This window comes from Pseudomonas sp. DTU_2021_1001937_2_SI_NGA_ILE_001, assembly GCF_032463525.1.
Lineage (GTDB): Bacteria > Pseudomonadota > Gammaproteobacteria > Pseudomonadales > Pseudomonadaceae > Aquipseudomonas.
Map to the genome: position 1 here is coordinate 2,802,013 of NZ_CP135971.1, position 57,671 is coordinate 2,859,683.

The window sequence follows — 57,671 nt, forward strand, 5'->3', positions numbered from 1 at the left end:
GACCTTTCATGTCGTTCTGGACCCTCGTCGTTACCCTGCTGGCTGTCGGGCTGGTGATCCACTACCTGCGCACGGCGGCGCGCAAGCCACAGCTGGTCTATCAGTCCAACCCGGAAAACCAGCAGCTGCTCGCCCAGTTGCCGCGCCTGCGCCAGCGCTTCTGGGTCACGCCCTGGCTGTTCAACGGCCACTTGCAACTGCTCGGCCTTGGGCTAAAAAAAGCTTTCGCGCCGCGCCTGCAATACGACCGCACCGACACCCTGCGCATGACCGATGGCGGCACCACGGCGCTGCACTGGCTGGGTGCCGATTTGCCGCCGCAGGTGCCAACCCTGGTGGTGCTGCACACCATCACCGGCTCGCCGCACAGCATGCGCGGCTTCGTCGGCGACCTGCAGCGGCTGACCGGCTGGCGCGTGGTGTTCTGTGAGCGGCGCGGCCATGGCACCCTGCCGCTGACCAGCGCCAGGTTCAACACTATGGGCGACACCGACGACCTGCGCGAGCAATTGCGCGTGGTCAGCGAGCGCTACCCGCACTCCACGCTCTACGCTGCCGGTATCTCGGCCGGCACCGGCCTGCTGATCCGCTACCTCGGCGAACAGGGCGCCGACACCCCGCTGCGTGGCGCCTTCGCCTATTGCCCGGGCTATGACATCAGCGTTGCCTTCGCCCGCTCGCGGGCGCCCTTCACCCGGCTGATGGCGCGAAAGCTGGTGCGCCAGTTCGTCACCCCAAACCGCGAGACCCTGGCGCACCTGTCGAGCTTTGCCGCCCTGGAGAATGCGCAGAGCCTGGAGGAATTTCACCAGCACCTGTACGAATGCGCCGGTTACCCCAGCCACCAGGCCTTTCTCGAGCACTGCAACCCGATATCGGTGATGACCCACGTCAGCATCCCGCTGCTGGTGCTCAATGCCGAAGACGACCCGGTCTGCGTGCTGGACAACGTGCAGGATCACCAAGAGGCCATGGCCAACATGCCGCGCACCCTGCTGGCAGTCACTTCACGCGGCAGCCATTGCGCCTACCTGGCCGGCTTCAGCGCCTATCCTTGGGCGCATCACCTGGCAGCGGAATTCCTTCAGGCCTTGCAGGCGCGGGCTGAGCAGCCAGCGCCCACTCGGCCAGCCTAGCCCGCTGCCGCCACTGCTCGCGCCCCTGAGGCCTTGCACTGGCCTCAGGAACGCATCATGTCCGCCGCCTGCTGCGTAGCTTCGGTGGTGCGGGTCGCCAGCTTGCGCACTTCGTCGGCCACTACCGCGAAGCCCCGCCCGGCCGCGCCAGCGCGGGCGGCTTCGATGGCCGCGTTGAGGGCCAGCAGGTTGGTCTGGCTGGCGATGCTCTGGATGGTAGTGACGATCTGCGTCAGTTGCGCGATGTTGGCTTCCAGGCTGCGCTGGTGCTGCGACTCGGCTTCGCGCATGGCCTGTTGCTGGTGCTGCAGCTCAACGTCCACCAGCGCCCCCACCACACGCAGCGGCGCGCCCTGGGCATCGCGCCTGGTCTGGCCGCGGGCGCGGAACCAGCGATATTCGCCACTCTTCATCTTCAGGCGGTATTCGATATCGAACGGGGTCTTGCCGCTGCGGTCGGTGAGGTGGGCCTGGAAGGCGGCGATGCTGCGCTCCTTGTCTTCCGGGTGCAGGCGCGACGCCCAACTGTCCAGCACGTCGGGGAATTCTTCGACGGTCTCGAAGCCCAGCAGACGGCGGAACTGTGGCGACCACCAGAAGGGGTTCCTCGGGTTGACCGGGTCTCCGGCGATGACCGCCATGTCCCACAGGCCGTCGGAGAGCATCTCACGGGCCAGTTCGAAGCGGGTGATGATCACGTCGTGCTCTTCGGCGCGCTGCAGTTCGTCATGGATGTCACGCAGCGAACCGGCCACCCGCAGCGGCATGCCACGGCTGTCGCGCAGGGTTTCACCTTGGGCGTAGAACCAGCGGTAGGTGCCGTTTTTCAGCGCCAGGCGGTTCTTGACCTTATAGGGGGTGTTGCCGGTCTTGTCATTGAGGTGACGGGCGAAGGCGTCGAGGGTGGCCTGCTTGTCGTCCGGGTGCAGACGGTCAGCCCAACTGGCCAGGACGTTGGGGAAATCCTGCTCGTCGCGAAAACCCAGCATCGCGCGCATCTGCGGCGACCACCAGAAGCGGTTGCGCGGGTTCACCGGGTCGCCAGCCACCACTTCCATGTCCCACAGCCCTTCGCTGGAGGCGCGATTGACCAGGTCGAAGCGCGTAGCAGCGGCGCTGGCCGACGCATCGGCCTCGGCCAGCAGATTGCGAGCGGTTTCCAACTCGCGCTCCAGCTCCAGAATGCGCGCTTTGTCCAGCGCGGCTTGCTGTGCCTGGCCGGTCCAGGCCTCGCGGACCAGCGCCCAGCCGGCGCCTTCCCGGACCTGGTTGCCGCCGCTGGCGGTGATGCTGTCGATGAGTTGGTCGAGGGCCTGGCGTTCGCCGCGTGGGCGAAATAGTGGAAGCATCTTGGGGGGGTACTCTGGGAGGTATGGGGGCGGCCCTGTCCATGGCGCGAACGAGGTGCCAGCCACCGCGAATCAGTGTCCTGTCGCGCAAATAGTGGCACCAAGCTATCGCTCTGACACACACCGCTGCCCGCGGTTCCGCGCGCTGCGCAACAGCCGTGAAACCGCCGAGCCGCGCCGCCCATCCTGCATCTGCAGGATGGCCGCCCCCTTATGGATGCCACATACTCGGCACCAGGCCCTGCCCACTCCGGCCGCCCACTGATGACTGAGAGCTGAAAACAGCTCGAACAATAAAAACAAAGTCGCAGCCAGGTATTCGCCCCATGAGCCCCAACGACGCACGCCTTGTCTCGCTCAGTTTCAGCACTTTCAACAGGCTGATCCTCGAACTTCAGCGCCTCGCCCAGGACCAGCCGCTGGCCGGTTTCCATCAGCATGCCCTGCAGCAGCTCCAGGCCCTGATCGCCTTCGACAAAGCCTGGTGGGGTCGTGCGGCGGTGGTGGAAGGTCTGCCCGATGAGCACAGCAGCTACGTGTTCGGCCTGCCGGCGCAGTACGTGGCGGATTGGCAGTCGATCCGCGAGCAGGACCCCACCGTGGCCCTCACCCACGCCCAGCCGTCACGCTCGGTGCTGGTCGACAGCCAGGCTGCCGATTCAACGCCTGGGCTCAAGTGGCTGGCGCGCCGGCATGGTTTCGGGCAGTTCCTGTGCATCATCCACATCGACCCGCAGACCCAGCTGCGCGTACACCTGACCCTGTACCGCGCCATTGGCGCGCCCGCCTTCACCGACCACGAGCGCTTTCTGCTCGACCACCTCATGCCGCACCTGGTGGCCGCCGAAGGCGCCAACCAGATCCGCGCCCTGGTGGCGCTGCGCGAAACCCTCGACACCCCGCTCACCCTGGCCCTGGCGGTGTGTGACCGCTTTGGCACGCTGCATTACGCCGAGCACGGTTTCGTGCAACGGCTGCTGCTGGAGTGGCCGCAGTGGAGCGGCCCGCAATTACCCACCGAGGTGCACCCGGAAGGCTACCGGGGCCGCCGGGTGCAGCTTACCTCCACACAAGTGGGCGACCTGTTGCTGCTCTGCGCCAGCCCGCTACCGGTGCTCGACCAGCTCAGCGCCCGCGAAGCCGACGTGGCCGAGCGTTTCGGCGGCGGCAGCACCTACAAGGAAATCGCGCGTGAGCTGGGCCTGGCGCCGAACACGGTGCGCCATCACATACGCGGCATCTACGCCAAGCTCGGCGTGAACAGCAAGGCCGGCATCGCCCGCCACCTGCACTCCCCACCCCTCTGACCCGCGTGCCACACCCTCCCTGCCAACCACTTGGCGGGGTTGGGGGAGCTTTGCCCGCTTCTGCCCACCCACGACAAGGAAACGCCCCCATGCTCAAACGCTTCGCTCCCTTTTGGCCACTGGCGGCCAGCCTGGCCTACACCCCCTTGCAGGCCGCCGACCTCAACGCCCGGGACTTCTTCTCCGCCCCGGTGGGCACCAGCCTGGGGGTCGCCTACCTGCCGCTGACCCGGGCCAACAACTACCACGGCCCGGCCGACACCACCGGCAAGGCCGAGCTGTCAGTGAACGCCTTTGCCTACCGGCAACTGTGGTTCAGCGACATTTGCGGCACCCTGTGCACGCCGCAGTTCATCATTCCCTACGCCGACATCGACGCGACCCTGCCCGGCACCACCGGCAGCCGCAGCGAACGCGGCCTGGGCGACCCACAGGTGGGCGGCACGCTGTTCTTCATCAACGACCCGCAAACCCGTACCTACAGCGGCCTGCTGACCATGCTCAGCGTGCCGCTCGGCGAATACCACGGGCGCAACCCGGACGTTTCGCCGGGCACCAATCGCTGGATGCTCAACCTCAATTACAACTACACCCAGGGCCTGGGCGAGAAGTGGGTGGTCGAGGGCAACATCGAAGCCTTCCTCTACGGCAAGAACGATGACTACTACGGCTCGGACCTGGAGCAGAAGCCGCTGTACCGCCTGCAGGCCTTCGCCTCCTACGACTTCACCGCCACCACCTACGGCGCGCTGCGCCTGATCCACGCCGATGGCGGCGAGCTGCAACTGCAGGGCCGCCGCCTGGACGACACGCACCAGCGCTACACCCAGGTCGGCTTCGAGGTCGGTCATTGGTTGGATAGCCGCAACCAGGTGCTGCTGGGCCTGACCCGCAACGTGGCCAGCGAAAACACCTTCGCGCAGAACAACCTGTTACTGCGTTTCGTCCACGTGTTCTAAGGAGCCTGCCATGTCTGTTGCCCAATCCACGGGGCTTGCCCCGCTGCGTCTGGCGGCCATCGTGCTGTTCGCCGCCATCGTCCCGGCCGTGCTGATGACCGCCCCGGCGGTGGCCACCCAATACGCGCTGCAACTGGGCCTCAACCCGGCGCGCATCGGCCAGCTGCTCAGCGCCGAACTGGCGGTGATGAGCCTGGCGACCCTGCCGGCCTACTACTGGCAGCGCCGCTGCGACTGGCGGCGCGTGGCCCAGGCCGCCGCCGTACTGTTCATCGTCACCAACCTGGCCTCGGCCTGGACGGCAGACTATGGCCTGTTGATGAGCCTGCGCATCCTCAGCGCCCTGGGCGGCGGCACGCTGATGGTGGTGTGCATCGCCAGCGCCGCCAGCAGTCGCCAGCCCGAGCGGGTCTATGGCTTGTGGGTCAGCGGCCAGCTGATTCTCGGCGCCGTAGGGCTGTGGCTATTGCCGCCGCTGTTTGCCAGCTACGGCCTCAGAGCGCTGTACCTGGGCCTGGCAGCGCTGATGCTGGCCTGCCTGCCGCTGGCCACCGCCTTGCCGCCGCGCGCCCAGCCGCCGGCGCCGCGTCCTGGCCAGCAGCCCGTGGCCCGCAGTCGGCTGGTCGGCGTCTGCGCCCTGCTCGCGGTGCTGCTGTTCTATGTCGGGCTCAGTGCGGTGTGGACCTTCATCGGCAGTATCGCCAGCGCGGCAGCCATCGACCCGACCAGCAGCGGGCGCATTCTCTCGGTCGCCACCCTGCTGGGCATCGCCGGTTCACTGTGCGCCACGTTCATCGGCGCCCGCTGGCCGCGGCCATTGCTGCTGGTGGCCGGCTATGGGCTGATGGCCCTGGCCGTGGCGCTGCTGCTGGGCCTGCCGGACCTGGCGCGCTTCGCCGTCGCGGCGCTGCTGTTCAAATACACCTGGACCTTCGCCCTGCCCTTCATCCTCGCCTGCGTAGCCGACATGGATCCGCAGGGGCGGTTGATGAACAGCGTCAACCTGGTGATCGGCGGCGGCCTGGCCCTGGGCCCGGTGCTCGCCGGCCCGTTGCTGGAGTCCAGCCTGGGCATGAATGCCGTGCTGCTCGGCAGCATTGCCTGCCTGGCCCTGTCCTTGAGCGTGCTGCTGGCGGTTCGCGCCGGCGCGCCTTCGCCTTCCTCTGTCACTGCCCCCTCTGGAGCCCGACCATGACCCGTCGTACCGCGTTTTTCTCTGATGAACTGTGTTTCTGGCACAGCGCCGGCATGCATGCCCTGATCCTCCCTGTGGGCGGTTGGGTGCAGCCGCCCAATGCCGCCAGCTTCGCTGAGTCCCCCGACAGCAAGCGGCGCCTGAAAAGCCTGCTGGATGTCTCCGGGCTGGGCCGGCAGTTGTCGAGCCCGGTGGCCCGCCCCGCCGATGAAGCGGACCTGCTGCGCGTCCATCCGGCCCACTATCTGGAACGCTTCAAGGCCTTGAGCGAGGCCGGCGGCGGCGAGCTGGGACCGCAGGCGCCCATCGGCCCAGGCACCTACGAGATCGCCAGGCTCTCGGCGGGCATGGCCATCGCGGCGGTGGATGCGGTGCTCAAGGGCGAAGCCGACAATGCCTACGCGCTGTCGCGCCCGCCGGGGCATCACTGCCTGGCCGACCAGGCCATGGGTTTCTGCTTCCTGGCCAACATCCCGGTAGCCATCGAAGCCGCCAAGGCCCGGCACGGCCTGGGCCGAGTCGCGGTGATCGACTGGGACGTGCACCACGGCAACGGTACCCAGTCGATCTACGCCACACGCGCCGACGTGCTGACCATTTCCCTGCACCAGGAGAACTGCTATCCACCGGGCTACAGCGGCGCAGAGGATCGCGGCGAGGGCGCCGGGGCCGGTTTCAACCTGAATATTCCGCTGCCTGCCGGCAGTGGCCACGAGGCCTACCTGCACGCCATGCAACGCATCGTACTGCCGGCCCTGGAGCGCTTCGCCCCAGAGCTGATCGTGGTGGCCTGTGGCTTCGACGCCAACGCCGTGGACCCCCTGGCGCGCATGCTGTTGCACAGCGACTCGTACCGGGCCATGACCGCGCTGCTACGCGAGGCCGCCGAACGTCACTGTGGCGGGCGCCTGGTGATGGTCCATGAAGGTGGCTACGCCGAGGCCTACGTGCCGTTCTGCGGCCTGGCGGTCATCGAGGAACTGGCCGGGGTACGCACCGCCGTGCAAGACCCGTTGCTGGAGCTGCTGCACCTGCAACAGCCCGGCGCAGCCCACAGGCGCTTCCTGCTTCAGCACCTCGACACCCTGGCCGTACAGTTGGGCTGATGCCCGATGTCATTCCAGAGCCGCTCAGGCGCGGCTCTGGGTGACCTTGCGCAGAATCCGCGACAGCTGTTCGACCGAATACGGCTTGTGCAGCAGCTCGAAGCCGTCGGTGCCGTGCTTGGCCAGCACGTGGCTGTAGCCGGAGGTCAGCACCACCGGCAACTGCGGGTAGAGCTGGCGCAGTTCGTTGACCAGCTGCAGGCCGCTCATGCCCGGCATCACCACATCCGAGAACACCACGTCGAAGCCGGCGGCATCCTCGCCCAGCTCGGCCAGGGCGCTGTCGGCGTCGGTGGCCAGGACTGTCACGTAGCCCAGTTCGGCCAGAGCCTGGGTGGCGAAGGCACCGACATCGGGGTTGTCCTCGACCACCAGCACCCGGGTGCCGTGGCCGACCACCAGCGGCTGGTCGGCCACAGGCGGTTCGGGCGTGCAAGCCGGGGCTTCGACGCGCGGCAGGTAGAGGGTGAAGGTGGTGCCCTGGCCGACTTCGCTGACCACCGTGACCTCGCCACCAGACTGCTTGGCGAAGCCGAACACCTGGCTGAGTCCCAGGCCGGTGCCCTGGCCGATCTCCTTGGTGGTGTAGAACGGTTCGAAGATGCGCTCCAGCAGGTTGGCCGGAATGCCAATGCCGGTATCGGTGATCGACAAGGCAACGAAGGGCCCGCTGATCGGCGGCTGGCCATGCATGGTCGGCATGGACTCCACCGCACGCACGGCGATGCTCAACTGACCCTCGCCGTTCATGGCGTCACGGGCATTGGCCACCATGTTCACCAACGCAGTATCGAACTGGCTGGGGTCGGCATTCACGAAGCAGCTGCGGCTTGGCAAATCGGCGACCACCTCGATTCGCGAGCCGGTCAACGTCTTGATCATCGCGCACATCGCCCTGACGCTGTCGCCGGCAGCGAAGACCTCCGGCTTGAGCGCCTGGCGCCGGGCGAAGGCCAGCAGTTGCCCGGTGAGCTTGGCGGCGCGGTCGACGGTTTCGGAAATGGCCTGGATGTAACGCGCACGCCGCGGCTCGTCGAGGTCATCGCGCAGCAGCAGGTCGGTGGACGAACGAATCACCGTCAGCAGGTTGTTGAAGTCATGCGCCACCCCGCCGGTCAACTGGCCAACGGCTTCCATCTTCTGCGACTGACGCAGGGCTTCGGCCTGCTCGCGCTCGGCGGTCACGTGGCGACCGGCGGCGTAGATACGCCCGTCTTGGAAGGTAGCGGTCCAACTGAACCATTCGTAGGTGCCGTTGCGGTGCTGGATGCGCATTTCGTGAGGCGCGGTCAGCGGCGCCTCGACAACCGAGTCGAAGGCCACGGCACTCGCCTCGCGATCATCGGGGTGAATGTGCTCGCACAGGCGCTGGCCGAGCAGTTCGTGCTCGGCCCAACCGAGGAGTTCCGTCCAGCGCGCATTGACCGCCTCCAGGGCGCCGGCGGGCGAAGCGATCACCAGCAGCTCCTGCGACAGGCCCCAGGCCCGGTCACGCTCAAGGGTGCGCTCGGCCAGCACGGCTTCCTGCGCTTTCTCCGGTGAGATGTCCCGCGCACTGCAGTACACCTTGCCGTCTTCCAGTACGGCCACCCAGGACAACCAGCGGTAGCTGCCATCCTGATGGCGCGCCCGGTTTTCAAAGCGCAGAACCGGCTGGCCCTGCACCGCCTGGGCAAAAATCGCCTGGCTGGCCGCCAGGTCATCGGGGTGGACGAACGAAAAGAACGTGGCAGGCGCGTCTTCCGGCGACCAGCCCAGGGTGGCTCGCCAGGCCGGGTTGGCCGCCTCGATCAGGCCCTCGGCATCGATGACCGACAGCAGGTCGGGGCTGAGCATCCAGGTGCGGCTGCGCTGCGTGGCGCGCTCGTTGACCTTGCGCTCCAGCTCGCGGTTGAGCGCACTCAGCTCATCCTTGCTGCGGCGCAGGCGTTGCTCGGAGCGATGGCGCTCTATGGCCAGGGCAGCGGTCTGGGCAATGACTGCAATGGCCTCGATGTCGCCTTGGGTCGGTGAACGAGGTTCCCCGTAGTACACCGCGAAGGTGCCGAGGATCGCGCCGTCGGCCGCCCTGATCGGCATCGACCAGCACGAACGCAGGCCATGGGAAACCGCCAGGGCCGCGTAGTCTGCCCACAGCGCATCGGTGACGATGTCATCGACGAACACGGGCGCGCCACGCGCCACGGCGCTTCCGCATGAGCCGATGCCGTCGCCGATGGAAATGCCATGGATCGCTTCGTTGTAGGCATCGGGCAGGCTCGGCGCCGCGCCGTGCAACAGGTACTGGCCGTCGTCGCTGACAAACAGCACCGAGGCGAGCATGTTCTCGCTCTGCGCCTCTACCGCCAGCACCAGGTTGTTGAGCACTTCGGCCAGGGGTACGCCAGCGGCGATCTGCCCGAGCACTTCGCGCTCGCGCTCGATCAGCGCCGTGGGGGAATACCCGTGCACCAGAAGGTTCACATCGCTGGAAGGCCGTTCGGCGGCCTCTTCAAACACGGAAACGCACTCGGACATGGATAACGTACCTGAAGCATGAAGGCCGCCAGTCGGGGCCTGCGCAGGGTGGCTGTGCCTGGTTTGGACTGCGGCGTGCGCACAACGACTCGTGGGCCGCACACGTACTGCGCAGGCCGCTGCGTTGATTGCCTTGAAAAACGTTGTTGAAACCAGGATTACGCCGCCGTACGAAAACTGGCGGGTGTCTGCCTAGCTGACAGCCGCGCAGATAAGTTCGTTCCACACCAAGAGTTTTCGAACATATCCACTAAAAATGTCCGGGCTTGCAGGGAACTATATACATCAAATAGCCACTATTGTTCTCTGATCGTCGCATGGAGCAAGGGTCGTTTTGGAAAGAGGTGTCGAAATGCGCCTGAAGGCAGCCTGCATGCTCCTGCTGATCGTCTTCATCGCCGCGCTGTGCGGGATCTTCGCGCGGCCAAGCGGCCTGCTGTCGTCGTTCTGGCCAGCCAACGCCATCCTGGCGGGCCTGGCGTTCCGTAACCGCGACATGGCCGGTGCCACGGCCTGGCTGAGTGCATTCATCGGTTTCATACTCGCCGACCTGGTTACCGGGAGCACCTGGTTCCAGGCCATTGTGCTAACCCTCGGCAATGTCGTGGGTGCCTGGGTTGCCTATGTCCTGCTTTCTAGCCTGTCGGCCCAGCATGGGCAGTTGCTGAGCGGCCGGTCGGTGCTGCACCTCATTCTGGTCAGCGTGGCCGCTTCGCTGTGTGCCGGCGCCATCGGGGCCCTGGCCATGCAGCACATTTTCGGCAAGCCGTTCCTGGATGGCTTCTACTTCTGGTTCATGGGCGAGCTGTTGCATTACGCGATCATCCTGCCGGTGATGCTGACCGCAACGCCGCCCCGGCGCTGGCCGCAAGAATGGCGCGATTACCGCGACAGAACCAGCCTCAGACGCCGCGCTCGCCATGCCACGCCCTTCCTGGCCCTGATCCTCTCCAGTGGTGCCGGTATCCTCATCGGCGGCCCGGGTGCGGTGATGTTCTCGGTGCCGGCCCTGCTGTGGTGCGCGATGACCTACAACCTGTTCGGCTCCACGCTGGTCACGCTGATGTTCAGTTGCTGGACCATCATTGCGATTTCCCTGCACTACCTCGACCTCTCGGTACCCTGGCCGCTGGCCATTGCAGACCTGCAATCAATCCGTATCGGCGTGCTGTTCCTCACCCTCACCCCGCTGACCGTGGCGATCATTACCGCCACTCGCAAGCAGCTGCTGCGCCAGGTCCAGCACCTGGCTTCCCACGATCAGCTCAGCGGCCTGCTCAATCGCCGTGCCTTCGACGACGAGGCCGCCAAGCGGCTGGCTTCGCTGATGCGGCAAAAGCGCCTGGTGGCCGTGCTGATGCTGGACATCGACCACTTCAAGCGCATCAACGACACCTGGGGCCACTCCGCAGGCGATCAGGTGCTGGTCACTTTCGCTCAGGTGGCCAGCGGCTGCCTCGACCAGAAGGGCATCATCGGGCGCATCGGCGGTGAGGAATTCTCGGTACTGATGCCAGTGAACTCAGCAACCGAAGCCCTGCGCATCGCCGAAGAGATCCGCCAGCGCTTCGCCCAGGCGCCTGTGGACGGCGGGCAAGCCACCACCATCTGCGCGACGGTGAGCATTGGCGTGGTGGTCGCGCGCGGGGCCGAACATCTCAAGCATCTGCTGATCCGCGCCGACCAGGCGCTGTATCAGGCCAAGAACTGCGGGCGTAATTGCGTGCAACTGGTGAACCTGATCGATACCGACGAGCCAGATGGATTCTGTGGCATCGGGCAAGACCTCGGCATGCCCCTGCCGCTTGCGCCGAACGAGCCCAGAGTCGTGGAAGCGCACGTGCGCAGCAGCTGCTAGGTGTGCACAGTCGGCGACGTGGCACGTCTGACGCCGAATGCCGCGCTCGACTTTGGCGGGCGCCAATGCGCATGATCCACTCAACGGCTGATACAGCGCCTTGCTTGCAAGGCTCAACAGCCCTCTTCATCGGCGCGACGGTCTCCAGCATGCTTCCGAATACCCCCCTGCACAGCAGCGCCCGACGCCGCCACCTGCACAGCCTGCGCGGTCGCGTGGGGTTGTGGCTGGTGGCCGGGCTGTCGGTGCTCGCGGGCATGACCGATGCCATCGGCCTGCTCGCCACCGGCGATTTCGTATCCTTCATGAGCGGCAACACCACGCGCCTGGCCGTGGCGCTCGGCGACGGCGACCTGCCCGGCGTGCTGCGCCTGAGCCTGGCGGTACTGTGCTTCGTGCTGGGCAACGCCGCCGGGGTGATTCTCGCCCGCTGGTTCCAGCACCGCGCCGCCCCGCTGCTCGGCGTGGTCACAGCGCTGCTGCTGTTCGCCGGCTTCTACCCCCAGCCCGAGGTCGGCTTCGTCGCGGCGATCCTGGCGATGGGCATGCTCAATGCCGTGGTCGAACAAGTCAACGGCCTACCCATCGGCCTGACCTACGTCACCGGCGCCCTGTCACGCTTTGGCCGAGGCCTGGGCCGCTGGCTGCTGGGCGAACGCCCCCAGGGCTGGCGCGTGCAGCTGGTGCCCTGGACCGGCATGCTGATCGGCGCCGCGCTAGGCGCCTTCATCGAACAGCGCCTGGGCCTGGCGGCCATGGCCGTGGCAGCCGGGCTGGCCTCGATACTCGCCCTCGCCGCGCTGTTCATCCCGCATCGCTGGCAGCGTACTTTCATGCCGCGCTAGGTCACGCAGCACAGACAGGTAGGACCGGCTTGCGGGAGCGAGCTTGCTCGCGAAAAGCTGGCAAGGTCGCTGAGTTTGCTGTGAGTGTGACGCCGTCTTCGCGAGCAAGCTCGCTCCCACGAACTGAACTGTATTGGTTTTAGCGAGGATGCATTACGCCGTAGCAGTACCCCGTCAGCCCGGGAGCTAGCGGCTCTGGCTGCGTTTGATCTGCGCATCGACCTGGTCGGCGCAGGTGTCCAGTAGGTTGATCGCCCGGTCCTTCAACGCCCAGACGTCACCGTTGTTCTGCAGTGCACCGGCCTCCTCCTCACTGATTCGCTCGCACGGCACCAGCTCGGGAGGTTCGATCAGCAGCACGCTGCTCTTGAGCACTTCCGGCTTTGCCGCGCAGCCCATCAGGCAGAGGCTGAGCAGCCCAGTCACGCACAGGCTTGCTGTTGCGCTTGAGTTCTTCAAAGTCCTTCCTCGCTTGGCGGGCCTTGCTTTCGCTGGCCTTGAGCCGGCGCGCCAGGTCGGCCTGGTAGTCGGCGTTGCGTTTGGCTTCAGCGCGCAAGGTGGTGATGGTGGCCTGGCTTTCGGCATTGGCGGCCACGGCCTCGGCCTTGCCCTTGGCCTCCAGGGCCAAGTCGCCCTGCAGGCGGACCACTTCGATTCTCTGCAGGGCCATCAGCAGGCCCATGACGATGATGATCACCAGGGCTACGGCGGCGATGCGCATCATGCTGCCGGCCCGGGTGGCAATGGTTAATGGCTCGATGTTCATGTCGAATCCGCCTTGCGGTTGATGACCCGCAGCAGCATCTCGCGCATGGCCGTCACCCCCAGAAAACCGATGGTGCCGCCGGCCGCCACGGACAGGCTGGCGGGCCACGCCATCCACTCGATGACGGTGGACGCCACCAGGCTCAGGCAACCGCAGATCAACGACTCGAGGATGATTCGCCAGGGCCGGGTTTCCCTTGCGTCGTACAGCACACGCAAGAACGCGATGACTACCGCCATGATCACGCCCTGCCATAGAGGGTCCGAGAGGGCCAGATAGATTCGAGCCCAGGAGTCTGGTTTTTCAGGCATAACGGACGTCCAGTGCTCTCCCTCTCGGGAGGTGAAAATGAAAAAGGCCCGCCGTACGGCGGGCCTTGTGGCATGGAATTAGGAGCAATAGAAAACTCAGTTCCTTCGCCGGGTCCAATCCCACTGATCAGGTCTTCAGAAAGTCCAGACCGGGAAATCTTTCGTTTTCCATGGATCAGTATAAGGATTACCCGAATATCTGGGCATCGTCCGGGTAGGAGTGATCGTTGGCGTGTAGCCGAAGCGAGCCCAGCAGACGCGATCACTCACAATTGAAAAGGAACCATCAGCCTGCAGGCGGCCGTATGCACTCGGCTGACCAGGGGTGCCGCTGTTCCATAGTGCGACACCCCCCGCCCCATAAATCACAAAGTTACCATCAGGCTGCATTACTGCTGACACAGCACCTAGGTTTTGCGTGTAAGAAGCCCAGTGCACAACCCCGCCTGCGCCATAAACAACGAGGTTTCCATCAGCCTGGAAAAGTAGCTGCGTACTGCCGATAGCGAAAGAATCACCCGGGTGCAGCGTGGTCCCAGGCTGTATAAACACTGCCGGAATGTCTGGAGCAACAGGTAACGACATATTGCTCGCCCACAATGGCAGGAGATCAACAATAACCAGATTTCCGTCATCTTGAAGCTGTAGATGGGTTCGGCTCGCCGCGTCAGTCAGATTTCCGCCAATAACATCAGAGCCCGTAGTGCTCCAGATCCGACGACGATCACCATCACGCAGCTTAAGGTTGTAGTACATATAAACCATAGGGCTTGGATCATCCCGAACAGTCATCCCTACTTGAGATGAATAAGGAACGCTTGCATCGGCTACCCATACAGCTGAGTCTCCATCATACAGTGCCAAGTTGAGGTCTTCTTGGGCCAGTAGCTTGAAGCGCCCGTTAGGAGACTGCAGATATTGGCTCCCCCCCAAAAGTGTCATAGGGGGAAGAATGGATTGACCGTTTTTAGATAGGCTGCGTAGATTCAGTGCCATGTTATTTACCTTTTAAGTCGAATGATTGTCTCGGAGAATTCCGCATTCATGTCGCTCAAAGGCGACGGCTCGAGGCTCGCGGCCTTCACATGATTCAAGGTCCCACACCGGGAGCACTTGATCTGGAGCTCGGTCAACTCACCCACGCGGGCGAGAAGTTTGTTGCACTTACCGCATCGACAATCGTTAAGCATAGATATAACCCCACTATCGACTGGCCCGAAAACAGGCACACGCCACCGGAGTTGCTGGCGAACTCGGAAAAAATTAAAAGACTCAACAAGTAGAACAGGATGCTGAAGCCGCGTTAGCCACAGCGTTTTGACTGGACAGGCTTACATAAAACAACAGCGTTATCCGCGTGGAAAGCTTTTTTATCCTGGGCCCGTGAATGTTTTTTTCAACTGTCTCAGTTAGACCGTGGGAGCGAGCTTGCTCGCGAAGGCGGCGTCACGTTCACAGCAAACTCAGCGACTTTGCCAGCTTTTCGCGAGCAAGCTCCTACACCATCCCATGATGATCGACTTGACTGAAATGCAAAACCCGGCATCAGGCCGGGCTTGTTCAGGCGCCGCATCAATGTTTACTGGACAGGCTATATAAAAACATCCGCTTATCCGCGTGGAAAGCATTTTTTATCGTCAGCCAGGATTTTTTTTGCAAACTTATCAAGCGCTGAAACTTCAGCCCGTTCAGCCAACACCAAACAAATAAGCCCGACGCAAAGTCGGGCTGGGTGAGTGGCTGTTTCACTGTGCATTGCAGAACAGGCTTACATGAAACCACCGGTTTATCCGCGTGGAAAGCGTTTTTATCGTTGCCTGATAAAACTTCAGGCTTGCTCAACTAACAAGTTTGCCAAAAAGGCATCGGCATCACCCGTGGGAGGGAGGGTTTCATGCCGCTTCGCGCAGGTTTTCCAGTGCCGCGTCGATCCAGGCCACACCGGCCTTGATCAGTTCCCGCGCCTTGGCTTCGCCCAGGCCGGCCTCACGACCGATGCGCAGGGCCGGGTATTTGGCGCCGAAGTACAACCAGACGAAATCGCCCATTTGTTGGTCCCTGGCCGTCAGCCTTGCCACCGCGTGGTCGATGACCAGCGCCAGGTCGTCGGTCAGGGTGTAGGACTTGCTGCCACCCTGGCCGGGTGTGTTATCGCGTATCAGCGCATACAGCGGCGAGATGTAGCGCGGCATGCCGGCGCCGTCCATGCGCCACCATCCCCATTGCTCCAGCAGCCATTCGGTGTCACCCATCGGCTTGCCTGCGTAGGTGCGTTTTTTCATGTCGATTCCCTCCCCTCCAGTATCACGTGTCTGTAAGGCCCCTGGCTGGTGGCCAAACCTTGCTGTGGAATGCCCTGCCGACGATCCTTCCGTCGAAAGGTATGCCTTTACTCTATGACACAGGTATACCTTTTTGCAACAATAAAGGCTAGCCATTAGATTGAGCCGCTATGGAACTTAAAGACCGCCTGAAACTGGCCCGCAAGAATGCCGGCCTCTCCCAATCGGAGCTTGCCGAGCGTGCCGGTATCAAGCAGGCCTCGGTGTCGGAAATCGAACGGGGCCTGTCCCGGACAAGCGGTTATCTGGTGAAGATCGCGCAGATTTGCGGCGTCGATCCCATCTGGCTGGCCGAAGGCACCGCCCCATCCGGCCAACCGTCATTGCCCGCCCTGGCGCCTGCCGAGCCGCCGGCCTCCACCTCTGTGGACCAGGTTCGCTCGATGCTGGCCAAGATCGGCAACGGCCTTTCAGAGCAGGCACGCAACAAGATCCTCGCAGTGGTCGACGAAGCGGTTTCGCAAGGTGATGCCATGCCTGTCGACACCTCGGCCCTGCGCCCGCGTACCGACGAAATCCTGATTCCGCAATACGACATCCGCGCCGCCATGGGCCACGGCCAGGTGCCGGCCGACTACAACGAAGCCATCCGTAACCTGGTGGTGCGCGAAGATGTGCTGCAGGGCAAGGGCGTGAGCTACACCTCCACGGCGGCGCTGGCGGTGATCACCGGCTGGGGCCAGAGCATGGAGGGTACGATCAACGACAAGGACCCGGTCATCGTCGACCGTGGCATCAACGAGTTCATCGGCGAAGGCATCTACGTCATCAGCTGGCACGGCCTGCTGTATATCAAGCGCCTGCAGATGCTCGATGCCGAGCACTTCTGGCTGATCTCCGACAACACCCGCCACAAGGACCAGCAGGCCAGGATCGACGACGTGACGATCCATGCCAAGGTGCTGCTGGTCCTCAATGTAAAGAAGGTCTGAACAGGCCTGGCAAGATCCGCTCAGGCGCCAGGCCTTGCTTTCATGGCCCGGTTTCCTGCATCGCCTCCCAGACCTTCAACAGCGAACCTTGCACCGAACCCGGCTGCAGTTTCAGCGGTGTGGTCTTGCCTTTGATCACCACTTCCATGCTCAGCGGCTTGCCTTTGGCGTCACCGAGAATGCGGTAGGTGGTGTCACCCCGTACGAAGCTCAGCACATGGCGGTCGCTGGAGTACTCCAGCGCTTGCGCGTCGCCTTCGGGATACAGCAGGTCCACCTCGTCCTTGTCATTCACCGCGGCGTAGTACACCGGTGAGGTCTTGTCGGGACGGAACAGCATGATGCGCTTGCCCGAAGGCACCAACCTGAAGGACAGCAGCACCTGGCGCTGGTCGTCTTCCTCCCACATCTGCGTGGTGCTGACGACCTTGGTGCCGTCGACCACCCAGGTCACCGTGTGGGTCGAGATGCCCGGCACGCCGGTGTAGTCGACCTCCCGCTCGGCCTTGAGCACCGGCTCGCCGTTCACCACCTCGTAGGTGCTGAACCAGTGCCTGCAGCAGCCGTCCTTGGCCGAAACGTTGATGGTGCGGCTCTCGGCGTCGTAGTCGAAGAACCCGCAGTAGTTCTGCGCCAGCTCGGTGAACGAGTCGCTGTGGCGAAAGCCGTCCGGGGTGCCGAGAAACACCTGGAACGACGGCCCGTGGTAGCAGCTGAACTGGCCGTCCATCAGCGCCAGGTCCTTGATGCCGTCGAAGTTGAAGTCGTCGTAGATCAGCACGCTCTGCTCGCCGTAGGGCAGCTCGTGGACGTTGCTTTTGACGTCACCGCTCTTGTCGTCGATGGCCAGCACCAGTTCGTCGGAACTCACCTGGATCAGCTCGGCACCGCTCTGCCTGTCGTACACGCGCAGGATGCCGGGGCGGAACACTTCCTGCTCATCGTTCAATTCCAGGGTGGCGCGGTAGCGGTCGGAGAAGTCTTCGATGTTCCAGGTGGTCCGGGGCGTTTTCTGGAACGCGTCGAGGTCCAGCTCGCCATAGTTCTGGGGTGTAGGGGTGGCGCTGGCCAGCAGCGGCATGAACAGGGCCAGGCCGAACAGGCACAGCCGGTGAATGATCGAAACCTGCACGATGCGACTCCATTTTGCCGGGCAAGGAAGGCGCCGATTGTCGTTGATTTATGGCCCGGTGGGCAGTGGATCGCGCAAACGAAAAAGGACCGCCGAAGCGGTCCTTTTCCTGGGGCAAGCCCGGATCAGATAGCCTGATCCCATGGGCGGTCGCCGTGTTCGTCCTTGATGCGGGTCGGCAGGCCCATCACGTCCAGCAGCTTGAGGAACGGCTCGGCTGGCAGCTCCTCGACGTTGGCCATGTGCTTGACGTCCCACTCGCCGCGAGCCACCAGCAGCGCAGCGGCCACGGGCGGTACACCGGCGGTGTAAGAGATGCCCTGGCTGTCGGTCTCGGCGTAGGCTTCGGTGTGGTCGGCGACGTTGTAGATGAACACTTCGCGCGCCTTGCCATCCTTGGTGCCCTTGACCAGGTCACCGATGCAGGTCTTGCCGGTGTAGCCCGGCGCCAGCGAGGCCGGGTCAGGCAGCACGGCCTTGACCACTTTCAGCGGCACCACTTCCAGGCCTTCGGCGGTCTTGACCGGTTGCTCGGAGAGCAGGCCGAGGTTCTTCAGCACGGTGAAGACGTTGATGTAGTGCTCGCCGAAGCTCATCCAGAAGCGTACGTTCGGCACGTCCAGGTTCTTGGACAGCGAGTGCACTTCGTCGTGGCCGGTGAGGTACAGGTTCTGCGAACCCACGACCGGCAGGTCGTCGGTGCGCTTGACTTCGAACATGGTGTTGCTGGTCCACTGGTTGTTCTGCCAGCTCCACACCTGCCCGGTGAATTCGCGGAAGTTGATTTCCGGGTCGAAATTGGTGGCGAAATATTTGCCATGGGAACCGGCATTGACGTCGAGGATGTCGATCGAATCAATGCGGTCGAAATGCTGTTGCTGCGCCAGGGCCGCATAGGCGTTGACCACGCCCGGGTCGAAACCCACGCCCAGAATGGCGGTGACGTTCTTCTGCTGGCATTCCTCGAGGTGCTTCCACTCGTAGTTGCCATACCACGGCGGCGTCTCGCAGATCTTGCCGGGTTCTTCGTGAATGGCGGTGTCCAGGTAGGCCACGCCGGTATCGATGCAGGCACGCAGCACCGACATGTTGAGGAAGGCGGAACCGACGTTGATGACGATCTGCGATTCGGTTTCGCGGATCAGCGCCTTGGTCGCCTCGATATCCAGTGCGTTCAGGGCGAAGGCCTGGATATCAGCGGGCTGCTTGAGGCTGCCCTTGGCCTTGACACTGTCGATGATGGCCTGGCATTTGGAGATGTTGCGCGACGCGATGGCAATACGACCGAGTTCGTCGTTGTGCTGCGCGCACTTGTGGGCCACCACCTTGGCGACACCTCCTGCACCAATGATAAGAACGTTCTTCTTCAATTTCTTCGTGTCTCCTTTGACAGCGCCTGCTCAGGACAGGCTGGACAGATAATCTTCAAAACCGAACTCGCGAACCACATCGACGCTGCCGTCGAGTTGCTTCACGACGATCGCCGGCATTTTCAGACCGTTGAACCAGTTCTTCTTGACCATGGTGTAACCTGCGGCGTCGATGAACGACAGCCGATCGCCGATGGCCAGCGGACGATCGAATTGGTACTCGCCGAAGATGTCGCCGGCCAGGCACGACTTGCCGCACACCATGTAGGTGTGTTCACCGTCGTTGGGGGCCATCTTGGCGTTGAGGCGGTAGATCAGCAGGTCGAGCATGTGCGCTTCGATGGAGCTGTCGACCACGGCCAGGTGCTTGCCGTTGTACAGCGTGTCGAGTACGGTCACTTCCAGCGAGGCGCTCTGGGTGATGGCAGCCTCGCCCGGCTCCAGGTAAACCTGCACGCCGTATTGTTCCGAGAAGCGCTTCAGGCGCGCGCAGAATTCGTCCAGCGCATAGCCTTCACCGGTGAAGTGAATGCCGCCACCCAGGCTGACCCACTCGACCTTGTGCAGCAGCTCGCCGAAGCGTTCTTCGATTTTTGTCAGCATCTGGTCGAACAGGTTGAAGTCACCGTTCTCGCAGTTGTTGTGGAACATGAAGCCGGAGATTTTATCCATCACTGCAGCAATCTTCTCCGGGTCCCACTCGCCCAGGCGGCTGAACGGGCGCGCCGGGTCGGCCAGCAGGTAGTCGGAGCTGCTCACCTGCGGGTTGACGCGCAGGCCGCGAATCTTGCCTTCGGTCGCGCCAGCGAAGCGCTCCAGCTGGCTGATGGTGTTGAAGATGATCTTGTCGCAGTTCTCGACCATCTCGCCGATTTCGTCATCGGCCCAGGCCACGCTGTAGGCGTGGGTTTCGCCGGCGAACTTCTGGCGGCCGAGCTTGAGCTCGAACAGCGAGCTGGAGGTGGTGCCGTCCATGTACTGCTGCATCAGGTCGAACACCGACCAGGTGGCGAAGCACTTGAGCGCCAGCAGGGCCTTGGCGCCGGACTGCTTGCGCACGTAAGCGATCTTCTCCAGGTTGACCAGCAGCTTCTGTTTGTCGATGAGGTAGTACGGCGTGTTGATCATTTCGCTATCCGTAATAAAAGGTCGGCAACAGGAGTCCGCGAGCCTCCTGAAAAAAGCGGACGCGAATTGTGCCGATAACCGACGTATATCGAAAGTCCATTGAGCAAATTTTGTCCATTGCCCGACGGATACTGGCGCGAGCATGGCCACCAAAGATGACAATCTTGTGACAGTTTTCTGCTGGGAATGACTGCGCGGCGCAGCGATAACGGGAATGACGCCCTCGCGGCCAGGGTCTGCATCAAAGTGAACCGCTCCCAAGAAGTTGGAGACGTATCCAACCCTTGGAGGCGGTTCAAATCCAAAGCAGCCCGTGTGAACCCTGTCGGCTCAGAAGAATTTGATCGGGTAGCTGACGATCAGGCGATTCTCGTCATAGTCGCTGGCGTTGAAGTCACGCCGCACGCTCGCATTGCGCCAGCGCAGCGACAGGTTCTTCAGGCTGCCGCCCTGCACCACATAGCCCAGTTCGGACTCGCGTACCCATTCGCCGCCGTCGTCCACGCCGCGCAGTTGCACGTCGCTGCCTTTCACGTAGCGAGTCATCAGGGTCAGGCCCGGCACGCCGTAGCCGGCGAAGTCCAGGTCATAGCGCAACTGCCAGGACTTCTCCCTGGGATTGTCGAAGGCGTGGTTGAAGGTGTTGTTGGCCAGGTAGATACCGCCGGTGCCGGTCACGCGCATCCAGCCGGTGTCGCCGCCGACGCGCTGCAGGCCCAGGCTGAAGGTGTGCGCGCCGACGCCGAGGCCCAGCAGCAGGGAGGTGGTGTGGTTGTCCAGACGCCCGGCCTTGGCACTGCCATCGTCGCGGCCACGGAAGTGCCCGAGGTTGGCGGTCAGGCTCACGCCGTCGGTCAGTGCCCAGCGTTGGATGATCGCCGCGTACTGCTGCTGGTAGATGTCCTTGAGCTCACCGGCCCACAGCCGCACGGTGGTGTTCTTCGACGGGCTGCGGTAGTCACCGCCCAGGTAGCGGAAGCCATCGCTGCGGGCGCCGTTGAACGCCAGGTCCTCCATGGACGAGTCGTTGCGCAGGCTGGTCTTGTCGAATTCGCCGGCATACAGCGTCCAGTTCCGAATGTCGCGGGAGCTCAGTTGCGCGCCACGGAAGGTCTGCGGCAGCGCACGAAAGTCGTCGGCGGTGAGGATCGGCAGGTTGGGCATCCACTCTCCCACCTTCAGTTCGGTTTCCGAAATCCGCGCCTTGAAGGCCACGCCCAGGCGGCCGAAGCTGGACGCCGGGTCGCCATCACTGTCGCGGGGCAGCAGCAAGGCACCGTAGCGGCCAGCGCCGCCATCGAGCTTGACCGCGTACTTGCCCAGTACATCGACGCCAAAAGCCACCGTGCCGGAGGTGAAGCCGGAACGCGCGTCGAAGATGAAACTCTGCGTCCACTCCCGTGCTTCACGCTGGGCCACGCCCGGCGCGGTGAAGTGGCGCTCGAAAAAGAAATTGCGCAGGTTGAGGCTGGCGCTGCTGTCGTCGATGAAGCCTTCGGCCTGCGCAGTGCCCTGCAGCAGCAGGGCCGACGCCAGTACGGCAGCGGTGGTGCGGGGTGTTGTGTTCAAGACCATGACTCCCTTGTTGTTCTTGTTGGGGGCTTGCGGTCGTTTCTCCAGCCAGGCGCAGCGCCCCGCCGGGAGAACGGACGCTGATCGGCGGCCAGCCGATCCCGACAGGGCCACACGTAGGCGAGGCCCTGCTGTGCACGTCGGGGTGAAGAGGCAGGCGGCGTGGGACCACGCCGCCCGGTAGGGTCAGACCAGGCCAGCCGAACGCAGGGCGTCGGCGATCTCGCGGTCGGCGCCCTCGGCCAGTGGCAGCAGCGGCGAGCGCACGGTGGCGTGGTCAAGGATGCCGCGGGCGACCAGGCCATGCTTGAGGGCCACGGTGCCTTCCATGTGCGAGCCACGGTGGTAGACGTTGCGGGTCACGGGCAGCAGGCGGTCGTGCAGGGCACGGGCGGCCGGGTAATCCTTGCGCTTGCCGGCTTCGATCAGCTCGATCAGCGGCTCGGGAGTCAGGCCGCCGTAGCCGACCAGCGCACCGTCCACGTCGAACATGGTGTGCAGCAGGTATTCGTCGTGGCAGGTGAGGATCTGCAGGTCAGGCACCTCACGGCGTACCACCGGAATCTCGGTGTCCCAGCGGCGCATGTTGCGCACCCCGTTCTTCATGGCGAACACGCCAGGCTGGCGGGCGATGTCCAGTTGGGTTTCCAGGTCGTAGGTGGCCTTGGTGGCATCGGGGTACTGGAACAGGATCAGCGGCAGGCCGCTGTGCTCGTAGATGGCCTTGTAGCGGTCCTGCGCGGCGCCCTTCTGGTAGCCGAAGCGCAGCCAGCCGTGGGAGGGATACACCAGGCCCGCCGAGGCACCGGCCTCGACCGCGCGTACCGCTTCCTCGGCAGCCACCTGGGTGCCTTCGCCGGTGATGCCGGCGATGATCGGCAGGCGCCCGCCCACCGACTCCTTGAACGCCTGGATCACCTGCGCCTGCTCGGCCTGGGTCAGGAAGGTGCCCTCCCCTGCATGCCCCAGCACCACCAGGCCTTTCACGCCATTGAAGCTGCCCAGCCAGGAACCGAGTTTGTGGATGGCGTCGAAGTCCACTTTGCCGTCACGGGTAAACGGGGTGACAGGCGCCGGAACCAGGCCTTTGAGATCGATGGTGTTTTTAGTGCTCATGGTATTTCCTCTTTTTTATTGGCAAGTGTCCACAACTCACGCGTGCAGGGGCGCAGAACGTAAAACTGCGTACGTTCTGAAGTTTCAGGGTCAACTTCGGTGAAGCGGTTAGTTGCGTTTCATGAACTAGGTTGTGTACGAAAAGTCGGCGAGCGAAGGTCAGGCAAGGCAAAAACAGGCGAGGAAGCGGAGTTTACTGGTGTAAATGAGCATTCCGAGCCTGTTTTTAACGCAGCGTGGCCGAGCGCAGGCATTTTTCGTACAAAACCTAAGGCTCATGCCCGTTCATGGTGAAAGTTCTTCAAGTACCCGGCCCTTGGTTTCGATGGCGAACAAGGCGGTGATGACGCCGGTGACCAGCAACACGATGGCGAAGGTGCCGAACACGTAGTGCACACCCGCACCGGATATCGCCATGCCGACCACCAGCGGCCCCGCCGCCGAGCCCAGGCGCAGCCAGGCACTGCCGATACCGGTGCCCAGGGCCCGCAGGCGGGTCGGGTACAGCTCGGCCGAGTACAGGTACAGCGAGAAGGTCACGGTCTGCACCAGGGCATAGCCAAGCCCGGCCATCAGCAGGATCTGCAGCGGCGTGGTCGCGCCGGTCAGGGCCAGGGCGGTCAGTGGCAGCGCGGCGGCGAACAGGGCACCGATGTACCAGCGCCGACGCCCGACCTTGTCGATCAACAGCGCGCAGATCACCGCCGCCACCACACCGGCCGCCGAGGTCATGAAGCCGTAGGCCAGGCTGGTTTCCAGCGGCAGGTGGAAATGCTGGCGGTACAGGGTCGGCAGCCAGGTAATCAGCCCGTTGGCGACCATGTAGGCGCCGAACCACATGGCCCAGATCACCAGCGAGCGCTTGAAGTACATGCCACGGAACAGCTCTTTCCAGCCCTGGCGATTGCTGTTTTTTTGCAGCGGCGGCAGTTCCTCGGGCTCGGCCAGGGTATGCCCGGCCTTGCTGGCACTGGCTTCCAGGCGGCTGACGATGCGATCGGCTTCGGCGATGCGGCCCTTGGAAGCCAGCCAGCGCGGCGACTCGAACAGGAAGAAGCGCAGCGGAATCAGCAGCATCGCCGGCACCAGCCCCACGGCGAACATCACTTTCCAGCCGTACAGCGGCACCAGCAGGTAGCCGATGACGCCGGCCCCCACCAGACCCAGCAGGAACATGACCTCGTAGAGCAGGAAGAACCGCCCGCGTTTCTTCGAGCCGATCAGCTCGTTGACGTAGGCACTGGCCACCGGCACCTCGCCGCCCGTACCGATGCCCTGCAGAAATCTGAAAGCCATCATCGCTGCTGCGCTGGTGGCGAACAGGCAGGCCACGTCCATGGCCACGAACAGCAGAATGGTGAAGGTCAGCACCTTCATGCGGCCGATGCGCTCGGCCAGCGAGCCGAACAGCACCGCGCCGAACAGCTGGCCCAGGTAACCGGCGGACAGGATCAGGCCAATCTGCGCCGGGGTCAGGCTCCACTCCTTGACCAGCACCGGCATGGCGTAGGCAATGGCGATGACCGTGTAGCCATCGAAGAAGGTCGCCGCACCAATGATGTTGCGCGCCCAGAACACCTGGCGGGTGATCGGCAGGCGTTCCAGCCGGGCGCTGATGCGCGCCTGGTCGGTCGCGGCTTCACTCAGGGGTTCGGCGGCGTCGCGAGGTATCGCGGCGTCGGCGTCTACACGCTGTGTCAACATGGCACTTCCTCTTGTTATTCGGTTTGTCGGGGCGTGCGGGGCCATGCCCTGCGACGTGCGCAGTGCCTGGCGTTCAACTCGGGAAGACGCCGGCAGGACTAGCGGCCGGCGTCAGGGCTCATGTACCGGGACCGATGCTGCCGTTGGCCTGCAGTGCCTTGCCGATCGCCCGCGCCGCTTCCTGCGTGGACTGCAGGGCGCGGCTGCGCAGTTCTTCGGCGGTGCAGCGCACGGCTGGCGCAGCGATGCTGATCGCCCCCACCGGGTAGCCATCGAGGTCCAGCACCGGTACGGCGAGGATCCTCAGGCCATCGGTGAACAGCGACTCGGTGAGGATGTGCCCCTGCTCGCGAATGCCCTGGAGGATCTGCGCCAGAGGTAATTCACCGGCGTGGGGTTTGAGGATGAAGGGCATCAGCGGGGTGAGCTGCTGCACCTTGTCGAGATCGGCAGCGGGAAGGAACGCCAGCATCGACTGGCCGATGGCGGTCTGGGTGGCCGGCACCGTGGTGCCGACGCGGATGTCCACGCCCAGACGCGTGATACCGGCGCGCACGCGCTCCAGGTACAGCACGTCGGCGCCTTGCAGCACCGCGAAGCTGGCCGCCTCGTTGGTTTCGCTGACCAGCCCGCGCAGGATGGGCCGCACGATGCTGCGCAGGTCGGTACGGGCGATGGCATGAAAGCCGAGGTCGAGCACCTTGAGGGTCAGGGCGAAGCGGCGGCTCTCCGGAATGCGCGACACGTAGCCCAGTTCCACCAGGGTATTGAGCATGCGGAAGGTGGTGCCGGGATCCAGCTCGGAGGTGGCGGCGATCTGGCTGAGGGTCAGTTCTTCGTTATCGGCGGAAAAGGCCTCCAGTACACGAAAGCCCTTGGCCAGGGACTGGACGGTACTGCGCGCTTTCTTGTCGTCGAGTTCTTGAGAGGAAGCAGGATTTGCAGTCTTCGGCATTTCTTCGCACCTTTTTGTTTTTTCGGATTGCGAAATATTTTTCTTTCATATAGATTACCACTTTGACCCCCTTCGTCCTATTCGATTTACTTCGTTAAATTCCGCCTTAATATTCACTTTGAATATATAAACACCTGCCCGGCGGGTTAATCAGTACCTCAACGTGTTGATTTAAATAAATTAAATATCTTCTGCCGCTCGATTGGCAGAACAGAAAAAGCCCGGAAGTTCTGCGCAAACTTCCGGGCTTTTTTTATTCAGGCTGCAGAGTCACTCCTTCAAGCGCAGCACTTCCAGATGCGGGTCGGCGTCAATCTGCTGCTCGGTAAACGGCAGCGGCTGCCAGGCCTGCCGCGAGAACAGTTCAGTCTGGTCGGCGGCATGTCGGGAAGCCGGGTCGCTGGATTGCGAGAACGCCAACAGCCCCTGCGCCACCGGCCCCTGGTCGTCGAAACCGACCAGCTGGATATAGCTGCTGCCACTGACCACCTTGAGGCGGCCATCTGCCTGCGGCACGCTCTGGATCGCGTTGTACACGCCCAGATGCCCGTCACCGCCCGGAATCGGGATGCGCTGGCCAGGCTGTTCAGAGCCTGGGCGCTCGACCGCCTGCAACTGCCCCCAGGTGACGTCGGCGGGCAGCTTCAGCGCGTCGACCTGCGCCATCGCCTTGCGCAGCCTTTCGGCCACGGCATTGGCCACCGCTGGCGAATGCCAGTCGATGCCACTGGGCGTGTGCAAGGGGTCACGCGGATCGAAGGGCTGGCGCCAGCCTTGCCCGGCCTGGATGAACGATTTGGCGAAGCCCTGGAAGTACAGCCAGCCAAGGCCGGCCTGGGTGCTGGCGGTGCGATCCCACTGCTGCATCGCCACGCAGGCGCGCTCGAATTCGCTGCCGGGCTTGAGCGCCGCGCACCATTGCAGCAGGTCGTCGAGCAGCAGGTCGGCGGCATGCACCCTTTCGCCACTCACCAACCCCTTGAGGAACGGCGCGGTAATCGGCTGCGGGTCCTGGGCAGCGAGCTGCGCGAGTGCGAAGCGTGCGCGCAGGCCGAGGGCCGAGCCTTCACGACTGACCAACGGCGAGAAGCCGGTCAGCGGTTGTGCCGGGTTGCTCATCCAGGCGCTGTCATTGGCGTTCTGCACGAAGTCCCTGCGCAGCAGCACAGGCAGTTGCCCACCGGGCACGATACCCGGCTGCACAGCGCCTTCGGCGTTCTGCCAGTCGCATTCGCTGCGGCTGCCGTCCAGGCCCGGCAGGCCCCGCGCCTGCAGCGCCGGGTCGACACAGCCGTGCAGCTGCTTGAGGCTGAGGTTCGGCACCACCGAGACGTTCATGTAGGCCGTCTGGCCCTGCTGGTCGGCGGCCAGGGTGTTGACCCAGGGAATGCCCTGGATGCGCTGCACCACGTCGCGCAGTTCGGCCACGCTGCCGGCGTGGTTCATCGCGTACCACTGCTCCAGCGCCCGGGTGTTAGCCAGGTTGGCATCCTGGAAGGCATAGGCATGCTGGCGGTCCCAGTCGGCCACGCCGGACCATTTGATCAGCGGCCCGTAGCGCGACTCGTGGATCACCTGGCGGTGAGTGACCAGTTGGCCGTCAGCCTCGCGCACCTGCACCTGCACTTCGTGGCTGCGCAGTGGATAGCTGCGGCCATCCACCAGGTAGCGCTGCGGGTCCTTGGGGTCGAGGGTCAGGCGGCGCAGGGTGAAGTGCCCCGAGGTGTCCACGGTGTGGGTCCAGGCCAGGGTGCGGTTGAAGCCGATGTTGATCACCGGCAGCCCCGGCAGTGCCGCGCCCATCACGTCGAGCTGGCCGGGAATGGTCAGGTGCATCTGGTAGAAGCGCAGCGCACCGGACCATGGGAAGTGCGGATTACCCAACAGCAGGCCACGGCCGTTCTCGCTACGCTCGGCACCCACCGCGATGGCGTTGCTGCCGCGTTCGTAGACCGAGCCCTGGATGCGCCGGGTATCGATACGCGCCTGGGACGCTTCGGCCGCGGGAGGGGTGGCGGCCAGCAACGGCTCGGCAAAACGCCCGATGCCGCCTTCGACCATCAGCCGATGGATGAGCCGCACCATGTCGCTTTCCTGCAACGGCCTGACCCACGCTGCGCCGCGGCAGGCTTCAGGCGCGCCGTTATCGCGCAGGTAGCGGTTGAAGCCGGCCACGTAGCCCGCCAGCAACTGCCGGGCCGGTTCCGGCTGGGCGCGCCAGAACGCATCCACTGCCTGCTCGTCGTTGAGCCAGGTGAAAAACAGGTCCGAACTGAGGTTATCCAGGCGCGCCGAAGACTGCCCTTCACGCCCCATGTAGCGTGAACGCTCACCGCGCGCGGTCAGCACCTCCTCGCTGAGCAAACACAGATTGTCGCGTGCATAGGCGTAGCCCACGCCGTAGCCGAGGCCGCGCTCGTCATGGGCGCGGATATGCGGAATACCGTAGGACGTCCAGCGAATCTCGGTTTCGCCGCGCGGCAGCGCATCACGCGTACAACCTGCCTGGAAGACCAGCGCAACGGCCAGCGCACTGATTGAAAAAGATCGCCCCACCTGAATCCCCTTGGCATGCCTGTGAATGCAGCAAGGACGTGTCAGGCCTCGGCGAATTTACTGTCCGTCGCCCAGGCGTTCCATTTCGAATACCCGGATGCGGCAATGCTTCATGGCGTTGACGATGTGTTTTTCCACACTGGCCTTGGACAGCCCCATGGTCGAAGCGATGTCTTCATGACAAAGACCGTCGATCTTGCGCAACAGAAAAGCCTGTCGGCACTTCTCAGGCAACTCTTCCAGGGCTTTCATCACCAGTTGCGCGCGCTGCAACTGATACAACGACGCCTGCGGGCTGTGCACACTGGGCAACTCTTGGGCGAGGGCATCGTCCAGTGATTCGCTTTGGCGGATCAGACCACGCCGGAACAGGTCGACGCTCAGGTTGATTGCCGTGCGATAAAGAAATGCCTTAGGGTATTCGAGCTGATCCAGGCGGCGGCTTTCCAATACTTTCAAGTACGCTTCATGCGCAATATCGGCGGCCAGATTACGGTCGCGCAGGCGCGTGGTCAGATAACCCACCAGGCCTTGATAGTACTGTTCCATGTTGGCTCCGCCAGGATTTCTGGCATCAATTTACTGACGCCGGTCCGCTCTGTTAAAGAGGGGCTAACTGTATATAATTCTCAACTGCATAAAAAGTTCTAATTTTCGGTAACCGCCGTAAGTTAATTCCAAAACCAACCGGTAGCCGCCATGTCGAGTCAGCTCCCCCAACCTGTGCCAGACCAGCACATCAGTGACCAAGCCGCACACTGGTGCATGCGTCTGCATGAAGCTGATTTCTCTGCCGAGGAACGTGCGCAGCTGGAACGCTGGCTGGCAAGCGACCCGTTGCATCGCCAGGAATTCGAGGCCATGCAGGAAATCTGGGCGCTCAGCGAATTCCTGCCTCCCACCACGCCAGCGCCGCCACGCGCCGCAGCCCCTGTCCCGGCACCACGGCGCGCAAGCCGCCGGCTGCTGGCCATTGCAGCTACCCTGGCCGTCAGCCTGCCGCTGGCTGGCCTGGTCGGTTGGAACCAGGGCTGGATTCCCGACAGCTATCACCGCTATGCCAGCCAGTCCGGCCTGGAGTCGGTCACCCTCGCCGATGGTTCCGAGGTGCAGATGAACTGCGGCACCCGCCTTTCGTTCGCCAACTACCAGGACCGGCGTAGCGTGACCTTGAGCAAGGGCGAGGCCTTCTTCAAGGTCACCCACGACGCCCAGCATCCTTTCGTGGTCAACGCCGGGCAGGGGCAGATCCAGGTCACCGGCACCCAGTTCAATGTCTGGACCTACGGCGATTCAGTGGTGGTGACCCTCAGCGAGGGCTCGGTCAGAGTGCTGAGCGACACCCGCACACCGGAACACGTGGCCTATCTCTCGCCGGGCATGCAGGCTCGCTACGACGCGCAGCATGGCGACCCGCAGGTGGCCGCTGCCTCACTGGACAATGCCCTGGCCTGGCGCAATGGCCGCCTGGTGCTCGACAACCTGACCCTGGCCGAAGCCCTGCCGCAGATCAACCGCTACCTCGAAACCCCGGTGCATCTGGCCGACAAGGCGACTGCCCAACTGCGTATCGGCGGTGTCTACAGCACCCGCGACATCGACGGTCTGGTGCAGGCGTTGCCCAGGGTGCTGCCGGTGGTGCTGACCCGCAACAACGAAGGCCAGACCGTCATCGCCCGCAAGTCCGGTTGAGGCAGTCAGGCGCCATGTGACGAGGTGGCAGCGGCTTTAGCCGCGAAAGCGCCAGGAAACTCAGTGCATCTGATGTGAACAGGCGGTCGCTTCGCGGCTGAAGCCGCTCCTACCGGGCCTGACAAATCCGCTCACACAGGCCCCGGCAGACCAGGCTAAGCGCCCGGCCCAGGCGGCAGGTAGCGACCGTACCAGGGCCTCTGCGGGATGCGCCCGGACAGCCGTTCCATCTCGGCCTCGTCGGCGCGAATCACATGCAGGGCCAGCTTCATGGTCTCGACATCCAGCTCCCCGCCGCCGCCACCATTCTCGCGCCCCCATGCACCGCAGCCCGATTCGGCGGGCCCCAGCCAGGGGCTTTCGACCTCCACCCAGCAGCCCTTGGCGAACCACGGCACGCCATCGACCTCGATCCGCCGTACCTCACCGGGATGGAAGCGTTCATGGGCGGCGAACCAGTCATCGATACGGTCATCGATCCAGCCGTGAAAGGCCCAGAAAACCGGGTTGACGTGCGACGAGAAGGCGTCGGCCAGGTAGTCGTTCTCAGCGCGAAACCAGCGCTCGGAAAAATCGTCGGCCGGTCGGTCGTACAGCATCGGGTACAGGCTGTTCGGGGCGCGGCCCACGGCGGCCCAGCACATGTGCAGCCAGTCATGCAGGCCCAGTTCGATGCGACTGCCCAGTTCGCCCAGGCACAGGGTCGCCAGGTATTCAGGGTCCTGGTACTGCGCTTCCCAGACCTGGAAGTTGGCGTAGTAGCCCTCGCTGCTCTTCACGTCGCGCAGCCACTGGTTGAAGGCATCGTCGCCGGGCGCCTCCCAGGCTGGTGGTACCGAATAGCCGTCGTGGTTCTCCAGGTAATTCACGAAGGCCTGGATGCCATGACCGATGAACGGCCGCGGCGGCGGAAAGCACTTCCAGGAACGCAGGTCCTGGAAACTGCGCGCATGGCGCAGCATGCGCCGGTGCATGTAGAGAAAATCCTCACCGGAACCGTTGGTATGCCGCCGCTTGCCCCGCGCATCGCGCTCCTGCCCCAGCGGGCCGGGCTGCCAGCCCAGGGCACGCAACGATTGCTGCCGATCGTCGTTCAGGCGGTGCCAGCGGTCACGGGTGGCATGCCACAACTGGTGGTACAGGCGATGCCCCGGCGAGATCAGCCAGGCATGCAGGTCCGGGTCATACGGCAAGCGTTCGCGGGCCTGGATGAACGGCCGGCGCGTGGCGACGAAGCGCGCCTGCACGGCGGAATGGCCCGCCTGCGCACCGCGCCGCTGCAGCGTACCGCTCAGGGTCGCGGCCCCGCCGCCGGTGCTCCACACACCCCAGACCTCGTCGAAAATGGCTGCGCATTCGTAGGCCTGGCCGTCGGCGCCAGCCAGCTTCCAGCGCAGGTTCGGTTCGCGCTCGGCTTTCAGCTCGCCGAACAGCTCCAGGCCGCCATGCTCGAAAGGCCGGCGGCCCAGATGGCCGCGCAACGCCTTGCCCGACGGCCCGACGTCCAGCAGCAGCTCCAGGCCCTCGCCGGCCAGTTCGGCGAAGGCCGGCTGGGCGTCGAGCAAACGAAAATCCCAGATGCCCACCAGGCGCCCGGCCAGCAGGTTCTGGGCAAGGCTCGGCGGCACGATGGTGGGCTCTTCGGCCAGCGCGGCTTCCTCGGCCGCCTGATAACGCCGATAGCCCAAGATCGGTAACCCTACCCCGCCTGCCGTCGCCGCCACAGCGGCCGCGCCGGCCAGCAATCCTCGCCGAGAAAACTTCATCTGTCCCATCCGCTTTTCCGCTCGCAGGTCTGAGCGCCTGCCCCAAGAACGAACGGCTGGAGGGGGAATTTATCCGGTGCCGGCACTAGGTTTCGTAAGAAACCTAAAGTGCCGGGCGCGGCACTCGTTAATACGCCTGTAAACGTCCAATCCAGTCCCACGGGAGAGTTCCATGCATCGCGCTTTACTTCTGGCCCTCAGCCTCGCCCTGCCCGGCTTCGCCTGGGCGGCGGACGACTGCTCCACGGAAATCCACGGCACCGATCAGATGACCTTCGACAAGAGCGAAATCGTCGTACCGGCCAGCTGCAAGCAGTTCAAGGTCACCCTCAAGCATCCGGGCAACCTGCCCAAGGAGGTGATGGGGCATAACTGGGTGCTGAGCCAGACCGCCGACATGCAGGGCATCCTCAGCGACGGCGCGGCGGCCGGGGTCGGCAGCGGCTACCTGAAGGCAGACGACTCACGCATCATCGCCCACACCCGGCTGCTCAGCGGCGGCGAGGAAGACAGCGTGGTGTTCGACACGGCGAAGCTCAAGGGCGACGGCGACTATCAGTTCTTCTGCTCGTTCCCGGTCCACTCGGTACTCATGAAAGGCCGCCTGAAATTCGGCGCCTGAGCCACCCGAACAGGGCCGCCCCGCCGTGGGCGGCCCGGCGGCGGGTTACCAGCCGCGCCCCGAATTGACCCAGAAATTCACCGACAGGGACGTCGACACCGATTCGACCTGATGGAACCAGCCTTCGGGCAGGAACAGCAGGTCACCGGCCTGCAGCACGATACGGTGGAAGGTCACCTCGCGTGCGGCCGGATAGCGAACGTAGTCCGGCTGGTCGGGGTTCACCTCGCAACCCTCCAGCCCCCCACCTTCCGAGGTCGACCAGGTGCCCAGCGCTTCACGATGGTGCGGTGCGGCCAGGATGAAGGACTTCTGCCCCCACACCTGGGCGAACAGGTTGTCCGAGTCATCACGATGCAGGGGCGTCAGGGTGCCTTTGGGGCCGATCCAGATACGCGGCTTGATGTACAGCGAACGCTCGAAGTACTCGGGAAAGCGGATCAGCGCCAACAGCTGCGGCGGCACCAGGTTGTTGCCCATGTAGGGCGGGCTCTCCCCCGGTGCCAGCGGGCGGTCCAGGGAGGCGATGAACTCGGCAATGGAGGTCGAGCGGAAATCCCGCTCGGTGGAAAAGGTCTTCTGCGCGTAATCGCCGTGCCGGGTAATACCCTTGAGTTCAGCGAAATGCCTGATCGACTCTTCGCGACTCATGTTGAACAGCGGCCAGTCGCGCAAGGCATCGCTGAGCACCACCGGCGTGCCATGTGCCAGGTAGTCACGGCGAAAGGCATCCACCGAGAGGCTGGCCAAGGGGCGACGCTCGATGCTCTGCAAGGCCGGCTGGGCGGCCGACAGGCGATCACTGGGGCGCTCCTGGGCCGGATAACGCTGATTCATGGTCGCCGCCGGCTTCTCCACCGCCACACCCCGGCGCGCCGCCTGGATGATCTGCGGCAGCAAGGTGGCCAGGCCCAGCTGGCCGGCGATCTTCAGCTCGCCCCGGGCGAACAGCTCTTCCACGTCCTGCGTGCCCTCCAGCACCCCGGCGAACAGCGCTGCGGGCATCTCGATGGTCACGTCAGCCGCTGCATGCCGGCCGCCTCGCACCTCAAGCTGCTCGGCGACTGCCGCCCACACCGCCTGGCCCTCACCGAACTCGAACTGGAACACCCCCTGCACGCCCACCGCCTGGGCACCGGAAAACAGCCGGGTCAACACCGCAAGCACATCCATCACGCCTCTCTCCTGGAAACCGGACCGAGTGCCCACCCCTGCGAGGCGGTGCACGACATGCCCTATGGACGAGCGGCCCGGCGCAGAAATTATCCATGCGCCGGCCTGGGTAAATTCCCCACTGCGTGGCTCGTTCTTCCTGCGAATCGCCGGCAGCCAGCCGGTCCATGTCGAGGTTCGGAGAGTTCGATGAGCATGAGTCGTACCGCCAGGAAATGGCTGGTCTGGAGCAGCGTGACGGTGGTGACACTGGCAGCCTTCGCGGCATTGGCCTGGTGGTTGTTCATCGGTCGCCTGCAGCTTTACCCCCACGACGTGATGCGTCGCGCCAATGAGATCCAGGAACGCATCCTGTCCTTCGACAGCCACATCGACATCCAGCCGCGCTTCGGCACACCGGGCAACGAGGCGAACAAGGACGGCCGCACCCAGTTCGACCTGGTCAAGGCGGCCCGCGGCCGCCTCAGCGGCGCGGCGCTCACGGTCTGGGCCTGGCCGGAATTCTGGAACGGCGCCCACGGCCCGCACCGCCCGACCGCAGGCTTCGTGGAGGCAGCGCGCCACGAGCAGGAAACCCGTTACCGAATCATCACCGGCATCGCCCGCGACTTCCCCAACCAGGCCGGTATCGCCTACACCCCGGCAGACTTCCGACGCCTGGCCCACGAGGGCAAGTTCGCCATCGTGATCAGCATGCTCAACGCCTATCCGCTCGGTGACGACGTCTCGCGCCTAGACGACTGGGCCGCACGCGGCATGCGCATCTTCGGTTTCAGTTATGTGGCCAACAATGCCTGGGCCGACTCTTCGCGACCCATGCCATTCTTCGGGGACTCCCCCGACGAACATGGCGGCCTGTCCGAGCTGGGCCGCCAGGCAGTGCGCCGGCTCAACGACCTGGGCGTGGTCATCGACGTGTCGCAGATGTCCAGCCTGGCGCTGGAACAGGTGGTGCAGCTGACCCGTGCGCCGGTGATCGCCTCGCATTCCAGCGTCAAGGGTCTGGTCGACCTGCAGCGCAACCTCAGCGACAAGGAGCTGCGGATGATCCGCGACACCGGCGGTGTGGTGCAGATCCCCGGCTTCTCCTCGTACCTCAAGGCCTTCTCCGAACAGACCCTGGAGAAGATCAATAAGATGCGCGCCGACTTCGGCCTGCCCAAGGTGCAAAACCTGTCGCAGGCCAGCATGCCCGCCGACCCTGTGTTCTCCATCTGGCCAGAGCAACGCTTCGGCGACTACGCCAGCGCGCTGTACGCCATCCTCGACGAAGACCCTCGCGCCACCCTCAAGGACTTCGGTGATGCCATCGACTACGCGGTGAAGAAGATCGGCATCGACCACGTCGGCATCAGCTCGGACTTCAACGACGGCGGCGGCATCGTCGGCTGGGAGAACGTCGGCGACACCCGCAACGTCACGGCCGAGCTGCTGCAGCGCGGCTACTCCGAAGAAGACATCGCCAAGCTGTGGGGTGGCAACTTCCTCAGGGTCTGGGAACAGGTGCAACGCCACGCGGCGCCCGCCCCTGCCCCGGCGGCGGTGCAAAAGCCATGATCCAGAACACCCGGCGTGACTTCATCAAGGCCGGCGGGCTGGTCGGCGCAGGGTTGACGCTGGCGGCCAGCGTCCCGGCAACGGCGACGCCTCAGTCAGACACCCTGCGCCGTGGCGACTGGCAGCGCTTGCGGCAGTTGTTCCCCCTGGATTACCGCTACGCCCACTTCGCCAACTTTCTGGTCAGCGCACACTGCGAGCCGATCCGCGCCGCCATCGAAGCGCATCGGGCGCGTCTGGACGGCAACCCTGCGCAGGTCATGGACTACGACCGCCAGGAAGTCTGGCAGCACGAACATGAAGTCCGCACCCAGGCCGCACGCTACCTGGGCGTGGCACCGGGGCAGATCGCCCTGACCGGCAGCACCACCGAAGGGCTGAACATCTTCTATGGCGGGGTCAGGCTCAAACCGGGCCAGGAAATTCTCACCACGGTGCACGAGCACTACTCGGTGCGCTACGCCTTGCAATACCGCACCGAGCGCGACGGCGCCGGCGTGCGCAAGCTGCGCCTGTTCGAAGATCCCCGGCAGGCCAGCGAGGATGAAATCCTCACCCGCATCGCCCAGGGCATCCGCCCCGAGACCCGCGTGCTGGGCATGACCTGGGTGCACTCCGGCAGCGGCGTGAAGCTGCCGATCGGCAAGATCGGTGAACTGGTCAAGGAAACCAACCGGGAGCGCGGTCCGGACGAGCGGATTATCTATGGCATCGACGGCGTACACGGCTTCGGCGTGGAGAATCTCGACTTCGCGGCGATGAACTGCGACTTCTTCATTTCCGGCACTCACAAATGGATGTTCGGCCCACGGGGCACCGGCATCATCTGCGCGGCCTCGGAGCACACCCGGGACCTGGTGCCGCTCGGCGCCACCTTCTCGCAGAACCAGAACTTCGGCACCACCTTCACACCGGGTGGCTACCAGGCCTTCGAACATCGCTGGGCGGCCAGCAAGGCCTTCGAGCTGCACCTGCAACTGGGCAAGGACGCGGTGCAGCAGCGCATCCACGGACTGAACCACTACCTCAAGCAACAGTTGCAGACCCTCAAGGGCGTCGAGCTGGTCACCCCGTCCAGCAGTGCGCTCTCGGCGGGCTTCACCTTTTTCCGTATCGCCGGCCAGGACGACGAAGCACTGGCCGCCTACCTGATTCAGAACCGCGTGATGGTCGACTCGGTCAGCCGCGACGCCGGGCCGGTGGTGCGCATGGCGCCCGGCCTGCTGAATACCGAGGCCGAGGTGGACCGTGCCATACGCCTGTTGGCCGCCAGAACCTGAGGGCCAGGCATGGTCATCCAGACCTGTAGGACCGGCTTCAGCCGGGATGCCGTTCGCGGCTCAAGCCGCCCCTGCAGGCCAACACCGTCTCAAGCGTCTTGCCCTTCATCTCCCACCTTCAGAGGAACCCCGATGCCCCCTCTACACCACTCCCTTCTGGGGCCGCTGCTGGCCCTGTCGTGCGCATTGCCGTGCGCCGTTGCCCAGGCCGACACCGAGCGGCAACCAGGCAGCGTGTTCAAGGACTGCAAGGACTGCCCGGAAATGGTCGTGCTGCCCGCCGGCAGCTACGTGATGGGCACCCCGGACGGCGAACTGGGCCGCCAGCCCGACGAAGGCCCGCTGCACACCGTGACCTTCGCCCGGCCGTTTGCGATCAGCCGCTTCCAGGTCACTGCCGCTGAGCTGAATGCCTACGTCAAGGCCAGCGGCGCAGTGCTCAAGAGCGGCGACGAGCGTCCCGGCCGCTGGTGCGAGGCGGGCAAGCCGAGTTACCCGCAAGGGCCTCGGCAGCCCGCCGTGTGTATCGATTACTACGAAGTCCAGGCCTATGCCGACTGGCTGAGCCGGCAGACCGGCCAGCACTACCGGATGCTCAGCGAAGCGGAACGCGAATACGCGGCGCGCGCCGGCTCCACCGGCCCCTTCCCGTTTCCCTTCGATGCCGAAGGCGAGTACCAGATCACCCAGCATGCCAACACCTACGGCCCCAAGGACGGCTACACCTACAGCGCGCCGGTGGGCAGCTACCCGCCCAACGCGTTCGGCGTGTACGACATGCACGGCAACGTGTACGAATGGGTCGCAGACTGCTGGCACAAGGATTACGTGGGCGCACCAAGCGATGGCAGTGCATGGCTGGAAGGCGCCGACTGCGACCGCGCGCACATGCGCGGCAACGACTGGGGCGAGCCACCGATCTTCTCCCGCTCGGGCAATCGCAATGATCGGCTGAGAACCACCCGTGGGGATTTTCTGGGCTTTCGTGTGGCCCGGCAGCTTTGATGGACCGCCCTGCCCGTCCGGCGACGGGCAGGGCGCGAAGCGGCGTCAGGCCGCCGGCTGATCGACTTGCAAGCGCCCGGCCACTGCTTCCAGACCCGTGACCAGCAGCGGCAGCAGACTGTGGGTGAAGTTGTTCCAGCGCAGCTCCAGAATCGTATCCTCGGGGTCGATGACGGTGTTCAAGGCGTCCACCACCACCTCGCCCGAATCGATGCCGCCGTCGACGTAATGGAACGACGCGCCGGTACGATCCACAACCGCGACTGGCACGGTCTGGCGCTGCGCCCAGTCCACCACCTTCTGTCCGCGCGCGCCGTACAGGGCGTCCCAGGTCGCATAGGCACCGCGACGCTGATACGGCGAGTCGCTGCGCGTGATGCCGGGGTGGATATTGAAGATGCGCCGTTCGAAGGGGCTACCGGGACGAATCAGCTCATCGAGGATCACCAGCAGGCCGTCGAGGATCACCACATCCACGCGCAGTTCCTGGAGCAGGCTCGCCAATTGACGCTCGAATGCCTGCTTGCCAGCCACCCGTTGCGGGGCGTCGAGCGGCAGGCGTCGATAGCTCGAAGGCACCGAGCACAGCAGCTCGTTCACCGGTCGCCCTGCCAGCTGCAGGTCACGCGGGTAATACCACTGGTCGGCCTGACGAGGATCGAAGCCATAGCCTTGGAGGCTGGCGCGATCACGTGGCGAATCCGGGTCGTCATCGTTGATCACCGCGACCAGTTGGTAACGCTGGCCCAGGGGCGTGTCGTTCAGCGCCGTCACCAGGTACTCCAGTGGCGAGACCATATAGCGCTGGCCGCCCCGGTAGGGAATGTCCTGGCCGGCCAGGTCGGCGGCGGCGTTCCTGAACGACCAGATGTAGGCAAGTCTGAGTTTTTCCATGTCTGCTCCAACGCAGTGGGTGGCTACAGGTCACAGACGAACACCTCACCCGGCGATTTAGCCGCCGTCGCCACCTTCGCAAGCGGTTAAATCCGCCGCGACATCCTTCGTCTAGTCAGCGAATGCCAGCGTGCAAATACGGCAACAGCTCCATGACCTCACGCACCCTTCGCCCAGACTTCAACAAAGGATTGCTGCTATGACCCTTTCCACCTTACAGCCTGTCCATGACGTGATCGGGGTCGGCTTCGGGCCCTCGAACCTGGCCCTGGCGATCTTTCTCCAGGAGCAGGCGCAGCGCACCGGCAAGCCCCTGGACGCGCTGTTCATCGAACGCCAACAGCACTACCGCTGGCATGGCGACACCCTGGCCAGCCAGAGCGAGCTGCAGATTTCCTTCCTCAAGGACCTGGTGTCGATGCGCAACCCCACCAGCCCGTACAGTTTCGTCAACTACCTGAACCAGCAGGGCCGCCTGGTGGACTTCATCAACCTGGGCACCTTCTATCCCTGCCGCATGGAGTTCAACGACTACCTGCGCTGGGTCGCCGAACAGTTCAGCGAACAGGCCGCCTACGGCGAGCAGGTGCTGCGCATCGAGCCGGCGACCGGCAGCGGCGCCATCGACACACTGAAGGTCATCTGCCGCGCCGCCAATGGCCGCGAGCACACGCGCCTGACACGCTCGGTGGTGGTCGGCACCGGGGGCACGGCGAAGATTCCCGAGCAGTTCGCGGCGTTCAAGGACGACCCACGGGTGTTCCACCATTCGCGCTACCTCAGCGGCATCCGCAACCTGCCGTGCGCGCAGGGCCAGCCGATGCGCATCGCCATCATCGGTTCCGGCCAGAGCGCCGCCGAGGCCTTCATCGACCTGCACGACAGCTACCCGCAGGTCAGGGCCGAGATGATCTTCCGTGCCTCGGCGCTCAAGCCGGCGGACAGCACGCCCTTCGTCAACGAGATCTTCGCCCCGGCGGCCACCGACCTGATGTTCGGCCATTCCGAGCAGGCGCGCCGACAGTTGCTGGAGGAGTACCAGAACACCAACTATTCGGTGGTCGACGCCGAGCTGATCAGCCGCATCTACGGCGTGCTGTACCGCCAGAAGGTGGCGCGCCAGCAGCGCCATGCGGTGCTCTGCCGCCAGCAGGTGGAACACGCCCAGGGCGACGCCGAGGGCATCAGCCTGACCCTGCGCGACCTCAACAGCGGCGAGCAGCGCAGCGAGCGCTACGACGCCGTGGTGCTCGCCACCGGCTACGAGCGCAACACCCATCGTGACCTGCTGGCGCCGCTGCACGGCCTGCTCCAGGACTGCCAGGTGGACCGCGAATACCGCGCGCTGGCCGCCCCCGCCCTGAAGGCGCCGATCTTCCTGCAAGGCTTCTGCGAAGACAGCCACGGGCTCAGCGACACCTTGCTGTCGGTGCTGCCGATCCGCAGCGCGGAAATCGGTCAGGCGCTGCAGCGCGCCCTGGGCCGCAGCGCTGCGCCGAGCGAAGCCCCTGACCGCGTGGCCCTGGCCAGCGCCTGAGGCGTTGCGCGCACGCCCGCCGCGTCCTGCACGGCGGGCGTTGTTCCTTACGGCCTGGCCGGATTTCAACCATGGGAAAACGACATGTCCACCCCAACTCGAGGCGCCATCGGCAGCCTGCTCGCGCTGCTGCGTCCCTTCAGAACCATCGTGATCGGCTCCGTAGCGCTGGGCATGGCCGGCGGCCTGGCCATCACCCTGCTGCTGGCCACCATCAACACCGCGCTGCACACCGACACCGGGCTGACCCAGACCGTCGTGCTGAGCTTCGCCGGCCTGTGCCTGTTGGCCCTCTCCAGCTCCATCGTCTCTGACATCGGCACCAACAAGGTCGGCCAGAGGATCATTGCCCGGCTGCGCAAGGAGCTGGGTGAAAAGGTCCTTTCGGCGCCCATCGAGCAACTCGAACGGCATCCCAAGCATCGCCTGATTCCGGTGCTCACCCACGACATCGACACCATCAGCGACTTCTCCTTCGCCTTCACGCCGCTGGCGATTTCCCTGACCGTGACGCTGGGCTGCCTGGGCTACATGGCCTATCTGTCGCTGCCGATGTTCCTGCTCACCGTGGTCGCCATCGCCATCGGCACCAGCATCCAGTACGTCGCCCGCAGCCGTGGCATCAAGGGCCTGTATGCCGCCCGCGACCAGGAAGACGAGCTGCAGAAGCACTACACGGCCATTGCCGCAGGCGCCAAGGAGCTGCGCATCAATCGCGAGCGCCGTCGCTACCTCAACGAGCAAGGCATCCAGCGCACCGCCGACCTGATCTGCGACACACAGATTCGCGCAGTGAACACCTTCATCCTCGCCAAGTCCTTCGGCTCGATGCTGTTCTTCGTGGTCATCGGCCTGGCCCTGGCCCTGCAAGCCTACTGGCCCAGCGCGCAGCCGGCGGCCATGAGCGGCTTCGTACTGGTGCTGCTGTACATGAAAGGCCCCCTGGAGCATCTGGTCAGCACCCTGCCCGTGGTCAGCCGCGCCCAGATCGCCTTCCGGCGCATCGCCGAACTCTCCGAGCAGTTCTCCTCGCCGGAACCCTACCTGCTGCTGGACGGCCCGACCCCACGGCGGCACGAGTTGCACACCCTGGAACTGAGGAACGTGCGCTACGACTTCCCCCAGGTGCAGGGCAGCGAGCGCTTCAGCCTGGGTCCGGTGAACCTGACCATCCGCCAGGGTGAAATCGTCTTCATCGTCGGCGAGAACGGTTGTGGCAAGACCACGCTGATCAAGCTGCTGCTGGGGCTGTACAGCCCGCAACAGGGCGAAATCCGTGTCGACGGCCAGGCCGTGCACGCGCACGACCGCGACGAGTACCGGCAACTGTTCACCACCATCTTTGCCGACTACTACCTGTTCGACCAACTGCCGCAGCACGACCGGCCGGTGCCGGAATCGGCCAACCACTACCTCAAGCGCCTGGAGATCGCCCACAAGGTGAGCATCCGCGACGGCGCGTTCAGCACCACCGACCTCTCCACCGGCCAGCGCAAACGCCTGGCGCTGCTCAGTGCCTGGCTGGAAGAACGCCCGGTGCTGGTGTTCGACGAATGGGCCGCCGACCAGGACCCGAGCTTTCGCCGGGTCTTCTACACCGAGCTGCTGCCGGACCTCAAGCGCCTGGGCAAGACCATCATCGTGATCAGTCACGACGACCGTTACTTCGATATCGCCGACCAGTTGATTCGCATGCGCGCCGGCCAGGTGCTGTCCTGCGAAGCGGTGGCGTGAAGGCTTCGCAACAGCGAATCGTTCCGGTTTATGCGGTTGAGAACGTTACATATCTCGATTCCCATTCACATCCATGCTGCATATCTGTCCATAAGAGCAAGAACACATGCCAACACGACACACATTGACCCCACTGGCCAGGGCGCTGGTGCTGGGCGGGGCCTTGGGCCATGGCCTTTCCAAACCGCTGCTGGGCGGCCTACTGACGCTGGCCTGCGCCTCGATGGCCCAGGCCCAGGACTATGCGTTCAGTATTCCGGCGCAGCCGCTGTCTTCGGCCCTCGCCGCCTTCGGCCAGCAGGCCCAGGTGCAGATCCTCTACCGCCCCGAAGACGTACAGGGCAAACGCAGCACGGCGCTCAACGGTTCCCGTTCGGCGGGCGCCGGCATCGCCGAATTGCTGCGCGGCACGGGGCTGTCGTTCACCCTGCAGGGTGACTCCATCACCCTCGGCACGACCCGCTCCGGCGCGGACCAGGGCATCGAGCTGGGCGCGACCAACATCGACAGCCGCACGCTGGGCGCCAGCACCGAAGACACCGGTTCCTACACCACCGGCACCATGCGCACCGCCACCAAGCTGCCGCTGAGCATCCGAGAAACACCGCAAGCGGTGTCGGTCATCACCCGCCAGCAGATGGACGACCAGAACCTGACCACCGTCCAGGAAGCGGTGAGCCGGGCGCCGGGCCTGACCATGCAGAAGATCGGCCCGGAGCGCTACACCTTCTACGCCCGTGGTTCGCAGATCAGCAACATGATGTACGACGGCCTGCCGACCCTGATGCTCAGCGCCGACGACGCCGTCACCCCGGCCAACCTGGCCATGTACGACCACATCGAGATCACTCGCGGCGCCACCGGCCTGGTGCAGGGTGCCGGCACCCCCTCGGCGGCCATCAACCTGGTGCGCAAGCGCCCCACCGCCGATCCGCGGGCCAGGGTCAGCCTCAGCGCCGGCAGTTGGGACAACTACCGTGGCGAGTTCGACGTGTCCGGGCCGCTGAACGACAGCAAGACCCTGCGCGGGCGTACCGTGGTCACCTACCAGGACCGCAACAGCTTCATGGACACCACCGAGAAAGAGCACAGCCTGTTCTATTCGGTGGGTGAAGCGGACATCGGCGAGAACACCACGGTCACCGTGGGTGCCTCGTACCAGAACGAAAACAACAACGTGGGCTGGAACGGCCTGCCGGTGGCCGCCAACGGCGCCGACTACCACCTGTCGCGTTCGCGCAACTTCGCCGGCGACTGGGAATACTGGGACAAACGCACCCAGATGCTCTTCGTCGACATCGAGCATCGTCTGGACAACGACTGGAAACTGCGCCTGGCCGGCAGCAAGAGCTGGTCGGACCAGAACTACCTGGGCAGCTACCCGGGCCGGCTCAGCTCCAACGTCGGCAGCCTGAGCATCCGTGCCAGCGGCGGCGGCGCCAAGGATATGCAGAGCAGCTACGACTTCTTCGCCAGCGGGCCGTTCCAGTTCCTCGGCCGCACCCATGAACTGGTCATCGGCGCCAACAAGCGGGTCGACGACTACTTCATGAACAGCTCCGGGGTCAGCAACCTGGCGACCAACATCAACCCCTACACCTTCGACGCGCATTCCACGGTCAAGCCGACCCTGAACCTGCACGACGTGGGTGACAAACGCGACACCACCCAGGAAGGCGTCTACACCGCGGCGCGTTTCAGCGTCACCGACCGCCTGAAGTTCATCCTCGGCGCGCGCCTGGACTGGTACGACTACACCTACGACTACAACTTCCGCGGCGATCAGTCGACCACCACGTCCAAGGCCACCCGCCATCCGACCCGCTATGCCGGCGCGCTGTACGACCTGGACGAGCACCACACGATCTTCGCCAGCTACACCGATATCTTCCAGCCGCAGACCTACCGCGACACCTCCAACAGCCTGCTGGAGCCGGTGGAAGGCGAGAACTACGAGATCGGCATCAAGGGCGAGTACTTCGGCGGTGCGCTGAACACCAGTTTCTCGGTGTTCGAGGTCATGCAGCGCAACCGGGGCACCCAGGTCGACGACCAGACCACCTGCGCCAGCTACCCGACCACCACCTGCTACGAGGCGGCCGGCAAGGTGCGTACCCAGGGTATCGACATGGAGATCAGCGGCGCGCTGACGCCCAACTGGCAACTGTCGGCGGGCTACACCTTCTCCCAGGCCCGCTACCGTACGGCCCAGGGCAATTTCCAGCGCGGGGACAACTTCGACACCGACCTGCCGAGCCATCAGTTCAAACTGGCGACCATGTACAAGCTGCCCGGCGAGCTGGAGCGCTGGCGTGTAGGCGGCAGCTTCTACTCGCAGAGTTCGATCTACAACAAGGGCACCACTGCGGGCGTGCAGTACCAGATCGACCAGCCGTCCTACTACGTGGTCGACCTGATGGCCGGCTTCCAGGCCACCAAGCAGCTGGATCTGCGCTTCGCGCTGAACAACGTGTTCGACAAGAAGTACTACCAGACCATCTCGCAGAACACCTCCAGCTGGCCAACGGCGTTCTACGGCGACCCACGCAACTTCCAGGTCACCGCCAGCTACGAGTTCTGATCCATCGCAGTACCCGAGAGCCAGGGCTTGCCCTGGCTTTCTGCTGTCTACAGCCGCCGTAAAAGCCCCCGCAGCCAAGCCAGCCAGGCACACTCGCTCCAACAGGTCCCAGGGTGCCTGACTGACCTGTATACCCCTGGCCCCAAAACACTGCCTCGGTAGGAGCGGCTTTAGCCGCGAAAGCGCGAGGAAATTGCGGCTGCTTCGCGGCTGAGGCCGCTCCTACCCGACCTAGCGAACAGTATCGCCCCGGCCCCCGATACTGCTCGATGCGTCCCATGGCAGGCACGGCAATGGCAAGATCGGGGGGCTGGGTCGTCAGCCGCGCAGGTCGGCCTGTCAGGCCGGTGCCGTCACCTTTTCGACTCGTTGCAGGGCCCGCTCCAGTCCGGCAATGAAATCACCGTCGGCGAGGATGCTGTAGTGGTCACCGGCGACCAGCTGCCCGGCGACCGGCTGAGCGATCTGCCGTGACAGCGCCTGGCAGTCCTCGTCACGCCCTGCCACCCACCAGCTGCTGAGCGTGGCCGACACCGGCGGCAATGCCTTGCAGGCGTGGGCCAGGCGCTCCAGGCGACGGATCACGGTGAAAATGCCCGCCAGTTCATCGGTACTCAGACCCTGGCTCCAGAACGTCGGCTGGTGCCCGACGGGGGCCAACGCCTGCAACGCCTCGATCTCGCGGCGAATGTGCTCACGGGTCTCGGGCAAGCCCTGCTCAGGCCGGGCGATGGACACTGGCCGCTGACCGACGGGCAGCAGCAAGCTGGCGAGATCCTCGCGCCAGTCATCCACGCCACTGTCGACCGAACGACCCGGTACGAACCCGTCGACCATGCCGAGGAATTCCACCTTCTGCCCTTGCGCTTCCAGCTCGGCGGCCATCAGCACCACCAGCGCGCCGCCCAGTGACCAGCCCAGCAGCTGATAAGGCCCCTCGGCTTGGCGCTGGCGAATCATCGCCACGTAGTCACGCGCCATGGCCTGCAGCGACGCTTCCTGGCGGTTCGGATCGAAGATCATCCGCGACTGGATGCCGATCAGCGCTCGCCGCCCCTCCAGATGCTGCGCCAGCGGACGGTAGTCGAATACCGTCCCGAAGCCGCCATGCACGCAGAACAGCACCGGCCCCGCGACATCTTGGGCGTTGAGCGGTACCAGGCACTGCTCGACAGTGCCCGGCTCGGCGCCGCCGTCGTCCAACAGCGCGGCGATGCTGGGCCGCTGCATCAGGTCGCGCAAGCGAATGTCCACGCCTGCGTCGCGCAGTTCCTTGAGCCGCGAGACCAGTTGCATGGCGACGATGGAGTCGCCGCCCAGCTCGAAGAAGTTGTCATGGATGCCCACCTGCGACTGCTGCAGCACCTCGGCCCAGCAATTGGCCACCTTGGCCTCCAGGTCGTTGCGCGGGGCCACGTAGGCGCTGCGCCGGGCATTGAGGTCAGGGCGCGGCAGCTGTTTGCGGTCCAGCTTGCCGTTGGGCGTCACCGGCAACGTCGGCAGCGCGATCAACTGCGTCGGCACCATGTAGGCGGGCAGCGTGGCGCTCAGCGCAGCCTTGATGCCCGGCAGCGCGTCCTCGGCGGCCACCACATAGCCCACCAGTTGCTTGCCCAGCGCACTGTCCAGCGCCAGCACCACCGCTTCGGCCACCGCCGGGTGCTCCAGCAGGCGCGCCTCGATCTCGCCCAGCTCGATGCGGAAGCCACGGATCTTCACCTGGTGGTCCACCCGACCGCTGAAGTCCACCACCCCGTCACCCCGCTGGGTGGTCAGGTCGCCGCTGCGGTACAGCCGCCCGCCGCCCGTTTCGCTGCGGTCGAACGGGTCCGGCACGAAGCGCTCGGCGGTCAGCGCCGCACGCCCCAGGTAGCCCCGCGCCACGCCCACGCCGCCCAGGTACAGCTCGCCGCTGATGCCCACCGGCAGCAGGTTCAGCTCGCCGTCCAGCACCACCCCGCGCCGCTGCCCCAGCAGCGTGCCGATCGGCGCATAGGCCGCCCCGCACGGCTCGCCGGCAGCCGCCTTCCACAGCAGCGGGGTGACCACCGTTTCGGTCGGCCCGTAGCCGTTGAAGATGTAGCGCGGGCGCAGCGCCCGCCAGGCCAGCTCGTAGCTGGCCTGCGGCACCGCGTCGCCGCCGAAGCAGTACACCCGCACCGCCGGCGGATGACCGTCGCGCTCGGCATGCTGCGCCAGCTGGTGCAGGTACACCGGCGGGAACACGCCGATGGTCACCCCATGGCGGTGCATCTGTGCGTAGGTGTATTCCGGCGACCACAGCTCGTCGTCGCGGATCAGCACCCGCGCCCCGTTGACCAACGGGTGCATCCAGCCTTCGTGGGCACCGTCGAAGGCGAACGACATGAAGTGCAACTCGCAGTCCGCCGCGCTGGTTTCGTAGCGCTCGCCGGTGGCCAGGGTGTGCATGGCCAGCGGGCCGTGGGCCACTGCCACGCCCTTGGGCAGGCCGGTGGAGCCGGAGGTGTAGATGATGTACGCGAGGTTCTGCGCGTGCAGCTCGACCGCCGGCGCCTGGCCCGGCAACCCGGCCAGGTCCAAACGGTCCAGGGCCAGCACCGCCCCCGCGTCCAGGTCCAGGTCCAGGGCTTGCAGCACGCGGCTGTGGCTCAGCAGCAGCGCGGCCTGGCTGTCCTGCAGCATGAAGGTCAGGCGCTCGCGCGGATAGGCGATGTCCAGCGGCACGTAGGCACCACCGGCCTTGAGCACCGCGAGGAAAGCCACCAGGCTCTCCACGCCGCGTGGCAGGGCGATCGCCACCCGCACCTCGGGGCCGATACCACGCGCCACCAGGGCGTTGGCCAGCTGGTTGGCCTGCTGCTCCAGCTCGGCGTAGGTCAGTTGCCGCTCGCCGCTGATCACCGCCACCGCCTGCGGGGTGCGCTGTGCCTGGTCGGCAAACAGCTGGTGGACGAAGCGCTGGCTCGGCCAACGCGCCTCGGTCTGCTCGCTGATCGCCAGTACCGCCTGCTGCCGGGCGCCGTCGAGCAACCCCAGGGTGCCCAGGCGACCCTCGGGGGCCGCCAGCATGTCGGCCAGCAGGCTCTGCATGCTCGACGCCAGTGCCTGGGCCCAGTGTTCACTGAAGTGGCAACGCTGGTAGATGAAATGCAGATTCAGTTCATCACCCAGGCTCACCGCCAGGGTCATCGGGTAGTTGGTCTGCTCGTGGCCGCCCACGCCAGAAAACTCCAGGCCTGCCGGCGCCCCCTGGGCCAATGCTTCGGAAGCCGGGTAGTTCTCGAACACCAGCAGGCTGTCGAACAGCCCTTCGCTGCCCAGGCCTGCCCAGCGTTGCACGTCAGCCAGCGGTGTGTGCTCGTATTCACGCAGGGCCAGGTTCTGCGCCTGCAACGCTTGCAGCCACTCGCCGAGCGGCTGCTGCGGGTCAGGGCTGGCGATGATCGGCAAGGTGTTGATGAACAGCCCGATCTGCTGCTCGATGCCCCGCAGTTCGGTGGGCCGGCCCGCCACCGTGGCGCCGAAGGCCACGGTACGCTGCTGGGTGTGGCGCTGCAGAAGCAGCAGCCAGGCGGCCTGCACCAGGGTGTTCACCGTGACCTTCTGGCGCTGGGCGAACGCCTTGAGTTCGGCGGTGCGCTGAATGCTCAGGGTCAGGTAGTGGTTGCCATGCCCCTGCGCGTCAGCCGCCTCGCCAGACAATACCTGGGCCAACCGTGTCGGCTGCTCCAGGCCTTGCAGCTGCGAGGTCCAGAAACGCTGGTCGGCCGCCGGGTCATGCGCCTGCAGCCAGGCGATGTAGTCGCGGTAGCGCCCTTGCGGCGGCCGTGGTGACTGCCCGGCGTAGCGCTGCAGCACTTCGCCGAGCAATTGCGAGTTGCTCCAGCCGTCCATGAGGATGTGATGGCTGGTGTAGATCAGGTGATGGCTCTGCTCGCCGGTGCGGATCAGGGTCAGCCGCAACAAGGGCGCGGCGCCGGTTTCCAGGGCTGCGCCGAAGCCCTGGGCACGGTCGGCGGCGACCCGCGCGGCGATCTTCGCCTGGCAATCGGCGTCGTCGCGCCAGTCGAGCTGGATCAGCGGCAGACTCACTTGGCGCTGCACGATCTGCAGCGGACGCTCCAGCCCGCCTTGCCAGAGGAAGCCGCTGCGCAGCACCTCATGGGCGTTCAGGGTGTCTTGCCAGGCCGCGCGGAAACGCTCGGCATCCAGCCCGCGCACGTCCATGCGCATCTGGTTGATGTAGTCGCCGCCCTGCTCGTCGTACAGGGTATGGAACAGCATGCCCTGCTGCATCGGCGACAGCGGGTAGATGTCTTCGATGCGCTGCGCGGCCACCGGCAGCGCATCGAGCTGCGCCTGCTGCAAGGCGGCCAGCGGAACGTCCGACGGGGTGAGCGCGGCGCAGTCGGGCTGGCAGCAATGCGCGATGAGCGCGACCAGTTCATCCCGGTAGTCGTCGGCCAGCCGCTGAATCAGCGCCTCGTCGAACATCTGCCGGCTGAAGGTCCAGGCCAGGCTCAACTCACCAGCGAACACCTGGCCGTTGAGGCTCAACCAATTGCCCAGCGGCGCATCGCCATGCAGTTCGGCGCCCCGCGGCTCGTCGCTGGGGCTGAACAAGGCCGGCGCATCGCCCGTGCCGGTGTCGAACTGGCCCAGGTAGTTGAAGGTGATGCGCGGCTCGGGCAACTCGGCCAGCCGTGCGCGGGTATCGGCGTCGCCCAGGTAGCGCAATACGCCGTAGCCGATGCCCTTGTCGGGGATGGCGCGCAGCTGCTCCTTGATGCCCTTGATCGAGGCGGCCAGCGTTTCGCCCGGCGTCAGCCTGACCGGGAACAGGCTGGTGAACCAGCCCACGGTGCGGGTCAGGTCCACGCTGTCGTCCAGTTCTTCGCGGCCATGGCCTTCGAGCTGCACCAGCACCTGTGGCTGGCCGGTCCAGCGCGCGATGACCCGCGCCAGGGCGGTCAGCAGCAGGTCATTGACCTGGGTTCGGTAGGCCCCCGGTGCCTGCTGCAGCAAATGGCGGGTTTGCGCCGGGTTCAGCCGAGTCTGGGCATGGGCGGCGTGGCGGATGGCCAGGGAGGCCCCCGGCCGGGCTTCGGGCAGGTCGGTGCAGGCGCCCTGCAACTGCGCCTGCCAGTAACCGGCCTGGCCTTGCAGCGTGTCGCTGGCGGCCAGTTCGCTCAGGCAGGCGGCCCAGTCCTTGATCGAGCTGCTGCGCGGCGGCAGCACCACGGTCTGTCCGGCAGCGGCCTGCGGATAGGCGCTGTGCAGGTCTTCCAGCAGAATGCGCCAGGAAACCCCATCGACCACCAGGTGGTGGATCACCACCAGCAGCCGTTGCCCACCTTCGTCGAGATCCACCAGCACGGCGCGCAGCAGTGGGCCCTGGCGCAGATCCAGGCTGCCCTGTGCCTCGTCAGCGATGGCCTGCAGGTGTTCGCCGGTGGCGGCGCGGGTGCGCCAGACCGAAACCACCGCAGCCTGCTCGGCCTCGGCATAGCTCGCCCGCCAGCCTTCTGCGCCCTGTTCAAAGCGCAGGCGCAAGCCGTCGTGATGGCGCACCAGCGCCTGCAGGGCGCGGTCCAGGGCATCGGCATCGAGGACCGCGCCGGGGCGTAGCCACACCGACTGATTCCAGCGCTCGCGGTGCGGCACCGCCTGCTCGAAGAACCAGTGCTGGATCGGCAGCAACGCGGTCTCGCCCTGCGCCGCAACGTGCTGCAGCGGCGCCGTCTGTGCCTGGGCTTCGGCGACACTGGCCAGGCCCTGCACGGTCTGGTGCTGGAACAGCGCCTTGGGGGTGAAGTGGATACCGGCCTGACGGGCCCGGCTGACCACCTGGATGGAGATGATCGAGTCACCGCCCAGCTCGAAGAAATTGTCGTTCAGGCCAACCCGCTCCAGCTTGAGCACCTCGGCCCAGATCGCCGCGATACGCCGTTGCATGTCGCTGACCGGCTCCACGTAGTGCTGTTGGGCGAGGCTGGCATCCGGCGCGGGCAAGGCACGGCGGTCGAGCTTGCCGTTGGTGGTCAGCGGCAAGGCGTCGAGGGCAATCAGGTAGGTCGGCACCATGTAGTCCGGCAGGCTGGCTTGCAACGCCCCGCGCAGGGTGTCGCGCCAGGCGCCCTGGGCCGCCTCCCCCAGCGGTGCGTCGGTGACCACGTAGCCGAACAGTTGCGCCCCGCTGCCGGCTTTCGTGGCCAGCACCACGGCTTGGCGAACGCCTGGCTGCTCCAGCAGGCGACTTTCGATTTCGCCCAGCTCGATGCGGAAACCGCGAATCTTCACCTGATGATCGATACGCCCGACATAGTCGAACACCCCACCGCCGAGAAAACGCGCCAGGTCCCCACTGCGATACAAACGCGCGCCCGGCTCACCGAACGGATCAGGCACGAAGCGCAGCGCCGTCAGGCCGGGCCGACCGAGATAACCGCGCGCCAGTCCGGCGCGGCCGACGTACAGCTCACCGGTGCACCCTTGCGGGACCGGATGCAGACCGCCATCGAGCAGGTGCCAGCTCATGTCCGGAATCGGCTGGCCGATGGGGCTGCTCGCCTGGCGCTGCGCTGCAGGTGCCAGGTCATGGCATGACAGGGGCCGGTAGGTGACATGCACGGTGGTCTCGGTGATGCCGTACATGTTGACCAGTTGCGGTGCGCGGTCGCCGAAACGCTCGAACCAGGGGGCCAGGCTCCTGACCTCCAGCGCCTCGCCGCCGAAAATGACGTAGCGCAGCGAGGTGGCCCGGCTTTCGGCCTGGCAGGCCACCGCCATCAGTTGCTTGAACGCCGAGGGTGTCTGGTTGAGTACCGTGACCTGCTCGCGCAGCAGCAGCCGGTGGAAATCCTCCGGCGAGCGGCTGGTTTCGTACGGCACGATCACCAGCCGACCACCCTGCAGCAAAGCGCCGAACAGCTCCCAGACGGAAAAATCGAAGGCACAGGAGTGAAACAGGGTCCATACGTCGTGCTCATCGAAGCCGAACCAGGCCTGGGTCGCGGCGAACAGGCGCAAGACGTTGCCGTGCGGCAGCAGAGTGCCCTTGGGTTGCCCGGTCGAGCCGGAGGTGTAGATGACGTAGGCCAGGTTGTGCGCCGTCATCGGTACATCGGGGTTGTGGTCCCCTGCCGTGGCCAGGGAGTCATCGTCGTCCAGCAGCAGCGCACGGACCTGCTCGGGCAGCACCAGGCGCTCGCGCAGCTCGGCTTCGAGCAGCAGCAGATTCACCCCGCTGTCCTGCACCAGGAAGTTCAGGCGCTCGGCGGGCGAATGCGGATCCAGCGGCACATAGGCACCGCCGGCCTTGAGAATCGCCAGCAACCCGACGAGCAGTTCCGGCGAGCGCTGCAGGGCGATACCCACCCGGGTCTCGGGGCGCACGCCGAGTTCGATGAGCCGATGCGCCAGGCGGTTGGCGCGCAGGTTGAGGTCCTGATAGGTCAGCTGCCGGTCGCCGCAGGTCAGCGCCACCGCATCCGGACGGCGGGCCACCTGCGCCTCGATGACGGCATGCAGGGTGGTGTGGGTGGCGAATTGCGCCGGCTGCGGGTTGCACTGCGCGAGGATCTGCCGCTGCTCGGCTTGGTCGAGCATGCGCAGTTCGGCGATACGGGTCTGCGGGTCGGCCACCACGGCCTGCAACAGGTAGCGCCAGTGGCGTCCCAGGCGCTCGGCGGTGGCCGCGTCGAACAGGTCGGTGGCGTAGGTCAGCGACGCCTCCAGGCCGTGCGCCGACTCCCGCGTATCCAGGGTCAGGTCGAACTGCGCGCTGTGGGTGTCCCAGGCCAGCCCTTCGATGCGCAGCCCGCCAACGCGCTGCCCGGCCGCCGCACCGCTGCCGGCCTGGTGATTGAACATGACCTGAAACAGCGGGTTATGGCTGAGGCTGCGCTCGGGTTGCAGGGCGTCCACCAGGTGCTCGAACGGCAGGTCCGGGTGCGCCTGGGCGTCACGGGTACGGCGGGCCACCTGCTCCAGCAGTTCACTGAAAGGCTGTTGGCCGTCCACCTCGGCGCGCAGCACCTGGGTATTGACGAAGAAACCAATCAGCCCCTGTGTTTCAGCGCGGTTGCGGTTGGCCACCGGCACGCCGACACGGATGTCCGGCTGCTGGGTCTGGCGATGCAACAGCACTTGGAACGAGGCCAGCAGCAAGGTGAACAGGGTCACGCCGCTGCGCTGGGCCAGGTGCTTGAGCCCGGCAGCCAGGTCACTGTCCAGCTCGATCGCCAGCTGCGCGCCGCGAAAGCTCTGCTCGGCAGGGCGCGGGCGGTCGAACGGCAGCTCCAGCACCGGCTGCTCGCCGGCCAGGGCCTGGGTCCAGTACGCCAATTGGCGTTCCCTTTCGCCCGCTTCCATCACGCGGCGTTGCCAGAGCGCGTAGTCGGCGTACTGGATCGGCAGCGGCGGCAGCGCCGGCGTGCGGCCCTCGCACTGCCCCTGGTACAGCTCGATCAGTTCGCGAACCATCACCTGCATCGACCAGGCGTCGGACATGACGTGATGCTGGACCATCACCAGCAGGTGATCATCAGGCCCGAGGTCGACCAGCGCGACACGCAGCAGCGGCTGATCGAGCAGTTCGAACGGCTGTGCGATGGATGCCTCGACCCATTGGCGGATGCGCGCATCATCGGCGGCCTGCAACGCCTCGCGCTGGACCACCAGGCGCGCCTCGGGCAGCACCTGTTGCACGGGCTGGTCGCCCTGCATGCGCAGACGAGTGCGCAGGCTCGCATGGCGCGCGCACAGCGCGTCGAAGCTGGCCTGCAGGGCCTCGATGTGCAGTGGCCCGCGCAAGCGCAGTGCGGTGGGAATGTGATAGGCGCTGCTGTGCGGGTCCATCTGCCAGAGGAACCACTGACGCGCCTGGGCGTAGGACAACGGCACGGCTTCATCCGTCGTGCACGTCGCCGGGATGGGCAACTGGTCGAAACTCATGCCCTTGTCCTGCAGGCGCTGGAAGAACTGCTTGCGTTGTGCCAGAGGCAACTGGACGAAGCGCGTCACCAGGTCCAGCTTCTGTTGGGAATTCATCATCAAACGGCCTCTAGGTCGCTCAGGAAATCTTGAAGTTCGTCGAGGTCCTGCGCAGACCCGACATGGATACCCGCCAGCGCCTCGCAGTAGGCCCGCAGGGTGCGCGACTCGAACAGCAAGGCCAGGCCCGGATCGAAGCCCAGGGCCGCGCCCACCTTGACGTTGAGTTGCAGGGCCAGCAGCGAGTGGCCGCCCAGTTCGAAGAAGTCGTCGTCCAGGCCCACGCGCGGCAGTTCCAGCACCTGTGCCCACAGTTCGGCGACCTGCTGCTCCAGGGGGCCGCGTGGCGCCGCGTAGGCCTGCTGGGCCAGGCTGGCATCGGGTGCCGGCAGGGCCTTGCGATCCAGCTTGCCGGCCGGCGTCACCGGCATCCGGGCCAGGAACAGCAGGTGGTTGGGCACCATGTATTCGGGCAGCTGCTGGCGCAGGAAGGTCTTCAGCCGGGTGCGCTGCGCAGCCTGTGCGGCAGGATCCGACAGCGTCGCCGAACGCTCGGCCGGCTGCACGTAAGCCACCAGTTGCAAGCCACCGTGGCCCGCTCCAGGTCGCGCCAGCACCACCGCTTCGGCCACCTCCGGGTGCTCCAGCAGGCGTGCTTCGATCTCGCCCAGCTCGATGCGGAAGCCACGGATCTTCACCTGGTGGTCGACCCGCCCGCTGAAGTCCACCACCCCGTCACCCCGCTGGGTGGTCAGGTCGCCGCTGCGGTACAGCCGCCCGCCGCCCGTTTCGCTGCGGTCGAACGGGTCCGGCACGAAGCGTTCGGCGGTCAGCGCCGCACGCCCCAGGTAGCCCCGCGCCACGCCCACGCCGCCCAGGTACAGCTCGCCGCTGATGCCCACCGGCAGCAGGTTCAGCTCACCGTCCAGCACCACCCCGCGCCGCTGCCCCAGCAGCGTGCCGATCGGCGCATAGGCCGCCCCGCACGGCTCGCCGGCAGCCGCCTTCCACAGCAGCGGGGTAACCACCGTTTCGGTCGGCCCGTAGCCGTTGAAGATGTAGCGCGGGCGCAGCGCCCGCCAGGCCAGCTCGTAGCTGGCCTGCGGCACCGCGTCGCCGCCGAAGCAGTACACCCGCACCGCCGGCGGATGACCGTCGCGCTCGGCATGCTGCGCCAGCTGGTGCAGGTACACCGGCGGGAACACGCCGATGGTCACCCCGTGACGGTGCATCTGTGCGTAGGTGTATTCCGGCGACCACAGCTCGTCGTCGCGGATCAGCACCCGTGCCCCGTTGACCAGCGGGTGCATCCAGCCTTCGTGGGCACCGTCGAAGGCGAACGACATGAAGTGCAGCTCGCAGTCCGCCGCGCTGGTTTCGTAGCGCTCGCCGGTAGCCAGGGTGTGCATGGCCAGCGGCCCGTGGGCCACCGCCACGCCCTTGGGCAGGCCAGTGGAGCCGGAGGTGTAGATGATGTACGCGAGGTTCTGCGCGTGCAGCTCGACCGCCGGCGCCTGGCCCGGCAACCCGTCCAGGTCCAAGCGGTCCAGGGCCAGCACCGCGCCCGCGTCCAGGTCCAGGGCTTGCAGCACGCGGCTGTGGCTCAGCAGCAGCGCGGCCTGGCTGTCCTGCAGCATGAAGGTCAGGCGCTCGCGCGGGTAGGCGATGTCCAACGGCACGTAGGCACCACCCGCCTTGAGCACCGCCAGGAAAGCCACCAGGCTCTCCACGCCGCGTGGCAGGGCGATTGCCACCCGCACCTCGGGGCCAATGCCACGCGCCACCAGGGCGTTGGCCAGCTGGTTGGCCTGCTGCTCCAGCTCGGCGTAGGTCAGTTGCCGCTCGCCGCTGATCACCGCCACCGCCTGTGGGGTGCGCTGTGCCTGGTCGGCAAACAGCTGGTGGACGAAGCGCTGGCTCGGCCAACGCGCCTCGGTCTGCTCACTGATCGCCAGTACCGCCTGCTGCTGTTCAGCGTCCAGCAGCGCCAGGCTGCCAATGGATTGCCGTGGACCGGCGAGCATGGCGTCCAGCAGGTTGCTCAGCGCGCAGGCCAGGAGCCGCACGCCCTGGGCGGAGAATGCCTGGCACTGGTAGATGAAATGCAGGCTCAGCTCGTCGCCGAGGCTCACTGCCAGGGTCATCGGGTAGTTGGTCTGTTCGTGGCTGCTGACGCCGGAGAAGCTCAAGTCGCCGGGCGCCCGCTGCAATGCCTCGGAAACCGGGTAGTTCTCGAACACCAGAATGCTATCGAACAGGGCTTCACCGCCCTGCCCGGCCCAGCGCTGGATCTCGTAGAGCGGCGTGTGCTCGTGCTCGCGCAGGGCCAGGTTCAGGCCCTGTACGTCTTGCAACCACTGCTCGACGGACTGCTCGGGACGCGGCGTGGCGATCACCGGCAGGGTGTTGATGAACAGCCCGATCTGCTCCTCGATACCCGGCAGGTCGGCCGGGCGCCCGGCCACCGTGGCGCCGAAAGCGACGCTGGCTTGCCCGGTGAAGCGTTGCAACAGCAGCAGCCAGGCCGCCTGCACCAGGGTATTGACGGTGACCTTGTGCTGCCGGGCGAACTCGCCCAAGCGTCGGGTGCGCGCGGCGTCCAGCACGCACTCATGGCTGCCACGTCCGTTGGGACGCACGGCGACGGACTCGTCGCCCTGCGCCAGGCTGGGCTGCGCCAGCCGGGTCGGCTCGGCCAGGTCGGCGAGCCTGGCACGCCAGAAGCGCTGGCTGGCCGCCGCGTCCTGCGCCTGCAGCCAGGCAATGTAGTCGCGGTAGCGCCCGCCCGCCGCCTGCGGCGTCTGCCCGGCGTAGCGCTGCAGCACCTCGGCCAGCAGGCGCGCATTGCTCCAGCCGTCCATGAGAATGTGATGGCTGGTGTAGATCAGGTGATGGCTCTGCTCGCCGGTACGCACCACCAGCAGACGCAACAGCGGCGCCTGCGCCAGATCGAAGCCGCGCACCCGCTCGGCATCGGCCAGGGCCGCCAGGGCGGCCTGCCGTTCAGGCTTGCCCCGCCAGTCCTGCTCGCTGTACGGCAGGGCGACATGCTGATGAATGAGCTGCAACGGCTCGCCCATCGGCCCGGCCAGGATGAAAGCGCTGCGCAGCACGTCATGAGCGGCCAGGGTCGCCTCCCAGGCGGCCTTGAAGCGCTGGCTGTCCAAACCCTGCACATCGACGCGCATCTGGTTGACGTAGTCGCCACCGCCCTGCTCCAGCAGGGTGTGGAACAGCATGCCCTGTTGCATGGGCGACAGCGGATAGATGTCCTGCAGGTGCGCAGCAGGCACCGGCAGGGCATCCAGCTGGCGCTGGTCGAGGTTCACCAAGGGGAAGTCGGACGGCGTCACGCCACGCGCCTGAGCATCGCAGCAGTGGCGCACCAGCGCCTCCAGCTCTTCGGCATAAGCGTCCGCCAAGTGCTGGATCGTGGCGCTGTCGAACATCTCGCGGCTGAAGGTCCAGCTCAGGCTCAGGGCACCGCCGTACACATGGCCGTTGACGGTAAGCCAGTTGCCCAGCGGCGCATGGCCGTCGTGCTCGCGGCCCCGGGCTTCGCTGGCCGGCGCGAACAGGGCGTCTGCGGCATCGAAACTGCTGTCGAAACGGCCCAGGTAGTTGAAGGTGATACGCGGCACCGGCAGGGCAGCCAGCGCTTGCCGCGTCTCGGCCGTGCCCATGTAGCGCAGCACGCCAAAGCCCAACCCTTTGCCGGGTACTGCACGCAGCTGTTCCTTGACCGCCTTGATCGAGTCGTCCAGCCCGGCCGACGGCGTCAGCTGCACCGGATACAGGCTGGTGAACCAGCCCACGGTGCGGCTCAGGTCGATGTCTTCGAACAGCTCTTCACGGCCATGTCCCTCCAGCTCGACCAGCAGCGAGGCGCTGCCGGTCCAACGCGTCACGACCCGCGCCAGAGCGGTCAGCAGCAGGTCGTTGACCTGGGTGCGATAGGCCGCCGGCGCCTCTTGCAGCAGGCGACGCGTGTTCAGTGCATCGAGTCGGCTTTCCAGCGTCACTGCCAGGTCTTCGCGCAGTGCGCCGTGTGGGTTGGCGCACGGCAGCGCGGTGTCCTGGTCACGCAGTACGGCCTGCCAATAGGGCAGCTCGGCCAGCCAGGCGCTGTGCTCGTGCAGGCGCTGGCCCCAGGCCTGCACGGAGCTGGTGCGGGCGGGCAACGTCGCGGCCTGCCCGGCTTCGATCTGCCGGTAGGCCTGTTGCAAGTCCTCCAGCAGGATGCGCCAGGACACGCCATCCACCACCAGGTGATGGACCACCAGCAGCAGACGCTGGCTGCCATCGGCGAGGTCGGCCAGCAGCGCACGCAACAGTGGGCCGTCGCGCAGGTCGAGGCTGCCCTGGGCTTCATCGCACAGCACTTCGAGGATCTCGTCATCCGCCACTTGCATGCGCCAGGTCAGCGGCTGCGCAGCGCTGTCGCGATAGTGGGCCTGCCACTGCCCGTCGTGGCATTCGAAGGCCATGCGCAGGCTGTCATGCCGGGCGACCAGCGCCTGCAGTGCCGCCTCCAGGCAGCGGGCATCCAGCGCCGTGGCAGGCCGCAGCAGCAGCGACTGGTTCCAGCGCTGGCGCTGCGGCATGTCCTGTTCGAAGAACGCCTGCTGCACCGGCAGCAGCAACGCCTGGCCGACGGGCGCCTGCGCGGCCGGACTGGCCGCGTCATCCTGCACCGCC

Annotated in this window: 37 protein-coding genes and 2 pseudogenes (1 of these 39 running past the window's edge); 16 read left to right on the forward strand and 23 right to left on the reverse strand. The window is 65.4% G+C overall.

All coding sequences use genetic code 11. The annotated features are described in order from the left end of the window. The first annotated feature begins 8 nt into the window (after window positions 1-8). The gene (locus RRX38_RS12010) at window positions 9-1,136 is read left to right on the forward strand and encodes a YheT family hydrolase (RefSeq protein ID WP_315959408.1); all 1,128 of its coding nucleotides are present in this window, start codon (window positions 9-11) and stop codon (window positions 1,134-1,136) included. Window positions 1,137-1,204: 68 nt separating this feature from the next. Here the strand turns inward: RRX38_RS12010 and RRX38_RS25045 are convergent. Both RRX38_RS25045 and RRX38_RS12015 read right to left on the reverse strand, forming a co-directional pair. Next, window positions 1,205-1,474, reverse strand: a pseudogene (locus RRX38_RS25045) (methyl-accepting chemotaxis protein); the annotation flags it as partial. Beyond that, window positions 1,463-2,485: pseudogene (locus tag RRX38_RS12015) on the reverse strand (PAS domain-containing protein); the annotation flags it as partial. The pseudogenes RRX38_RS25045 and RRX38_RS12015, both read right to left, overlap by 12 nt. A gap of 326 nt (window positions 2,486-2,811) precedes the next feature. On the opposite strand from RRX38_RS12015, the gene RRX38_RS12020 reads away from it, so the two are divergent. The 4 genes from RRX38_RS12020 to RRX38_RS12035 all read left to right on the forward strand — a co-directional run bounded on the left by RRX38_RS12020 (window position 2,812) and on the right by RRX38_RS12035 (window position 7,052). Next, window positions 2,812-3,792 carry a helix-turn-helix transcriptional regulator gene (locus RRX38_RS12020; RefSeq protein ID WP_295475208.1) on the forward strand — a complete coding sequence of 327 codons (981 nt, stop codon included), beginning with the start codon at window positions 2,812-2,814 and terminating at the stop codon, window positions 3,790-3,792. A gap of 89 nt (window positions 3,793-3,881) precedes the next feature. Beyond that, on the forward strand, window positions 3,882-4,751 hold the full coding sequence (locus RRX38_RS12025) for a transporter (RefSeq protein ID WP_295475205.1): 870 nt from the start codon (window positions 3,882-3,884) through the stop codon (window positions 4,749-4,751). Between the two features lie 10 nt (window positions 4,752-4,761). Beyond that, entirely contained in the window at window positions 4,762-5,946 is a 1,185-nt protein-coding gene (locus tag RRX38_RS12030; RefSeq protein ID WP_315959409.1) for an MFS transporter, read from the forward strand. Then, the gene (locus RRX38_RS12035) at window positions 5,943-7,052 is read left to right on the forward strand and encodes a class II histone deacetylase (protein WP_315959410.1); all 1,110 of its coding nucleotides are present in this window, start codon (window positions 5,943-5,945) and stop codon (window positions 7,050-7,052) included. Before RRX38_RS12030 ends, RRX38_RS12035 begins: the two co-directional genes overlap by 4 nt. A gap of 24 nt (window positions 7,053-7,076) precedes the next feature. Here the strand turns inward: RRX38_RS12035 and RRX38_RS12040 are convergent, their stop codons facing one another. Next, window positions 7,077-9,569: a PAS domain-containing protein gene (locus RRX38_RS12040; protein ID WP_315959411.1), complete on the reverse strand. Its 2,493-nt coding sequence runs from the start codon at window positions 9,567-9,569 to the stop codon at window positions 7,077-7,079. A gap of 352 nt (window positions 9,570-9,921) precedes the next feature. Between RRX38_RS12040 and RRX38_RS12045 the strand changes: the two genes are divergently transcribed. Together RRX38_RS12045 and RRX38_RS12050 are read left to right on the forward strand one after the other, a co-directional pair. Further along, window positions 9,922-11,427 (forward strand): diguanylate cyclase, encoded by a 1,506-nt coding sequence (locus RRX38_RS12045; protein WP_315959412.1) that lies wholly within the window; start codon window positions 9,922-9,924, stop codon window positions 11,425-11,427. A gap of 149 nt (window positions 11,428-11,576) precedes the next feature. Next, complete coding sequence (locus RRX38_RS12050) at window positions 11,577-12,272, forward strand: YoaK family protein (RefSeq protein WP_315959413.1); 696 nt, start codon at window positions 11,577-11,579, stop codon at window positions 12,270-12,272. Between the two features lie 186 nt (window positions 12,273-12,458). Here RRX38_RS12050 and RRX38_RS12055 read toward each other — a convergent pair whose 3' ends face one another. From RRX38_RS12055 to RRX38_RS12080, 6 genes are all read right to left on the reverse strand, one after another. Continuing rightward, window positions 12,459-12,671 carry a hypothetical protein gene (locus tag RRX38_RS12055; RefSeq protein ID WP_295475187.1) on the reverse strand — a complete coding sequence of 71 codons (213 nt, stop codon included), beginning with the start codon at window positions 12,669-12,671 and terminating at the stop codon, window positions 12,459-12,461. Beyond that, a complete protein-coding gene (locus RRX38_RS12060; protein WP_315962671.1) occupies window positions 12,583-12,993 on the reverse strand; it encodes a hypothetical protein in 411 nt (136 codons plus the stop codon). The genes RRX38_RS12055 and RRX38_RS12060 overlap by 89 nt, the downstream gene beginning before the upstream one ends. Before the next feature lie 41 nt (window positions 12,994-13,034). Further along, window positions 13,035-13,349, reverse strand: coding sequence for a phage holin, lambda family (locus RRX38_RS12065; RefSeq protein WP_315959414.1), 315 nt, complete (start codon window positions 13,347-13,349; stop codon window positions 13,035-13,037). 135 nt (window positions 13,350-13,484) lie between these two features. Beyond that, a complete protein-coding gene (locus RRX38_RS12070) occupies window positions 13,485-14,345 on the reverse strand; it encodes a putidacin L1 family lectin-like bacteriocin (protein WP_315959415.1) in 861 nt (286 codons plus the stop codon). Window positions 14,346-14,350: 5 nt separating this feature from the next. Continuing rightward, window positions 14,351-14,539, reverse strand: coding sequence for a Com family DNA-binding transcriptional regulator (locus RRX38_RS12075; protein WP_315959416.1), 189 nt, complete (start codon window positions 14,537-14,539; stop codon window positions 14,351-14,353). A 702-nt stretch (window positions 14,540-15,241) separates the two neighbouring features. Continuing rightward, window positions 15,242-15,631 (reverse strand): antiterminator Q family protein, encoded by a 390-nt coding sequence (locus RRX38_RS12080; RefSeq protein ID WP_295475176.1) that lies wholly within the window; start codon window positions 15,629-15,631, stop codon window positions 15,242-15,244. 170 nt (window positions 15,632-15,801) lie between these two features. Between RRX38_RS12080 and RRX38_RS12085 the strand changes: the two genes are divergently transcribed. Continuing rightward, window positions 15,802-16,623 carry an XRE family transcriptional regulator gene (locus RRX38_RS12085; RefSeq protein WP_315959417.1) on the forward strand — a complete coding sequence of 274 codons (822 nt, stop codon included), beginning with the start codon at window positions 15,802-15,804 and terminating at the stop codon, window positions 16,621-16,623. A gap of 40 nt (window positions 16,624-16,663) precedes the next feature. On the opposite strand, the gene RRX38_RS12090 is transcribed toward RRX38_RS12085, so the two are convergent. The 9 genes from RRX38_RS12090 to RRX38_RS12130 all read right to left on the reverse strand — a co-directional run bounded on the left by RRX38_RS12090 (window position 16,664) and on the right by RRX38_RS12130 (window position 28,705). Beyond that, on the reverse strand, window positions 16,664-17,704 hold the full coding sequence (locus tag RRX38_RS12090; RefSeq protein ID WP_410524904.1) for an XAC2610-related protein: 1,041 nt from the start codon (window positions 17,702-17,704) through the stop codon (window positions 16,664-16,666). Between the two features lie 176 nt (window positions 17,705-17,880). Beyond that, window positions 17,881-19,125, reverse strand: a complete 1,245-nt coding sequence (locus RRX38_RS12095; protein WP_315959419.1) for a saccharopine dehydrogenase family protein — start codon at window positions 19,123-19,125, stop codon at window positions 17,881-17,883. Window positions 19,126-19,155: 30 nt separating this feature from the next. Next, entirely contained in the window at window positions 19,156-20,253 is a 1,098-nt protein-coding gene (locus tag RRX38_RS12100) for a carboxynorspermidine decarboxylase (RefSeq protein ID WP_315959420.1), read from the reverse strand. A 330-nt stretch (window positions 20,254-20,583) separates the two neighbouring features. Further along, window positions 20,584-21,828, reverse strand: coding sequence for an OprD family porin (locus tag RRX38_RS12105; RefSeq protein ID WP_315959421.1), 1,245 nt, complete (start codon window positions 21,826-21,828; stop codon window positions 20,584-20,586). Between the two features lie 183 nt (window positions 21,829-22,011). After that, window positions 22,012-22,941 (reverse strand): dihydrodipicolinate synthase family protein, encoded by a 930-nt coding sequence (locus RRX38_RS12110; protein ID WP_295475161.1) that lies wholly within the window; start codon window positions 22,939-22,941, stop codon window positions 22,012-22,014. 285 nt (window positions 22,942-23,226) lie between these two features. Continuing rightward, window positions 23,227-24,645: an MFS transporter gene (locus RRX38_RS12115; protein ID WP_315959422.1), complete on the reverse strand. Its 1,419-nt coding sequence runs from the start codon at window positions 24,643-24,645 to the stop codon at window positions 23,227-23,229. Window positions 24,646-24,763: 118 nt separating this feature from the next. After that, window positions 24,764-25,600 (reverse strand): IclR family transcriptional regulator, encoded by an 837-nt coding sequence (locus RRX38_RS12120; protein ID WP_315959423.1) that lies wholly within the window; start codon window positions 25,598-25,600, stop codon window positions 24,764-24,766. Between the two features lie 270 nt (window positions 25,601-25,870). Further along, window positions 25,871-28,162: an acylase gene (locus RRX38_RS12125; RefSeq protein ID WP_410524905.1), complete on the reverse strand. Its 2,292-nt coding sequence runs from the start codon at window positions 28,160-28,162 to the stop codon at window positions 25,871-25,873. A 51-nt stretch (window positions 28,163-28,213) separates the two neighbouring features. After that, window positions 28,214-28,705: a sigma-70 family RNA polymerase sigma factor gene (locus tag RRX38_RS12130; RefSeq protein ID WP_295475149.1), complete on the reverse strand. Its 492-nt coding sequence runs from the start codon at window positions 28,703-28,705 to the stop codon at window positions 28,214-28,216. A 150-nt stretch (window positions 28,706-28,855) separates the two neighbouring features. On the opposite strand from RRX38_RS12130, the gene RRX38_RS12135 reads away from it, so the two are divergent. Then, window positions 28,856-29,848 (forward strand): FecR family protein, encoded by a 993-nt coding sequence (locus RRX38_RS12135; RefSeq protein WP_315959425.1) that lies wholly within the window; start codon window positions 28,856-28,858, stop codon window positions 29,846-29,848. A gap of 155 nt (window positions 29,849-30,003) precedes the next feature. Here the strand turns inward: RRX38_RS12135 and RRX38_RS12140 are convergent, their stop codons facing one another. Then, window positions 30,004-31,614: a PvdJ/PvdD/PvdP-like protein gene (locus tag RRX38_RS12140; protein ID WP_315959426.1), complete on the reverse strand. Its 1,611-nt coding sequence runs from the start codon at window positions 31,612-31,614 to the stop codon at window positions 30,004-30,006. 172 nt (window positions 31,615-31,786) lie between these two features. On the opposite strand from RRX38_RS12140, the gene azu reads away from it, so the two are divergent. Continuing rightward, the gene (azu, locus tag RRX38_RS12145; protein WP_315959427.1) at window positions 31,787-32,236 is read left to right on the forward strand and encodes an azurin; all 450 of its coding nucleotides are present in this window, start codon (window positions 31,787-31,789) and stop codon (window positions 32,234-32,236) included. Window positions 32,237-32,281: 45 nt separating this feature from the next. Here azu and RRX38_RS12150 read toward each other — a convergent pair whose 3' ends face one another. Further along, window positions 32,282-33,409 carry a cupin-like domain-containing protein gene (locus RRX38_RS12150; RefSeq protein WP_315962672.1) on the reverse strand — a complete coding sequence of 376 codons (1,128 nt, stop codon included), beginning with the start codon at window positions 33,407-33,409 and terminating at the stop codon, window positions 32,282-32,284. A 189-nt stretch (window positions 33,410-33,598) separates the two neighbouring features. Here RRX38_RS12150 and RRX38_RS12155 point away from each other — a divergent pair, with 189 nt between their 5' ends. The 3 genes from RRX38_RS12155 to RRX38_RS12165 all read left to right on the forward strand — a co-directional run bounded on the left by RRX38_RS12155 (window position 33,599) and on the right by RRX38_RS12165 (window position 37,251). Next, the gene (locus RRX38_RS12155) at window positions 33,599-34,966 is read left to right on the forward strand and encodes a dipeptidase (RefSeq protein ID WP_315959428.1); all 1,368 of its coding nucleotides are present in this window, start codon (window positions 33,599-33,601) and stop codon (window positions 34,964-34,966) included. Further along, on the forward strand, window positions 34,963-36,246 hold the full coding sequence (locus tag RRX38_RS12160) for an aminotransferase class V-fold PLP-dependent enzyme (protein WP_315959429.1): 1,284 nt from the start codon (window positions 34,963-34,965) through the stop codon (window positions 36,244-36,246). The genes RRX38_RS12155 and RRX38_RS12160 overlap by 4 nt, the downstream gene beginning before the upstream one ends. 132 nt (window positions 36,247-36,378) lie before the next feature. Beyond that, on the forward strand, window positions 36,379-37,251 hold the full coding sequence (locus RRX38_RS12165; RefSeq protein WP_315959430.1) for a formylglycine-generating enzyme family protein: 873 nt from the start codon (window positions 36,379-36,381) through the stop codon (window positions 37,249-37,251). Window positions 37,252-37,296: 45 nt separating this feature from the next. Here RRX38_RS12165 and RRX38_RS12170 read toward each other — a convergent pair whose 3' ends face one another. Then, window positions 37,297-38,145, reverse strand: a complete 849-nt coding sequence (locus RRX38_RS12170) for a formyltransferase family protein (RefSeq protein WP_315959431.1) — start codon at window positions 38,143-38,145, stop codon at window positions 37,297-37,299. A 199-nt stretch (window positions 38,146-38,344) separates the two neighbouring features. Here RRX38_RS12170 and RRX38_RS12175 point away from each other — a divergent pair, with 199 nt between their 5' ends. The 3 genes from RRX38_RS12175 (at window position 38,345) to RRX38_RS12185 (ending at window position 43,997) form a co-directional block, all read left to right on the forward strand. Further along, window positions 38,345-39,682, forward strand: coding sequence for a lysine N(6)-hydroxylase/L-ornithine N(5)-oxygenase family protein (locus RRX38_RS12175; RefSeq protein WP_315959432.1), 1,338 nt, complete (start codon window positions 38,345-38,347; stop codon window positions 39,680-39,682). Window positions 39,683-39,766: 84 nt separating this feature from the next. After that, on the forward strand, window positions 39,767-41,416 hold the full coding sequence (locus RRX38_RS12180) for a cyclic peptide export ABC transporter (protein ID WP_315959433.1): 1,650 nt from the start codon (window positions 39,767-39,769) through the stop codon (window positions 41,414-41,416). Between the two features lie 106 nt (window positions 41,417-41,522). Then, complete coding sequence (locus RRX38_RS12185; protein ID WP_315959434.1) at window positions 41,523-43,997, forward strand: TonB-dependent siderophore receptor; 2,475 nt, start codon at window positions 41,523-41,525, stop codon at window positions 43,995-43,997. Window positions 43,998-44,336: 339 nt separating this feature from the next. Here the strand turns inward: RRX38_RS12185 and RRX38_RS12190 are convergent, their stop codons facing one another. Together RRX38_RS12190 and RRX38_RS12195 are read right to left on the reverse strand one after the other, a co-directional pair. After that, window positions 44,337-53,030 carry an amino acid adenylation domain-containing protein gene (locus tag RRX38_RS12190; RefSeq protein ID WP_410524906.1) on the reverse strand — a complete coding sequence of 2,898 codons (8,694 nt, stop codon included), beginning with the start codon at window positions 53,028-53,030 and terminating at the stop codon, window positions 44,337-44,339. A 2-nt stretch (window positions 53,031-53,032) separates the two neighbouring features. After that, window positions 53,033-57,671: the end of a non-ribosomal peptide synthetase gene (locus tag RRX38_RS12195; RefSeq protein WP_315959436.1), read on the reverse strand. 6,413 nt of this gene lie beyond the right edge of the window; only the last 4,639 of its 11,052 coding nucleotides appear in the window; the start codon falls outside the window, past its right edge — the gene reads right to left on this strand; it ends in the stop codon at window positions 53,033-53,035.

Excerpts from the sequence above, each read along its gene's own strand:
- RRX38_RS12120 (WP_315959423.1), bottom strand. The coding sequence starts at position 25,600 with ATGCCGAAGACTGCAAATCCTGCTTCCTCTCAAGAACTCGACGACAAG.
- RRX38_RS12040 (WP_315959411.1), bottom strand. The coding sequence starts at position 9,569 with ATGTCCGAGTGCGTTTCCGTGTTTGAAGAGGCCGCCGAACGGCCTTCC.
- RRX38_RS12090 (WP_410524904.1), bottom strand. The coding sequence starts at position 17,704 with ATGCCGCTGCTGGCCAGCGCCACCCCTACACCCCAGAACTATGGCGAG.
- RRX38_RS12140 (WP_315959426.1), bottom strand. The coding sequence starts at position 31,614 with ATGAAGTTTTCTCGGCGAGGATTGCTGGCCGGCGCGGCCGCTGTGGCG.
- RRX38_RS12035 (WP_315959410.1), top strand. The coding sequence starts at position 5,943 with ATGACCCGTCGTACCGCGTTTTTCTCTGATGAACTGTGTTTCTGGCAC.
- RRX38_RS12075 (WP_315959416.1), bottom strand. The coding sequence starts at position 14,539 with ATGCTTAACGATTGTCGATGCGGTAAGTGCAACAAACTTCTCGCCCGC.
- RRX38_RS12105 (WP_315959421.1), bottom strand. The coding sequence starts at position 21,828 with ATGGTCTTGAACACAACACCCCGCACCACCGCTGCCGTACTGGCGTCG.
- RRX38_RS12050 (WP_315959413.1), top strand. The coding sequence starts at position 11,577 with ATGCTTCCGAATACCCCCCTGCACAGCAGCGCCCGACGCCGCCACCTG.
- RRX38_RS12155 (WP_315959428.1), top strand. The coding sequence starts at position 33,599 with ATGAGCATGAGTCGTACCGCCAGGAAATGGCTGGTCTGGAGCAGCGTG.
- RRX38_RS12165 (WP_315959430.1), top strand. The coding sequence starts at position 36,379 with ATGCCCCCTCTACACCACTCCCTTCTGGGGCCGCTGCTGGCCCTGTCG.
- RRX38_RS12135 (WP_315959425.1), top strand. The coding sequence starts at position 28,856 with ATGTCGAGTCAGCTCCCCCAACCTGTGCCAGACCAGCACATCAGTGAC.
- RRX38_RS12070 (WP_315959415.1), bottom strand. The coding sequence starts at position 14,345 with ATGGCACTGAATCTACGCAGCCTATCTAAAAACGGTCAATCCATTCTT.
- RRX38_RS12065 (WP_315959414.1), bottom strand. The coding sequence starts at position 13,349 with ATGCCTGAAAAACCAGACTCCTGGGCTCGAATCTATCTGGCCCTCTCG.
- RRX38_RS12130 (WP_295475149.1), bottom strand. The coding sequence starts at position 28,705 with ATGGAACAGTACTATCAAGGCCTGGTGGGTTATCTGACCACGCGCCTG.
- RRX38_RS12025 (WP_295475205.1), top strand. The coding sequence starts at position 3,882 with ATGCTCAAACGCTTCGCTCCCTTTTGGCCACTGGCGGCCAGCCTGGCC.
- RRX38_RS12175 (WP_315959432.1), top strand. The coding sequence starts at position 38,345 with ATGACCCTTTCCACCTTACAGCCTGTCCATGACGTGATCGGGGTCGGC.
- RRX38_RS12110 (WP_295475161.1), bottom strand. The coding sequence starts at position 22,941 with ATGAGCACTAAAAACACCATCGATCTCAAAGGCCTGGTTCCGGCGCCT.
- RRX38_RS12020 (WP_295475208.1), top strand. The coding sequence starts at position 2,812 with ATGAGCCCCAACGACGCACGCCTTGTCTCGCTCAGTTTCAGCACTTTC.
- RRX38_RS12030 (WP_315959409.1), top strand. The coding sequence starts at position 4,762 with ATGTCTGTTGCCCAATCCACGGGGCTTGCCCCGCTGCGTCTGGCGGCC.
- RRX38_RS12060 (WP_315962671.1), bottom strand. The coding sequence starts at position 12,993 with ATGCGCATCGCCGCCGTAGCCCTGGTGATCATCATCGTCATGGGCCTG.
- RRX38_RS12085 (WP_315959417.1), top strand. The coding sequence starts at position 15,802 with ATGGAACTTAAAGACCGCCTGAAACTGGCCCGCAAGAATGCCGGCCTC.
- RRX38_RS12055 (WP_295475187.1), bottom strand. The coding sequence starts at position 12,671 with ATGGGCTGCGCGGCAAAGCCGGAAGTGCTCAAGAGCAGCGTGCTGCTG.
- RRX38_RS12115 (WP_315959422.1), bottom strand. The coding sequence starts at position 24,645 with ATGTTGACACAGCGTGTAGACGCCGACGCCGCGATACCTCGCGACGCC.
- RRX38_RS12190 (WP_410524906.1), bottom strand. The coding sequence starts at position 53,030 with ATGAATTCCCAACAGAAGCTGGACCTGGTGACGCGCTTCGTCCAGTTG.
- RRX38_RS12010 (WP_315959408.1), top strand. The coding sequence starts at position 9 with ATGTCGTTCTGGACCCTCGTCGTTACCCTGCTGGCTGTCGGGCTGGTG.
- RRX38_RS12100 (WP_315959420.1), bottom strand. The coding sequence starts at position 20,253 with ATGATCAACACGCCGTACTACCTCATCGACAAACAGAAGCTGCTGGTC.
- RRX38_RS12045 (WP_315959412.1), top strand. The coding sequence starts at position 9,922 with ATGCGCCTGAAGGCAGCCTGCATGCTCCTGCTGATCGTCTTCATCGCC.
- RRX38_RS12170 (WP_315959431.1), bottom strand. The coding sequence starts at position 38,145 with ATGGAAAAACTCAGACTTGCCTACATCTGGTCGTTCAGGAACGCCGCC.
- RRX38_RS12150 (WP_315962672.1), bottom strand. The coding sequence starts at position 33,409 with ATGGATGTGCTTGCGGTGTTGACCCGGCTGTTTTCCGGTGCCCAGGCG.
- RRX38_RS12160 (WP_315959429.1), top strand. The coding sequence starts at position 34,963 with ATGATCCAGAACACCCGGCGTGACTTCATCAAGGCCGGCGGGCTGGTC.
- azu (WP_315959427.1), top strand. The coding sequence starts at position 31,787 with ATGCATCGCGCTTTACTTCTGGCCCTCAGCCTCGCCCTGCCCGGCTTC.
- RRX38_RS12080 (WP_295475176.1), bottom strand. The coding sequence starts at position 15,631 with ATGAAAAAACGCACCTACGCAGGCAAGCCGATGGGTGACACCGAATGG.
- RRX38_RS12180 (WP_315959433.1), top strand. The coding sequence starts at position 39,767 with ATGTCCACCCCAACTCGAGGCGCCATCGGCAGCCTGCTCGCGCTGCTG.
- RRX38_RS12185 (WP_315959434.1), top strand. The coding sequence starts at position 41,523 with ATGCCAACACGACACACATTGACCCCACTGGCCAGGGCGCTGGTGCTG.